The organism is Chryseobacterium sp. MYb7 (assembly GCF_002979455.1).
Classification (GTDB): Bacteria; Bacteroidota; Bacteroidia; order Flavobacteriales; family Weeksellaceae; genus Chryseobacterium.
Genome location: NZ_PCOU01000023.1, coordinates 1 through 57,671 on the forward strand (window position 1 = coordinate 1; position 57,671 = coordinate 57,671).

Below are 57,671 nucleotides of genomic sequence, written 5' to 3' on the forward strand. Positions count from 1 at the left end.
CTTTGCTGTCTTTAATAACTCCCCAATCATCCCATTTTATTGGGGTTTCTGTTTTAATAAAAGATTCAATCTCTTCATATTTCCTGTTTTCTTTGGAACGGATAATAAATTTCAGAAGCTTTTCTTCAAAATCTTTCATCGTCCTTGTAGACTGGATCCCTCTGTCTATGATATAAATATTATCATGATGATCTTCTTTTTTCACCTGGTTCAGAACAGCCTGGGCAAGAGCATTATCTTCTGTTGAGTATTTTTGCCCCGTAAAAACATCTACCGCTGATGGCAAAATTCCGTCAAATGAAAAACTGAATTTCACTAATTTTTTTCCACTTTTCTGATCAATTCCTTCTTTAAGCTTGTTACATGTATCAGCTACAATGGTACTGTCAACTCTGATTAAGTTGTATTTTTCGATTTCTGTCTTGGAATAAAGTTCCGAAAATCTTTCGTACATCTGTTCGTAGATTTCTAGGAAATAATTGGAATCAATTTTTGAAAGCCTCTCAGAAATTGAACTCCTTCGAATCTTTTCCTCTTCCCCTAAACCAAATAAGGCTTTGAATCCACTGCTATTAAAAGTATCTTCGAGTGTTCTTTGACTTAATTTTTCATTATCAAATATGCAATACAAAAGCAGGTAGAATATTTTTCTTCCATGCAAAACTTTACTATAATAATCCACTTTTGTACTTGCGGAAAGGTGACTTAAAAGTGCTTCGGGAATAAATTCTAAAACATCTTTAAGTGATATTTTATGATCTTTAAAAACTGACATAAACAATTGATTATCAGCAATAAAGATACAAAAAATGAAACAACAAAACAAATTAAATAGTTGATAATCAATTAATTAAAATAATAATATTGAATATCTAAAAACAAAAAGTCGGAAGAAAAAATCTTCCGACCATGACTAGTGATATCAGGGCTTTTTGTTTATTTTAATAACCGAATATTTCAGTTAAATTAAGTTTTTTTACTTCGCCTAATTTTTTCATATCGGCCTCATTCACTTTGTCTTGAGATGCAACGAGACAGTATGTGTAGTTCTTGTTCTTCATTTCCTTATCATGGAAAGAATTGATGTCTGTGAAAGACAGTTTTGGTGCCTGTTCATAGACATTCTTTCTCATGTCAAAATTGTTTCCAAGTCTTTGAGATTTCAGATAAGAGAAGATGATTCCGTCCTGAGTAATTCTTTCAGAAGCAATTGATTTTTTCAATCCGCTTTTTGCTGTTTCGAACAACTGCTCAGATTTTGGAAGTGTAGTTAGAAGCTCGTTCATAGCCGTTGTAGACTCATTGAATTTGTCTGCCTGCGTTCCAACATATGCCATAACCATATCCTTATCTGTTTTCTTGCTTGGAAGTGCAAAATAAGAGTAGGTAGAATAAGCTAGTGCTTTTGATTCTCTGATGGTCTGGAATACAATAGATCCCATTCCTCCTCCGAAATAATTGTTGAACAAACTTACCGTTGGAGTTGTAGAAGGATTGTATTGGTCTGAATTTCTTACCCAGAAAACTTCTGCCTGTACCATGTCGTAGTGAGCAAATAGTACTTTGTTCTTATCCGTTGGGATCTGAGCAAATGTTTTAGACTTAGGAAGATCCTTTAGGGTTGCAGGAAGCTTGTGAACAGGTTTTAAAGATGCTACTACTTCGTTTCCTGATTTTGGTCCGTAATACAGTACTTTATGCTTGAAATTAAACAAATCGTGAAGAACGTTAATTAGATCTTCAGCTTTTAATGCATCAAGTTCAGCATCGCTCAGTACGTTGTTAAAAGGATTCTGTGCACCATATTGAGCATAGCTTCTTAGTCCTGCCATAATGGTTCCTTTGTTTTGCTTGGCATTTGCTCTGGCTTTTTTAAGTCTTGTTTTGTAGGCATCAAGAGCGGTCTGGTCTGCCTGACAGTTTTTAATAAGATCTTCAAATAAAGCAATCGTTTTATCGAAGTTTTCATTCAATCCTTCCAGAGATACATACGTTTCTTCATTTCCGGCTCCTACATTGAAGCTTGAAGCCAGTTTGTAGAACTCTTTACTGATAACCTCAGACGACTTGTCTTTAGTTCCTAGATATTGAAGATATTCTGCTGCCAATGGAAGAATTTTGTTATTCCATTTTCCTGAATCAAAGTGGTAATACATTCTGAATAATGCATTGTCTGTATTTTTCACAGAAAGTACGTCTACATCAGCTAGTTTGTTTTTAGCAATGTCTTTGTCATAATTCAACCATACAGGAGCGATAGGGTTTTCAGGCATTTCATCAATCTTCTTAAGGAAAGGAGACTGGTCTTCTCTGTTTACGGAAACCGGAGTGATGGTTGGTTTGTCAACTTTTACAATGCTCTTATCTTCACCTTTTCTTTTGTAAACTGCAACGTAATTGTTATTCTGAAGATATTTGGACACGAAATCCATAATATCTTTTTTCGTTAGTTTTGAAATTTCGTCAACATATTCCAACGATGCTTTGTGGTCAATGTCTGAAGTAAATTCATCCATCAGAATACTTGCTCTTGATGAATATTTTTCATCTTTCTGAATAATACCTTTCTTTTCGTTGTTGACGATAGACTGGATCAGATCATCAGAAAATTCTCCTTTTCTTAACTTATCTACTTCCTGAAGAAGAAGATTCTTTACTTCATCCAGAGATTGTCCCTCAGTAGGTTTTCCCTGTAAAAGTAAAACGGAATAATCCTTTAAAGCATAAGATCCCGCATAAGCTCCAAGTAATTTTTGTTTTTTTACCAAATCAAGATCAATTAATCCAGCTTGGCCGTTGGTCAGCATATTTCCGACAAGATTCAGCATTCTTGCATCTTTGGTAGAAGCTCCCGGAAATCTGAACCCAAGCATTACGTTTTCAGGATTGGGTCCTACAACTTCTTTTACAATAGGAGCGGTAATCGCTTTTTCCTGTCCTACTTTATATTCAGGAATTGCTTTAGGCTTCATGTATGAAAAAGCCTTGTCAATCTTTGCAATTACTTCATCCGGATTAAAATCCCCTGACATAATGATTCCCATGTTGTTAGGAACATAATAGTTGTTGAAATACTCTCTGATAGCATGCAGAGATGGATTTTTTAAATGCTCAATCGTCCCGAGAATTGTTTGTTTTCCATAATTATTGTTAGGGAAAAGATTGGCAAACATAGTCTCCTGAACTTTACTGTCATCATCATCAAGAGATATGTTTTTTTCTTCATATACCGCTTCAAGTTCCGTGTGAAATAACCTAAGAACAGGTTCTCTAAATCTTTCAGCTTGTACAGCAAGGAATTTGTCAAGAACATTGGATGGTACATCTTCTGTGTATACCGTTTGTTCAAATGAAGTAAAAGCATTAGATCCATCTGTTCCCATACCAGCCATCATTTTGTCGTATTCATTCGCGATTGCAAACTTTGCAGCTTCTCCAGAAACTTTATCAATCTCTTTGTAGATTTCTTTTCTCTTGGCTTCATCCTTGGTCTGATTGTACTTTTCGTAAAGAGCATCAATCTGGTCTAAAAGAGGTTTTTCTTTAGCCCAGTCTTTAGATCCAAACTGATTAGTTCCTTTGAAAAGCATATGCTCAAGATAATGGGCAAGACCGGTGTGGTCTGCAGGGTCGGTTTTACTTCCTGCTTTTGTTGCAATATACGTTTGAATTCTCGGATCCTTATTTGTTGGACTCAAAATAACCGTTAATCCGTTTTTCAAAGTGTAGTACCTTGCGGAAGTAGGGTCATTGGTTACGTACTTGTACTTGTAGCCATTAGAATTAGCTTCTTTCCATTGGAAATCCTGGCCAAAAGCATGTCCTGCAAAACTTGCTGCGGCAATACTTGTAGCGATGGTTAGTTTTTTTAACAGATTCATTGCTGTTGTGTTTTATTGTTGATGGTTAGTTGATTAATTGATTGAATGGAGCTAGTAAATCTTTGATTCGTTTCATCGCCTCTCTTAAATCTTCCTCAGAAGCGGCATAAGAAAATCTGATACATTCCGGGCTTCCGAAAGAAAATCCACCTACACATCCTACATGAGCATTTTCAAGAAGAAACATGGCAAAGTCATCAGAGTTATTAATTTCTGTTCCATTAAGGGTTTTACCGATATAGTGCGATATATCCGGGAAGAAATAGAATGCTGCCTTTGGAAGCAGTACTTTGAATCCTGGGATTTCTTTGATCAACTCAAATACAAGATCTCTTCTTTTTTTGAAAGCATCAATCATGTATCTGTATTCGGAAGGATCTGTTTTCAACGCTACAATAGATGCTCTTTGTGCTACCGTATTAGCCCCGCTGGTCATCTGTCCTTGTACTTTTTCACAAGCTTTTGCGAGCCATTCCGGACATGCAGAATACCCGATTCTCCATCCTGTCATAGCAAATGCTTTTGACATTCCATTGATGACAGCTGTCTGCTCGTATACTTCAGGAAACTGAGCGATAGAAGTAGTATTCGTTTCGTAATTGATATATTCATAAATTTCATCGGAAATGATTGTCACCTGTGGGTATTTGGCAATCACTTTTGCGATAGATTTTAGTTCGTCATAAGTATAATATCCTCCTGAAGGGTTACATGGTGAACTGAAAAGGATAGCTTTGGTCTTTTCAGTAATGGCTTCTTCAATTTGTTCTGCAGTTACTTTAAAATCAGTAAGGTAAGAGGTAGGAAGCATTACGGAAGTTCCGCCCATCATTTTTACCATTTCATCATAGCTTACCCAATAAGGCGCAGGAAGAAGTACTTCATCACCGTCATTAATGATAGCTGCCAAAACATTGATGATCGCTTGTTTAGCTCCATTTGAAACACAAATCTGAGTAGGTTTGTATTCCAGTTTATTATCTCTTTTTAATTTATATGCAATAGCTTCACGCAGTTCCAGAAATCCGGGAACAGGGGAGTAGTGACTGTAATTTTCATTGATGGCATCGAAAGCGGCCTGTTTAATATTGTCCGGAACATCAAAATCCGGTTCGCCAAGAGTTAAGCTGATCACATCTATTCCATTGGCTTTCATTTCTCTGGCTTTGTTTGACATTACGAATGTCTGGGAGTATCCTAATCTTTTTACTCTATCTGAAAGTCTATCCATTGTATTTTTTTGAATTTTAACAAATATATAATAAAAACGCCTTGTGAGGATAATAAAAATGGGTTTGCTTTGAAGATTTTTATCAGGTTTTGGACAAAAATTGATATTAAAAAGCGATACAGTTTCATTAAATAAATGAGAGCAATTGAGCAAATAGCGATCGGAGCACATAATCAGAAAGAATAAAAGATGATTGATGAAACGAAGGGTTTTGTATCTTTAAACAATCTAAGACTTATCCTATGAAATATTCCGTTTTTTTGTTATTGATATCCTGTACTGCCTTTTCTCAGAGATATTCAAAAGATGAGGAAGTGAAAAAGTATGTTTCGCAAGTGAACGAAGATTCGCTAAAGTTTTATATTGGTAAAATGGTAAGCTTTGGAACAAGACACACTTTAAGTACAACAGATGATCCCAAGCAGGGAATAGGTGCAGCAAGAAACTGGGTGATTAAAAAATTCAACGATTACGCAAAAAATTCCGGAGGTAGAATGGAAGTCTATCTTCAACAGGAAGATATTCAGCCCGATGGAAAACGAATTGATAAAGTCGTAAATCTTGGAAACGCAGTCGCTTTTCTGAAAGGAACTGACCCAAACGATAAAAGGATCTTCCTGATCGGAGGACATCTTGACTCAAGAGTAACCGATGTGATGAACAGGACTTCTATAGCACCCGGAGCCAATGATGATGGCAGTGGAGTAAGTGCAGTTATAGAATCTGCGAGAATATTGAGTAGATCTTCATTTCCGGCATCCATCATTTTTGTGGCTTTTTCCGGCGAAGAACAATCGTTATTGGGGTCTAAACAGTTGGCAGAAAAGATTAAAAGAGAAAATCTACAACTGGAAGCCGTTCTTAATAATGATATGATTGGTAATCCCAAAGCAGGAGAAACCGGAGAAATTAATACCCGCATACTTCGTGTATTCAGTGAAGGTATGCCTTACAAAGACCTCGATAAAAAAGCAATGACGATCAGGAATCTAGGGCTTGAAAATGACAGTGAATCCAGACAACTGGCCCGTTATATCAAAGAAATTACAGAACAATATGTAAAAGGATTAGAGATAAAACTTATCTACAGGAATGACAGATTCTTGCGTGGAGGAGATCATACCAGCTTTGTGAATAACGGATTTCCTTCCGTGAGACTCACTGAGTATTATGAAAACTATGATCATCAACATCAGGATATCAGAATAGAAAATAATAAGCAATATGGTGATCTTCCCGAATTTATAGATTTTAAATATCTAAAAAAGAATGTTGCTGCCAATATTGCTGTTCTGGCCAATCTTGCAAAATCCACTTCAAAGCCGGAAAAAGTAGAAATGGAGGTAAAAGAATTGACCAATTCAACGACTTTGCATTGGGAAAAACCAAAATCAGGAACACCAACAGGATATTATGTGCTGGCAAGGGAAACAGACAATCCGGTATGGCAGAAAAAAATATTTACAACAGCGCTTTCCATGAAGGTTCCGCTTTCGAAGGATAATTATATTTTTGCTATACAGACAATCAGCCAATCCGGAAACCTGAGTGTGCCTGTAATTCCGGGAATTGCGAAGTAACGGATTGTACTGAAAAGCTGATTTTACAGCCGGATCAGGAAAAGTAGATTTGAATACAAGAGAAATAAAACTTATTTTTGCGGTTTATAATAATTCACATGTCTGCATCGTTACTATTAAAATATTTCCCGGATCTTACTGAAAAACAGAAAGAGCAGTTCTCTAAACTGGAAAATCTGTACAATGAATGGAATGAAAAGATCAACGTAATTTCCAGAAAAGATATGGAATCGCTGTATGAAAAGCACATTCTGCACTCTTTGGGAATTGCAAAAGTGATGGAATTTGCACCGGGAACCAAAGTTTTGGATATCGGAACAGGAGGCGGTTTTCCTGGAATTCCTTTGGCGATCCTTTTTCCTGAAACAGAGTTTACCCTGATTGATTCTATCGGAAAGAAAATCAGTGTGGTACAGGCTGTAGCTGATGGAGTGGGCTTAACCAATGTAACAGCTATCCACGGAAGGGCAGAAAAGCTGAAAGAAAAATTCCACTTTGTAGTCAGCAGAGCAGTAACCCAAATGCCGGAATTTTTAAGATGGCTGAAAGGGAAATTTGAAAAAGAACAGTTTAACGCTAAGCATAACGGGATTTTATATTTAAAAGGTGGTGATCTTGCAGAAGAACTAGCTGGACTTAAATGTGAAATTTTCAATCTTAGACACTATTTTGATGAAGAATTTTTTGATACTAAAAAAGTAGTTTATGTATCAAAAGGTAATTTTAATTCCTAATTTTATATAAATAAGGAATAATTTTTGCTAATATTTGTTAATAATCAGAAAAGTAAAGGTTATGAAAAAGCTTTTAAATATTGGATTTTCAGTATTCGTGCTAAGCGTGCTTCTGGTTTCGTGTAATGATGACGATTACCATACGATCGAGTCTATTGATAAAATCAAAATAGATAGTGTGAAAATCGTCAATGATACCATGGATGTTTTTGCGATACAGAGCATAAAGACTTATTCCACCTATCCGTCTCACTGCGAAGGCTTTTACGGATATGATTATATTTACAACAATAACCTGGAAAGAACCGTAACTTCCTACAAATATATTACAAACGGACCTTGTACACAGGGGAATTATGTAGGAGCAAATCAAATCAACTTTAGTCCGCAGAAAAAAGGAACCTATACTTTTAAATTCTGGAATGGAGGGAATAATTGGATTACCAAAACAATTGTAGTGGAATAATGAGATTGACTTTTGTATTGTGTGTATTGGCAGCTCAGGCTGTGGCCGGACAGAAAATTTTCTGGGAAGAAGGAAAAAAACTGACGTGGGATAACTTTAAAAGCCCTGTTAATAAGAAAAAGAATCCTGATGTAGCAGCATACACCCATTGTGGCTGGGAATTTTACTCTAAGAAATCTTCAGATCCAAAGGCTCCTGTTACGATTACGATTAAGACCCTGTTTCACGAAGAAAAATCCTGGAAAGATGTCAAAAGAATGGATGATTATATCCTGCTGCATGAGCAGAAGCATTTTGATATTGCAGAATTATTTGTAAGAAAATTCAGAAAGGTAGTCGCTGAAAAAATCAGAACATCAGGAGATTATAATAAATATTTCCAAACTATTTATGATGGAATATCCGTAGATTATAAAAACTTCCAGATGGCTTATGACAGAGATACCCGCCATGGAATAGATAAAGAAAAACAGGCTGAATATAATAATACCATTTCTGAACAACTAGACAACTTAAAAAGCTACCAAGCCAATTGAAATTCCTCAATAAGATCATCCACGAACTGCTAGCCCAAAACACGGATCTTTCTGCGTTTAATATCATTCTGCCCGGAAAACGTCCCATTGTGTTTATCAGGCAGATCTTAGAGGAAAATAATTATTCCGGGTTTCTGCCCAATTTTTTTACCGTAGAAGAGCTTATCAATACAATTGCTGATCAGCAGTCCATTCAGGGAATTCCGCTGTGGCTTTTCTCATTTGATGTATACAGAAGTCTGAATCTTATTCCAAGAGATGATTTTTCAGACTTTCTGAAGTGGTTTCCTACGCTCCAGAAAGATTGGGATGATATTCTCAAATTCTCCGACAGTGATCAGGCTGTTCTTCAATATATGTTTGACGAAGAAAGGATCAAAGAATGGGCCCAGGACTTGGGTGAGGATGATGATGTCCCAAGAAAGAAGTTTCTTAATTTCTGGCAGAATATGAACGTTTTTCTCCCTGTTTTAAAGGAAAGACTGCAGGAAAAAAACTGGGCAACTTCAGGGATGATCCATGAAGCAGCTAAAGCCAGAATTGTTGATTTTGCTAAAAATACCAAAGAAGAGTTTATTTTTTGCGGGTTCAATGCCTTTACCCCGGTAGAAGAAAAGCTGGTAAGAAGTCTTTTGCAGTGGAATAAAGCACAGTGCTTTTTTCAGGCAGACCATTATTATTTCGATGATGAAAGACAGGAAGCAGGAAAATTCCTTAGAAATCATAAAACATGGAAAGAATTTGATGAAAACAGAGCTTTCCAATGGATAGAAGATGATTTTAACCAGCCTAAAAAAATTAAGGTATACGAAGTGTCCGGGAATGTAACCCAGACCAAAGTGCTGCCTGAGATCTTTAAAGAGATCAATAATAAAACCTATTCCAATACTGCAGTGGTATTGCTGGACGAAAATCTTCTTCCTGCAAGTCTTGACGTAATGCATGGAGTTGATAATTTGAATATTACAATGGGATTTCCATTGAAGAACTTATCCTTCTCCAATGCCGTCAAACGTCTTTTCTATCTGCAGAAACAACTGGAAAAAAATAAGTCTTCTTACTATTACAGAGATGTTTTTCCAATTCTGGAAGAGCTGCCGAAATCTGTAGAAGACGAAAAGATTATCAATGATTTTAAAGCCAAAGTAGAAGAGCGGAATATCGTTTATATCTCTAATAAGCTTTTACAAGAACTGCTGAGTGGTTTGTCTTACTTTGGACTTCTTAAGAAAGCGCCGGGAACAAATAGGTATCTGGATATGCTTATTGAGTTCTGCCAGCAGGTAAAATGGCTCGAAATAGATGATATTCAGTATGAGAATGTCTCTCACTTTGAAAATGCATTCAGAATCATCAAAAACCAGCTGACTCCCTACAATATTGAGATCAAAATGGAGACGCTGGAAATTCTGATCAACCAGCATATCAACTCTGAGAGTATCGATTTTCAGGGAGAGCCTTTGAGGGGGCTACAGATCATGGGACTACTGGAAACACGTCTCCTGAATTTTGAAAATGTTATTCTGCTTTCCGTAAACGAAGGAAAACTTCCCCTTGGGAACTCGCAGAATACCTATATTCCTTTCGATATCCGAAGATTCTTTGATCTCCATACTTTCCTGGAAAATGACAGCATTTATGCATATCACTTTTACAGGCTGATTCAGGATGCAAAGAACGTCCATTTACTGTACAATGCATTAAGTTCGGGAGTGAATACCGGAGAAAAAAGCAGGTTTATAACACAGATTGAAATGGAGAGTTCTCATGAGATAGAACATCTGATTATTGAAAATTCTTCTGAACCTATTACGACCAAACCAATCGAAATTACAAAGACACAGATTGTGCAGGAACGTCTACAGAAATGGAAGGGAAAAGTATCAGCTTCCCACCTTACAAGTTACCTATATAATCCGATTGATTTTTACCTTTCCAAGATTTTGAATACCTCCGAAACGGATGAAATTGAGGAAGAGCTATCGATAAAAAATTACGGAAATCTGGTGCATTATTCGCTTCAAGAAGTGTATGAGGTATTGAAGGGCAAGGTGTTAAAAGAAAGTGATTTAAAGAATTCAGTTAAAGCGATAGATAACTATATAAATATTGCTATTGAAAAGCTGAAACATCAGCCGGAATTTTATGAAAAAGGGATGAACTATATCCATAAAGCAATTGCCAAAAAAGTAATTGAAAATGTCCTGAATCATGATCTTGAACTCATAAAGCAAGGCAACAAACTGGAGATTGTAGATATCGAAAGAAAGTTTGAAAACATAGATTTTCCTCTTAATGGAAATGATAAAATTTCATTCTTAGGATATATAGACAGAATTGATAAACTGAACGGAACACTAAGAATCATTGATTATAAAACAGCCAAAATCAAAAATCTTACTGTAAAAATTGATCAGGATAATATAGATCAATATTTCCATAATAGTGACAGAAAACAGGCACTTCAGCTTTGTATTTATCATTATGTGGTACAACACCTTCCAGAATTCTGGGGCTTCCCGATTGAAACAGGAATCTGGAGTTTTGCAGATGCTAGAAAAGGAATGGTTTCTCTACAGTTTGATAAAGGAAATATTGATGATGCCATGAAATCTGTTAAAAGCCTCATCCTCGAAATTCTGAATCCAGATATAAATTTCGTGGAAACTATAAAAACATATTGAAAATTTTTAGTTTTAATTGCGTTTAAATCTTTGTTTATTCTCGATGAATAGGCTGAATTAGAATTATTTACTTTGTTGATAATGTAGATGATGTGGGTGTGTTTTTTGTGTATCTTTAACTCTTGGAAACTTTAAAGATTTAAATTAAACACTAGAAGAAGCATATACATGAAAAAAATATTGATATTTTTAGCTATAGCCATTTCTCTTATTATCAAATCTCAACAAAAAAACGACACTCTTAATTCTGGCCTTCAGAATATTACTAAAGATACTAAATTTGGTCTTGCTCTAAGCGGTGGCGGTGCAAAAGGGTTTGCACACATTGGTATTCTGAAAATGATCGACTCATTAGGAATCAAAGTAGATTATATTACCGGAACCAGTATGGGAGGTATTCTCGGTGGTTTATACGCAATGGGATATAATGCTGACCAGCTGAAACATACAGTATATAAGATGGACTGGGGTAGAATTCTAAGTAACAAAATTCCTTATAATAAAATCAATATCAGCGAGAAAGATGAATACGATAAATATATCCTTGAGTTTCCGGTAGTGAAAGGAATTCCTACACTTCCAAGTTCTTATATTGAGGGTCAATACATGGGGGAGGTTCTTAATACACTTACTTTCAACGCTAAACATATCAACGATTTCAGTAAACTAAGAATTCCTGTTGAGCTTACTTCATCCGATATTGAAAACGGAGGTCTGGTAATGCAGAAAGAGGGATCCTTACCATTGGCTATTCGTTCCACATTGGCTATTCCTGCAGCGTTTGCTCCTGTTTATATTGACGGAAAGCTTTTGGTAGATGGCGGATTGGATCGTAATTATCCGGCTAATGAGGTCCGGGAGATGGGAGCTGATTTTGTAATCGGAGGGTATACCGGTTTCAGACTTTTTACCAAAAAAGAAATTGAGAATCCGATGAAAATGATTTATCAGACTCATGCCATCCGTTCTGTGGAGGATTTTAAGCATCAAAAAGAATTGTCCAACATCCTCGTAGATTTCGTAAATCCATTAGGAGAGATTACAACAAAAGATTTCGACAAGTTCAGAAAGATTATTAAAATAGGAGAGATTGAGGCAAAGAAGCATCTTCCTGAGTTTGTGGCTTTGGCAGAAGCTCAAAGAAAATTAGGAATCAAGTATGAACACACGATGATTGAAGAAGTCCAGCTGCCTACTGTAAAATTCACTTTTAATGAAGAAGATGGAACTCCTATGACAGATGCTGCAGAGATTGAAGTGATGAAAAGGCAGATGGGACTTACAGAAGGTAAATATTATGATGCGCAAACCGTTAATGAAGCAATTGACCGGGTATTCGGAATGCGGCAGTATCTAAAGGTATATTATACTTACACGAATGCGAACGACGGCCTTGTAATGAATATTTTTGTTAAAAGAGCAAAGAAAGGAGCTTTTAAACTAGCTCTGCACTATGATACGGAGCAGTCGGTTGGAATTATTGTTAATTACACCTACAGGAATATTATACTGAACAGATCAAGATTTTTGGCAACGGTAGATATTTCCGAACGTTTTAAGGCTAAATTAGCCTATCAGCAGTTCCTGGATAAAGGAGATCGTTTGTGGCTGGATCTGGAGGCTAAAATGATTAATCTTAAAAGTAACGATTTGAACTTCAGGCTGTATTCTATCAATGAAGATGGCAGTGACCGCTTTCCTAACCATATGTACCGTAATATCACCGGAAAGATTGCTCTTAATTATAATATTACCCCCAATGCCTATCTGTCATTGGGAACGGAGTTCAGTACAGAAAGAATGTACAGTTTACTGGATAAAGTAGATCAGGCAAAAGTGGATAATTACAGTAATAAATTATATGACCACAGCAATTTCAATACATTTCTGAAGTTTGAACAGAACAATCTTAATAAAAGATACTTTACAACAAAAGGGAACCATCTTCAGATGAGCACAAGACTCTATTATGGTGACAGGTATAAGCTTTATGACCTGGAAACAGTGCAACCCATTTTAAATGTTCTACTAAACCCTGAAACGGAGGGGTATTTCCGACCTAGAAACCTGATATCTTTTACTTTAAATGAAAATTTCTATCATCCGATTACAAATAGGCTGACAGTAAGAGCAAACGTTTTTTTAGGAGCAAGTTTTGGCAAAGAGAGAGAGTATGATATTCCGTATCTTTTCCTTAATCAGAAATATAATCTCGGAGGGAGTGAATACAACGGTGATATGCTAAACCCCGAATTCAATGGTCTTCGTCAGAAAGAGATCCCTGTGACTTCAGTTGCTAAGGCGGCAATATCATTTCAGTACAGAATTATGAAAAAGCTCTATCTTACCCCTTCAGTTAGTTATGGTAAAGTGAGTGATGAACTTTCTCCTTTTAATCAAAGCGTTGATATATTTGGTTATGGAGTAAATTTAGGATATGAATCTGTTATAGGTCCTATCAGTCTTAATATTTCCAGAAATGACGTGCTTGATTTTTCAAGGATCTATTTCAGTGTAGGCTTTAAGTTTTAAAGAATCACGTATCAGTTTAGAAGATATTAAAAATCCTTTTATCTAAGGTACTTTAGATAAAAGGATTTACTGTTTATAAGATCAATTATTTAATTTGTTTTCAATTTATTTTCTTGGGATTTCCGGTCTTGGCATTTTGTAATAACTTCCGGACATGCTTTTTAAAAATGCTACAATGGCATCCACTTCCTGTTCATTCAGATGCAAAGGCTTTATCAGATGATCGGTGACCGGGAAATTGGGGTCAGCTTTCTTTTCTTCTGGAGTAGGGTTAATCATCTGCATACCGCTGTTGTATAAGCTGACAATACCATGCATGTCATCCATGAGCCCGTTGTGCATCCATGGAGCAGTATAGTCAAGATCTCTCAGCGAAGGGGTTTTAAATTTCCCTGTGTCATCCGGATTTTTAGTGATATGATAGAGCCCAAGATCCTCATATTCCCGTTTGTAATAGGTAAGTCCTATATTGTGAAAAGATTCATCGGTTAGATATTTCCCATAGTGACAGTTCATGCACCTGGCCTTGGTACGGAATAGATGCATCCCATAAATTTCCTTGTCACTCATGGCTTTATAATCACCTTTGATGAATTTATCGAGCTTGCTGGGCTGACTTCTGATTGTTCTTTGAAAAGTGGCCAGCGCTTTTGCGATTTTATCAAATGTGATCTTATCAGTTTGATAAACTTCTTTAAAAAGCTGTCTGTATTCTTTCAGTTTAGATAGCTTTCCAGCCAGTTTTTCCGGTTTCATGTTCATTTCGTTATGAGCGGAAATAGGTCCTACAAGCTGTTCTTCCAGTGTTTTGGCTCTTCCGTCCCAGAAATAGGACTGGCGGTCTCCAATATTGAACAGAGACTGGGTATTTCTTTTTCCCTGTAAATGATCTGTTCCCAATGCCACCTCCTGGCCATCTCCCCAACCCAATTCAGGATTGTGACAGCTGCTGCAGGATACCTGACTGGATTGTGACAGTTTGGGATCAAAAAACAGCTTTTTTCCAAGCATTACTTCAGGGAGTTCCTGGGTGTCATAATAGTTGGAATCCCATTCAATAGCCTCAAATTCTTTCCAGTTGACCTCAGCATCTACTGTAGGTTTTGGCCAGTATTGTACAGGCTTTTTATAGTGTTCCACAGTTTCTCCATAATCTACTCTGTATTGTTGAAGAGTATGCTGCATAAAGAAAAAGGATATTCCCCCAAGGACTGCAATTAATTTAATATCTGAAAATTTTATCATAATGTGTTTAAAAAATACTTCCTATACTGACTGCCCATAAAGTATTGCTGCCATTTTTAAAATTACTGTACATCATTTTTCCTCCTACAAAAGCATTTTTAACAATTGGGAAGTTGAAATGAAAATGGATATCAAGCTTTGCCTGCCAGAAATCCGAAGACTGAAATATATAGTTTTCCTGAAGCATAGCGTTGATAGACTGCTTTCCGGAATTGTTGAAAATAGCATCCTTTTGATAGACATTGGTTCCTGAAAGTCCCGCTGTTACAGACAATATCTGTTGATGATCAAAAATTTTCATCCATTGATAATCCGCACCATACATAAGCTTACTTAATTCTATTCTTGATAGAGGGCTGCTGTATTTCTCTTTTTCCTGAACCCATCCAAAGAAGGGAAGCAGAGAGGATTTTGCCTTTTCATCTCCCATCTGTATGAGTCCTTTCAAAATAATGCTATTGATTTTTTGGTTGTATTTCTCCACACTTCCTATCTGTATATAATTTCTTGAATTTTCATTCAGGAAAAGGTTTTCTGTTCCTTTTCTCTCTGTGCTGTTTCCTTCAGCAAAAATTCCCCAGACTGTTTTTCCGGAATCAAAGAATTTTCCGGCGGAAAAGCTGAACTGCTGTTCATCAATTTTTGAAGCGTTGAGATCTGCGTATTCTGTTAATAATTTATCAAGATTAAACTTTTTAAGGCTCATATTCAGATACCAGTTTCTGCTGTTGGCTTCAAAGACCTGTAAACCTCCTCCGTAAGACCAGCCTTCATAATACGCCTGGCGGAGTTTTCCGGAAAGAAGTTCGTTATAATTTCCCAGTCCGTTCATATTATAAATCAGAGGATATCCCTGATTGCTGACAAAGCTCAGATAATGTTTTTGAGTATACTTTTCAGCATTCACATAAGCTCCGATTTTGAACTTTTGGAACATCAGTTTGTTGGCTCCCATTGCCAGAGAAAAATGAGCCGCAGTATTTTTCGGTCGAGGATCTACATTTCTATAACTCAATGTTGCCTGATAACTTCCAGTAATTCCTAAAGTATAGGTATTGATTTTTCTGGAATATCCTCCTGAAAAACTATAGTTTTCAAATTTCATATTACCACCTACACTGTCTGCTGCTACATAAGGGTAAATCAGATCATAATCTGAATTTTCATTCCATACCACCTGCTTATTTTTCCCCTGTGTGTATGAGGCATTCCCCCAGACTGATGTTTGTTCATCGAGCTTTTGTAAGCTGTAAACTTCTACACCCCATAGGTTTTTCCCTTTTCCTTTCTGTTGTAGTTGATTGGGAGTGTTGCTTTTTTCCGTAAACACATTAAAGGTTGTGATGCTGTATTTCCTTCCTCCGGCATAACTGGCAGGATTGAGCATAATATTGTTTTTAATAAGCCTTTCAAAGCTGTATTCTTCACGTACTTTTTCTATGATGGTATCATTGGCCTGAGCGTGCAGTTTTGCACCAGAAAAAGATAGTAACAGGATGGATATGGAAAGAAAATATTTCATTTTAATTGAATAAAGATGGCTTTACACCATGTTCAAAGTCTGTTGTAGAGTTATTGGTATCTTTAAGGATATTTTTGCCATCCATTGTTTTTCCGGTTACTTTTCTGCGGACTGCTTTTCCAAAACGGTTTTTATCTCCGTCAAATGCAGCTACGGAAGTCCATCCCATATCCAAAGAAGGAGAAGTTACCAGCCATTGGAAGGAATCATGTACGCTTAAATTCACAGCATCTGTGATCCATTCATTGGGGATTTTGACAGCTGTTCCGTCCATAGGATATACATCACCATTAATCGTAAGGTTGTAGGTGTAAGTATAAGAATTTTGAGCAACCAAAGCTGCATTCGTCATTCCCTGAGGTAAACGTGCCAGCGCATAAGCATAATAGCCCTGCGTGTGAATCACCATTTTTTCAAAAACATTCACCATTTTCGGAACGGCAGGATTGTCGATATCATCAGAATCTTCTTTGAAAATCTGGAAGTTGGCATTAGAAAGATTGATAGATGAAGGATTGAAATTTTTATGATTAATAGCATCTTCCGCAATAATAATTGATTCTCCGGCTTTTACAGGGTACATTGTTCCGTTTCCTGGAATTCTGATAATAGCACCGGCAGAGAGAGTAGTTCCCATGATATTGGGGTTGTAATCCTGCTTTTCATTCGTCATAAAACTGGATTGTATCAGCAGCATCCCATCTGCATACAAAGTCTTATCTGTATTATTCGTAATTTTAAAATACTGATCACCGAAATACATGACTCCCTGTGGTGTTTTGGTTCCGGTAAAGAAGATTTCTTCCAGGATCAGATCACTGCTGGCACCTGATTTCAAAGAAAGTTCTAAAGTTTTGCTGGTCTCACTTCCATTGATGACGATTCCGTTCTGTACACCGGCAGCTTTAGCTTCTATTGAACCGGAATTATCACCATACATAATACTTCCTTCCGCTGTCATGTTATACGTTCCTGAAGGAAGCACAACCTGCAAAACGTTAGTGTTTTTAAGCTCCTGAGTAATGGTAAATCCTGAATTTAATTCTTTGAAATTGATGGTAAGATTTTTATATTCTTTAACCTGAATATTGTCAGGAACTACTTTAAGTTCAAGCTTTAATGAGGTTTTTGCTTCCGGAGCATCGTTTGAATCTGAAGAACAGGCTGTAATGGCAAAAGCTGCACACAAAACGAACAGTGTTCTTAATACATGTTTTAACATAATTTATTGAATTGAAATTGTTTATAAATTGAAATTGATTTCCATTCCGAAATAAGGATCATATGCTCCTTTTCTGTTGATGGTAAATCCGTTGATGTTATAAGGGGTATAATAGCTGAATAATCTGTTGACAAACATGGAAACAACCACCGCTTTATTTCTGAAGCTTTTGGTTACTTTCAGATTGAGATTCATTTCCATAGGTCTTCTGGTGGTATTGTATAAATTCTCATTCTGAGAAATCATCAGGCTTTCCAGGATAGTTCCTTTTACAGCATCCGGGTTGTAAATGAGAACAGTACCATTTTGATCTACATAATGGCTAGGAATCCCGCTCATAGGAAGAACTTTTCTCATAGAATACCATGAAAACTGGAATGATGAAGAAAAAACAAGATCCAGGCGTAGAATATAGGTATCCAACATCAGATTGGTATTCAAAACTTCATTCACCGAATTGGGTTCCATTCCTTCATATAATCCAAGATAAGGATAAGGCCTTCCGTTGATCAATAAATCTCTTCCTCTGTAGACCGGAATACTATTACCATATTTTGTGCGAAACCACGCTCCATTTAAAGTAAACCTTGTATTAATTACAGGAATTCTATTGGAGGAATATTGAAATTCAATCCCTTCTTTATCCACTTTGCTTCCATTTCGCTGAGTAGTGTAAAGAAAGTTTTCATTCATTGTCTGATAGGGAAGTGTGTTCACATCCGGTGGGGAAGTGATGGCATCATGATTCAGTACTGAAGTATCATATTTTTTATACTTATACAAAGCATATTCATTCATAGAACGGAATGCATTGCGCATATTTTCTTTAAAAACAGTTACCGAAAGCTGATGTGCTCCCAGACTGAAATCAACTCTTGCTTCAAATTTTTCATTCACAGCGGGTTCTATCTCCGGATTCTGTGGGTTGTAAATCAGTGTTTTATAATTGATTCTTCTGTAATTTGGATTATTATGAAAATAATTCAGCTGCTGGATATCTTTGTAAATAAGTTCTGGATACAGAAGATTGAGATCAGGGAACAGACTTTGTTTTCCATATCCTAATGTTAAAGCTAAGGTTGCCTTTTTATTCATCAAATCAAAAGAGGGAAGTTCCCACTGGAAATTGGCTCTTGGATCTGCATACAATTTTCCGTTCATTTTGAATTGGGAAGGCAAATTCATCATTGTATTCCCTCTGAGTCCTAATGCCAGTATAAGTTTATGTTTACCTGCTTGTAATGAGTTGACAGACTCCAAAAACAATGCAGAAGTCATATAAGCAGGAATATCGCGGTATGCACGCGGTCTGAATGTCGCCTTGGGGTCAACAGGTCTGTAGATGTCAAATAATTGTCCTTTACCCCAATTTTTACTCATTTGCCAGTCAAATCCGGCATTGAACTCATGTGTTACCGATTTATAATTAATCTGAAAATTATTAATCATTTTGACAAACAGATCAAGTGGTTTTCCGTCTACTGTATAATTAGAAATGTAACGAGGTTCAGGATAATACCCATCATATTCTCCTGCAGTTGTTGAGAGAGGAAAAGCCGTTGCATTTTCAAGTTGAATAAATTTAGTCTGCTTGATTTTGTCAAATCTCTGGTTGACTGTTGCCTGAATTTCGGTAGAACGGTAGAATGAAGATTCATTTTTAGTATAATTGAACAGGTTAGAAAGACTCAACAAATGATTATTCACTTCATAAGAATTAAGCTCAGACAAGTCTATATCAGGATCTGATTTTGAACCATCCAGAGATCCTGTATAACCTAGATTACTTTGCCATTTTGCCGTTCCGTGATCATAATTCTTTTCTTTAATGATACTGAGGTGAGCCGTAATTCTTTTATAACTTTCCAAACGGTCTCTTGGGTCGGTCTTTGCATTCAGATAATCCAGACCTGTATTGATTTTGAGATCTTTTTCTTTGTTTTCAAAACCTTTGCTCACTGCAAAAAGCTTACTGTAGCCGTCTGCTTTAAATCTGGCTTTCCATTTTGTATATCCGGATTTGTTCGTGATTTTTACAATTCCTGAAGTCAGGTTTCCATAGATGACGGAAGGGATTCCGCGGAGAACTTCCACACTTTCAATCTGATCTGTAGAAATGGTTCGCATATCTACACCGCTGGTTATATTGAGTCTGCGTTTCAGCCCGTTATTTGTTTTATCTAAAAAATCATAGGAATACTGCAGGTTGGCATTGGAGTTCAGCGGAGCACCATCCACCAAAAAAATAGTTCCCATCGAGGACGTATTGTAATCTGTGCCGGGTCTTCCGGTTTCACGAAGACTGATTTTGTTAACCTGATTAAGAACCGGATCATTTGATCTTCCACCTGGAAGAAGTTCCAGAAGATCGGAAAAACTTGACGGTTGCAAATGTTGCATAGCCCGCTGATTAATGATGGAAGAAGAGGTAAGTCCTTTTCCTTCTTTGGCAGTAATCACTACTTCTTCAATCGTATTGAGCTTTTCCTGAAATGGCAGAGTGAAAGTTTCTGTTTTTGTCACAAATATTTTATTGGAATACCCTGGAATTCCGTTTTTCCAGATTTCTATTTTATATTTTCCAGAAGTAAGTGGAATGATAGCACTTCCTTTATCATCGGTAGATACTGAATAGGAATTTTCTTCATTGGAAATCTTGATTTCAGAACCTTTTATTAAGGATTGATCATTGTTTTTTACTTCAAAAGTGATTGTAAACTGTAGATTCTGTGACTTGACTGCTGTAATCGTAAGGATAAAAATAAAAAAACTGAGAAATCGGAGTCTCAAAGGGAATCGGGGGTCATTATGTATCATCTGGCATTATTCTTTCGGCAAAAGTAGGAGCCTCAATACTAGTTTGCTAATCTTATTTAGAATAATTTAAAATAAATGACAAGAATCATTTTTGTGATTTTAATATATTTTTTTCTAAAAGATAAAATGGAATAGCGTAAAATGATAAATAATAATGGATTACATAATTTTAATAGTTTTAAATCGAAATTTATTTCCAATTCTTTTTTGTGGAGTTATTTTAAATGTGAGACAAAAAAAGCACTTCATCGCTGAAGTGCCAAAAATTAACTTGAAATGAGATTATTGAAGAGGATTGTTGCTAGAGTTTTATTTTTTTATTGATGACTTTTCCGTTAGAAAGTGTGATTTGTACCAGATATACTCCTGATTCCAGGCTTCTGGATTCAAACAATGGCTGGTTTACTTCCTGCTGAACAATCAGAGCACCGGAAATACTGTAGATGCTAATATTTTTAATGTCATTGCTGGCTCTGGCTACAATTTGTTGTTTTTGAGCATAGATATCAGTGTTGTTTTCTGGTGAAGGAGTACCGCCAACCGCTTTACTGAACTGAAGATTATAATAAGGCGTAACTACTTCAAACGTATAGTTTTTATTTTCCAGATCCTGAATATTGATTCCCCCGGCTTCATGATATTGTTTTTGGGAAATACTTTTGATCAGCGTTTTATTTTCGTCAAAAATATTCACTGCAGTAAGTTCTTCCTGATCCACTTTTAATTGGAGAACTGATGCATTCGTAGATTGTACGATTTCGTTTTCAGCAACTTCTTTAGGGGTATTTTTGATGTACGGGATTATTTTGTTTTCATTGTTTTCTGATACTTTTAATAAATAAACTCCGTCTTTTAAAGTTGATAAATTATGGTCATTGGCAGCTCTGCTCTGTGCTTTTTCTTTATTAAAATCTGTAATTTCAACCAGCTGCATATTTCCTAGATCCGGTTTTATCTGTGAAGATAGAAGGGTAGGCTTGTCAGAAGTTTTCTCTGCCGATTGCTTACCGAAAATTGATCCTGCAATAGCCCATTCATTAAGAAGTCCACCGCTTCTCAACGTATTGAATTTCGCATTGGAAGCTAAAGTAAATGGCAGAATTCCTCCCACATGTCCTAGTGGTCCCCAGTAGAAAGAATCCAGTTTGTATTTATTCAGATCCCACCATGGATAATATCCGCGCTGAACATCAATTGTTTTGGAAGTATTTTCCGGCGGAATAGCTAAATCTATAGTAGAATGCCCCAATGTCATCGGTGTTTTATTATACCAGTCGTACACATCCTTAGGCTTCATACATAGTCTGAGCTTGTTATTGGGATTATTGGTGACATCATTCACGAAGCTGGGTGTAAAGAGCTTTCTCCATATGACAGGACCCCACAAAAGTCCGCCATTATCCTGAACAACATGATAATTGTATTTGTCGAGATATTCCGCAGAAATAACTTCTGAAATGTTGTTAGTATAGGTTTTATATCCTGTGTTATTGCAGGTGTGAAGAACATTTGCCAGGAATGAAGTAAACGGATAAATATCTTTTTCCAGGACGCCTTTATTTAAAGTTACTCCGGAAAAATCATACGGTCCGTCTCCCATATACGCATATTTGAATTTTATATTATTGGGATTCGAAATGCTTAATCTTTTTAGGGTAGACATGGCAGCATGTGCACCCTGAGAATATCCGGCTAAGAAATATTCGTCATAACGTTTAATGTTCAATTGTGCCAATACTTTATTGGCAGCAGTAACGAAATCAATGGTTGCACCGGCTTCTGTAGCGTAATCCACATAAGGATGGACTCCGTCACCAGATCCCATACCTACATAGTCAGGTGCCATTAGAATATAACCGTTGAGTACATAAGATAGTTCTACAACAAATCCTGCAGTTAAAGCTCCTTTGAAATTGGAAGGAACATTATCTCTGCTGTCCGTTGTTCCGTGATCTGATACCACCGTTGAAAGTTTGAAAGGTACATTAGGATACATAAGCAATCCGGTTGCTTTTACAAGTACATTGTTTTCATTTTTGGTGTAGTAAGTAATCTTGTATCCTTTCAGACCAATATTAAAGCTGTTTAGATAACTTGAAAATTCCGGTGCATTCTGATCGCCAAGATTATTGGCTATAAAATTGATAACTCCCTGTGGGGTAAGATCCAGTTTCTGTTCGGCGCTTACAACATCGCCGGCTTGTTGTGCAAAATAGAATGGGGCCGCAAGACCCAATAAAAAAGTCGTAATTTTTTTCATATTGATGATTTTTTGTGTTCATTAAGGTAATAACTTTAATAAATTGACAAAAATATTATAGCATCAATAATTATTCATTGAATATCAATTCTCTGAAAAGTGAGTAAAATAAAAGAGTCTGACCATTGGCCAGACTCTTTATTTATAAGTTTGTCTTTTTTTAGAAAGCGTTAATTCCTGTAATATCTAAACCAGTGATTAACAAATGAACGTCATGAGTTCCTTCATAAGTAATTACAGATTCCAGGTTCGCGGCATGTCTCATCATTGGGAACTCACCCATGATTCCCATACCACCAAGGATCTGTCTTGATTCTCTTGCAATTTCAATAGCCATGTTTACGTTGTTACGTTTAGCCATAGAGATTTGAGCCGGAGTTGCTTTGTGGGCATTTTTAAGATTTCCTAACTGAAGACATAATAGCTGAGCTTTTGTAATCTCTGTTAAGAATTCAGCTAATTTTTTTTGCTGAAGCTGGTAAGAAGCGATTGGTTTTCCAAACTGTTTTCTTTCCTTAGAATACTGAACAGCAGTACAGTGGCAATCAATAGCAGCACCAATTACCCCCCATGAGATTCCGTATCTTGCAGAGTTCAGACAAGAAAGAGGTCCCTTTAGTCCGGTTACTCCAGGAAGAAGGTTCTCTTTCGGAACTTTTACATCATTAAATACCAGTTCTCCTGTTTTGGAAGCTCTTAAACTCCATTTATTGTGTGTTTCAGGAGTGGTGAAACCTTCCATTCCTCTTTCAACGATTAATCCCTGTACTTTTCCTTCCTCATTTTTCGCCCATACTACAGCGATATCGCAAAGTGGAGAGTTGGTGATCCACATTTTAGCACCATTTAAAAGATAATGATCTCCCATATCTTTAAAATAAGTTTCCATAGAACTTGGGTCTGAACCATGGTTAGGCTCTGTCAATCCAAAAGATCCGATCATTTCTCCGGCAGCAAGCTTAGGAAGATATTTCATTTTCTGTTCCTCAGAACCGAATTCGTTGATAGGAAACATCACCAAAGAGCTCTGTACTGAAGCAGCAGAACGTACTGCAGAATCTCCTCTTTCCAACTCCTGCATAATCAGACCATAAGAAATCTGATCTAATCCTGAACCGCCATACTCAACAGGGATATAAGGTCCTAATGCCCCGATTTTCCCCAATTCTCTCATCAGATTAGGAATATCTGTATGATTTTGTGCGGCCTGATCTATCTGCGGCATTACAAAACTTTCAACCCAGTCTCTTACAGATTGGCGGATTAGTTTGTGTTCTTCAGTAAGTAAAGCATCAATTCCGTAATAATCAGGGATGCTTGTAAGAGGATAATATGACATGATTTTTTGATTTGGTTAAAAGTAACATTTTTCGTGGTGTCTGAAAAGTTTTTTTAGAAACTTATTTTGTTGTTGGTTTCCAGATATATAATGCTACTTTATTGATGATTTGGGTTAAATTTATATTTTTATGACTCCTCATCATTTGAGATGGGATACTGATTGGTAGAATTATGAACTTCAGTTTTAAATTTGTACAGATAAGGCGCTTTATTGGCTGAACCGTCATAGAGCTTTTCCATTCTGTCAAGGATATTTAAACTTAAAATTTTTCGCTGAAAGTTATTTCTTCTGAATTTCTGTCCTAAAATAGTTTCATAGAGAGCCTGAAGGTCTTTCATTGTAAATTTTTCCGGAAGCAGGTTACTTGCTGCCACTTCCGTATTGATGTTCATTCTCAGATATTCCAGACCGGTTTCTATAATTCTGTCATGATCGAAAGCCATTTTGGGCAGGTTATTCACTTCAAACCATTCACAGCTTTCGTTGAAAGCATCAGGAAAAGTATCTGTTAATGAAAAATCAATAAGGCTGCAATAGCCTACTGTCACAAAGCGCTGGAAAATCCAGTGGTCTTCAGGTACGGTTATTCCTTTATTTTGAAGAAGAATCTGATGAACATTATTTTCTGTACGGTCTATTCTTCCAAACGTGTGAAACTGTTTCAAAAATAAACCTTTAAGATGGGTTCTTTCATATAAAACCCTTTCAGCAGCTTCTCTAAGATCTTCGTCATTGAAAACAAAACCACCTGGAAGTGACCACAGATCCAGATCATGATATTTTAAAAGCAGAACTTTCAGAATATTATTATGAAAGCCGAATATGGTGCAGTCTACAGAAATATGTGCTACGAAATCTTTAGTATCGATAAGTTCCCGAAGCGTTTCTTTACTTTTTGTGTCTTTGATTTTCATGGTAGTAAAAATAAAACTATTTTCTATTTGTGACAGTAAAATATATTAAACTAATCACAAAAAGCAGAATTACAGAGGATAAGATGTATAATGGATAGTAATTTAACAGCTGTTTTTCAAATAAAATGGCCATAATAATTGAACTGACAGAGCTTCCCAGGGAAGAAAAAATCACAATTAGAGATGTGAACAGATTGATTTTATCTTTGTCCACCTGAGCAATCATTTTCGAGTTGATAACAGGGTAGAGTGGCGAAAGGAACAGACCAATAACCGGAAACAAAAAAAGAAGCATTCTGGAATCTTCTGATTCAAAATATTGTATGCTAACGATAGTGACCAGTAATGCGATGATCAGAATCATGCATGTAATGTAATATTTTGGCAGTGCAAATCTTTTGATAATATTAGCAGTAGCCGTTCTTCCGGCATAAGAAAAAAGGGATAGGAAAGAAGTAGCCTGAAGAGCAAAAAAAGAATTGACTTTCAGATGGTTTTTGTAAAAAGAAGGCAGCCACGAATTGAATCCCTGTTCTACAAAAACGATAAAAAATACGACTCCTAGAAATAAAGCTACAGCTGGGGTAGTAAATCCTGATAACTCAGAGAGAATACTTTTGTTTTCCATAGGCTTGGATTCTACTATTTCTATTTTTGAAAGCAGAAAGATGGTAAACACAGCTAGTAAAGCAATTAATAAGAAGCCAAATTTCCAGAATTCTGAATACTGACTGGAAATGATCCACCCAAATCCGGTATTCACCACGAAAATTCCGATCATAAAAGACGCTTCCACATTATTCATGGTTTTGGCCAAGGATTTTTCATCCGAAATATTATTCCTGATGATCCCAAAAACACAGATCTTACCAATGGCAAAACAGGCTCCTATGATAGCAAACCACAATTTATAAAACCAGAAAACTTCTACAAATGGAAGAAGGCAAGAGCAGAGCCCAACAATCGTCAAAGCTAAAATCAATGCTTTTTTAGGTCCGGTTTTGTTAATAAAGCTCACCGCAAAAAGCGAAATAAAAGCAATAGGTAAATCTTTAAAAGACTCCAGCAGCCCCAGTTCTCCATAAGTGATTTTCTCCTGAGATAACTGCAGAATCACAAGTCCCATGCAGTTTAAAACCATTGAAAAAATAAGAAAGGTAAGTTTTAAGGGAAGGGAAATTTTAGAAGGCTTGACGATCATTTTGGGAGATAACTTTATTAATTTTTTATGATATTTTATGAAATATTGATGCGAAGATAGGGCTTCTAACCCTGAAAAATAAAAGAAAAATTAAAATATTTATGAATAGAATGTTAATTAATTAAAAAAAAATATATTTTTATTGTCTCAATTTGAGAATTAAACAATAACTGTATATGAATGTAAGAATATCAAGAAGCGTAGGAGTGGTTGCCGTCCTCTATTTTACGGCCAACTTCAGTGCCCAGACCAAACAGGCGAAGGACACACTTGCTAAAGAAAACAAAATAGACGAAGTTGTAGTTATCGGTTACGGTACTCAGAAAAAGAGTAATGTAACGGGAGCTATAGCCAGTATTAAAGCCAGCGACATAGAAAACATTCCATCTGGTAAGCCAGAGCAGGTATTACAAGGAAGGGCAGCTGGTGTTTCTGTTGTAACCAATTCGGGGCAGCCTGGTGCTGCAGCTACTGTACGTGTAAGAGGTATTACCAGTTTTGGAGCGGGAAGTAACAGTCCTTTATGGGTCGTAGATGGTATCGTTGTAGATAATATCGGATGGCTTAATCAGTCTGATATAGAAAGTATTGAAGTATTAAAAGACGGTGCTTCAGCTGCAATTTACGGAGTCTCTGCTGCCAAAGGGGTAATTCTGGTAACCACTAAAAAAGGAAAAAAAGGAAAACTTACCCTTTCTTATAATGGTTTTTATGGCTTTTCAAATGCCTCAAAAAAGCTGGATCTTTTGGATGCTACACAATATGCCAAAATTATCAATGAAGGTTTCGTTAATGATGGAGGAGCGCCTAGATTCACTAATCCGGAATCACTTGGAAAAGGAACAAACTGGCAGGATGCTATTTTCGGAACAGGTGAAAAATCGTCTCATGAAGTAAGCATTACTGGTGGTAATGAAAAATCAACATACTATACATCATTTGGATATTTTGATCAGAGTGGTATTGTACTGAGTGATATTTCTTATTACAAAAGAATCAATGCCAGATTTAACTCAACACATAAAGTTACAGACTACCTGACGTTAGGTCAAACCTTTGCATATACCCATGTGAAATCTCAGGGAGTAAGTGCAAACGAGGAATACGGGGGGCCGTTGGCTTCAGCCGTTAATCTGGATCCTACCACTCCAGTTGTTGTAACAGATTGGTCAATGGTAGATCCGAGCGGCTATACCAATCCGTATATCATTCGTGATTCTGAAGGTCGTCCATATGGAATTTCAAGATATGTAAATCAGGAAATGACCAATCCACAGGCTTTCCGTCACATACAACAAGGAAATTATAACTGGTCAGATGATTTTGTAGGAAATGTTTTTGCTGAACTTAAATTTCTTGAGCATTTTACATTTAAGTCCAGCTTGAATGGAAAAAAATCCTATTGGGGAAGCCGTTCTTTTACTCCGAAATATTATTTAAGTCCAAACTATAACAATACCAGCTTCAACAGTTTGAATAAGGTGGACGAAAATAAATTTGAGTGGAGTATGGAAAATACGCTGACATATCAGAATAAGTTTGGAGATCATAATATCAATATTATGGTTGGGCAGGGAGTTTACCGATACAACATTGCTGGTGGAGCTAGTTTGACATATAGTAACCTACCTATTGATAATTGGCAGGATGCTTCCTTCAATTTCAATATTCCGCAGGATAATATTACTGCCACAGGATGGGATGGTATTCAAACCCGTAAAGCATCTTATTTTGGTAGAATTATTTACGATTATGCAGACAAATATTTGTTCACCGGAACAATTCGTAGAGATGGATCTTCAAAATTTGCGACCAATCAGCATTGGGGAACTTTCCCATCTATGTCATTAGGGTGGAATGTTCATAAGGAAAACTTCTGGCCTGAGAATAAAGTAATCAACAACTTAAAACTAAGAGGAGGTTATGGAGTTTTAGGTAATGATGAGATGGATAATTTCAGATTTGCAAGTTTCATGGTTTCAGGAAGTAACTATACCAACTCTGGAAATAATATCATCATTGGATATGCACCAAGTACACTGGAAAACCCAAATCTAAAATGGGAACAGACCAGTCAGCTGAATATTGCTGCTGATTTAAAATTATTCAACAATTTTACCCTTACAGCAGACTGGTACAAAAAGAAAACAACTGATATCCTTAGACAGATCAATATCCCTGGTTATGTAGGAGTTCCGAATTTACCTTGGTCAAACGTAGGAGATATGCAGAATACCGGACTGGAACTTGAATTAGGCTACAAAAAGAACTGGGAAGATTTCGGAATTTCAGTTAATGGTAACTTCGCTACCATAAAGAATGAAGTTTTGAGATTGGAAGATGATATTAAATACTTCAACCTGGCTTCTTTCCAAACCATGGGAGCGGTATCCAGAGTAGCAGTAGGACAGCCTTACGGATCATTTTACGGACAAACTTATAGTGGTGTTTTCCAGAATCAGACACAGATCGACAACTATGTAAATGCGAATGGAGTAAAATTACTACCTGATGCCAAACCGGGAGACTTTATCTGGCAGGATAATAACGGAGATGGTAAAATTGATGATGAAGATAAAGTAAACTTAGGAAGCTCTATCCCGAAATATACTTTCGGACTTACCGTAAATCTTAATTATAAGAATTTTGATTTGATGATGTTCGCACAAGGACAGGCTGGTAACAAGATTTTCCAAGGTCTAAGAAGATTAGATATGCTTGATGCCAATTACCAGACAAAAATCTTAGACAGATGGACAGGTGAAGGATCTACCAATGATAACCCAAGAGTTACCCGTAATGACCCTAATCATAACTATTCATGGATGTCCAATTATTATCTTCAGAAAGGAGATTATGTACGCTTGAAAATCGTTCAGTTAGGTTATACCATTCCTAAGGATGTTACCCAACGTTTCGGAATGAGCAAAGTAAGATTGTACATCACTGGAGAAAACCTTGTTACATTTACAAAATATACAGGATATGATCCGGAAATTGCAGGAAGAAATAACTCTGAGCAAGATATTATTGGTGTAGACAGAGCTTACTATCCACAGGCGAGAACATTCCTGATAGGTGCTAATATTCAATTTTAATGATTAACAAAATGAAAAATAAGAATTTTATATATAAAGGACTTGCCGTTGCATTTCTGACAGGTCTGAGTTTTACCAATATGGGGTGCAGCGATTCCTATCTGGATAATGTGCAGAATTCAGGATCTTTTAATACTGATTTGTATTTTCAGAATGAACAGCAATCTTTTAGCGCATTAGTTTCTGTATATGATCTTTTAAGAAAATATTCAGGTGGATTTGAGAATAGCGTTACTTTCTTTAATGCAGGGTCTGATGATTTTTATTCAGGAGGAGGAAACTCTAATGATGGAGCAGGAATTCAGGGATTGAATAACTATATGATAAACCCGAATACAATGCCAGCCAGTTACTGGAGAGACTATTATCAGGGAATTGCACGTGCTAACCTTTTAATAGAAAGAGTTCCGGGTGCTAATATGGGTGATGATATTAAGAAAAGATATATCGCAGAAGCAAAAGTTCTTCGTTCCTTATATTATTTCGAACTGCTAAGAATGTTTGGAAATATTCCTTTGATTCTTAAATCCGTAAAATTTGATGATAACTATTGGAATATTCCACAAGCTAATCCAAGTGATGTATATACTCAGATAGAAGGTGATATCAATGCTGCCATTCCGGATTTAATGATGGTATCAAGCGGGAATGATAAAGGAAGAATCACACAGGGAACAGCAAGAGCTATTTTAGGTAAAATCTATCTTTATGATAAAAAAATGCCTCAAGCAGCAGCTCAGTTTGCTGAGGTAAATGGTACTCCGGGAGGAACCAGCCAATATGGGTATAAACTGGTAGCGAACTATGCAGACTTATTTAAAGTAGGTCCTGAATTATCAGATCCTTATAAATTTTCAACAGAATCTATTCTGGAAGTAATGCATACCAATAAAGGAAATTCCGATTGGGGATTCTGGGGACAGGGTAAAGATGAAGGAAACTCTATCAATGTAATGGTAGGACCTCGTTCTTACTCACTAAAAAATATCCCGAATAATGATGCACCGGATATCTATTCAGGCTGGGCATTTAATACTGTAACAGAGAATTTTGTTACTTTCATGCAGGGAGATCCAAGGCTGGATGTTACTGTTTTCAATGCAAAAAAACTGGTAACAGATGGTAAAATCTCTTACAGTCCTGCTTTTGCGGATACAGGGTATTTCTTAAATAAATACTTACCTACAAATGCTTTAAAAAGTTCACTTCCAGGACCAGCAGAACTGAATTTCCGTCAGAATTATATTGCAATAAGACTAGCTGATACGTATCTCATGGAAGCAGAGGCTTTAGGTGGAGCAGGAGCAAGAGCTCAGGCTTTATTAGACGCAGTAAGAGCAAGAGTTGGATTAGCATCAGTTCCTGTTTCTTTACAGGCTATTAAAGATGAAAGAAGAAGAGAACTTGCAGGAGAAGGACACAGATGGTTTGACCTTGTAAGATGGGGGGATGCTCCTTCCAAGCTTGCATTCAAAGGATTTAAAGCCAATAAAAATGAAATTCTGCCAATTCCGTTCAATGAATTGCCGAATACCATTTTAAAACAAAATCCTGGATATTAAACATGAAGTTTTACAACTTATATAGTTTCTTTAGAGGTGCCGCACTACTTAGTGGTGTGGCCCTTTTTTCTTTATCATGTAACTCCGTTGCTTCCCATAAAGGAAATGAAGTACAGTATTGGCTTACAAAAGGTGATGAAAGTGTAAAGTTACAGCAGCAGACTCCGGTTAAATTTGTAAATAACACCAACGGCTTTCAGAATATTGAAATTGATGATGCTCAAAAGTTTCAATATATTGATGGCTTTGGATATACATTAACAGGAGGAAGTGTTGAGGTAATCAACAGATTGTCGCCTTCCAAAAGAAAAGCACTGCTTAACGAACTTTTTGGAACTGATAAAAATTCAATCTCCATCAGCTATTTAAGACTAAGCATAGGTGCTTCTGATCTTGATGGCGAAGTATTTTCTTACGATGATCTGCCGCAAGGACAGACCGATGCTTCACTTTCAAAATTCAGTCTTGCAAGAGATAAAGCTTTGATTTCTATGTTGAAAGAAATTTTAGCAATCAATCCAAAAATTAAAATCATTGCTGCTCCGTGGTCGGCTCCGGTTTGGATGAAAGACAACGGAAAATCAAAAGGAGGAAGTCTGAAACCTGAATTCTACGGAACATATGCGCAATACTTTGTAAAATACATTCAGGAAATGAAAAAAGAAGGCATCACCATTGATGCTGTAACTCCTCAGAATGAGCCTTTACATCCGGGAAACAATCCGAGTTTGTATATGCCGTCTGAACAACAAGGCGATTTTATTAAGAACAACCTTGGTCCGGTTTTTAAAACTAATGGAATCTCTACCAAAATTGTTGTTTACGACCACAATTGCAATAAACCTGAATATGCTATTGATATTTTAAAAGATGCAGAAGCAAACCAATATATAGATGGTTCAGCTTTTCATTTGTATGAAGGAGAAATTTCTGCATTGAGTACGGTGCATGAAGCTTTTCCAAATAAAAACCTATACTTTACTGAACAATGGACAGGTTCAAAAGGAACTTTTACTGAAGACCTGAACTGGCATACAAAAAATGTCATCATCGGTTCTATGAGAAACTGGAGTAAAATAGCTCTGGAATGGAACCTTGCCAATGATCCGAAATTTGCACCGCATACAGATGGCGGATGTACAGAATGTAAGGGAGCTATTACCGTTTCTGATAGTGAAAATTTCACAAGAAATGTTTCCTATTATATTATTGCACACGCATCGAAATTTGTTCCTGCAGGATCTCAGCGTATCGCTTCCACGCAGACCGATAAACTTTCCACAGCGGCTTTTAAGACTCAATTTGGGAAAATAGTATTAATTGTTCAGAACGATAATAAAGAAGATGAAAATTTTAATATTAAATTTGCCGGAAAAACCGCTGCAGTAACAATTTCAGGACGTTCTACAGCAACCTATATTTTTTAATTTGATACTATGAAAAGAGTTTATTTCTTACTGGCATTTTCCGCATTTGGATTGAATGCTTACGGACAAAAGACAATTGATCAGAAAGTAGCGGAGCTGCTGTCTAAAATGACTTTGGAAGAGAAAGTAGGACAAATGGTTCAGTACAGTGGGTTTGAATATGCCACAGGACCACAGCATTCTAATTCTGCTGCTGTTTTGGACGAAATTAAAAAAGGAAAAGTAGGTTCTATGCTGAATGTTGCGGGATCAGAAGAAACAAGAGCTTTTCAGAAACTGGCCATGCAGTCAAGGTTGAAAATTCCTTTGCTGTTCGGACAGGATGTTATCCATGGATATCGTACCACATTTCCTGTAAATCTTGGGCAAGCCGCAAGCTGGGATATGGGAATGATTGAAAAATCTGAAAGAATTGCAGCTACAGAAGCTGCTGCTTACGGTATTCACTGGACATTTGCTCCAATGGTTGATATTGCCAGAGACCCGAGATGGGGAAGGGTAATGGAAGGTTCCGGTGAAGATACTTATTTGGGAACAAAGATAGGTTTAGCCAGAATTAAAGGATTTCAAGGCAGAGGTTTAGGAAGTCTTGATGCGGTGATGGCCTGTGCAAAACACTTTGCTGCATACGGAGCCGCTGTAGGAGGGAGAGATTACAATTCCGTAGATATGAGTCTCAGACAGCTGAATGAAACGTATCTTCCACCATTCAAAGCTGCTGCAGAAGCAGGTGTTGCCACTTTTATGAATTCATTCAACGATATTAGCGGAGTTCCAGCAACGGCCAACCAATATATTCAGAGAAATCTTTTAAAAGGAAAATGGAATTACAAAGGGTTCGTCGTTTCAGACTGGGGAAGTATCGGGGAAATGGTTCCTCATGGTTACGCTAAAGATGCCAACGAAGCAGCAGAAAGAGCTATACAAGGGGGAAGCGATATGGATATGGAAAGCCGTGTCTACATGGCAGAACTTCCAAAATTGGTTAAAGAAGGAAAAGTAGACCCTAAATTGGTAGATGATGCAACGGGAAGAATTTTAACCAAGAAATTCGAAATGGGACTTTTCGATGATCCTTACAGATTCAGTAATGAGAAAAGACAAAAAGAACAGACCGATAATCAGGAAAACAGAAAATTCGGAAGAGAATTCGGATCAAAAAGTATCGTTCTTCTTAAAAATCAGGGAAATATTCTTCCACTTTCAAAAACGGTAAAAACAGTTGCTCTGATTGGGCCTTTTGGTAAAGAAACAGTGGACAATCATGGGTTCTGGTCTGTTGCTTTCAAAGATGATAATCAAAGAATTGTTTCACAGTTTGACGGAATTAAAAATCAGCTGGATAAAAATTCCACTTTATTATATGCCAAAGGTTGTAACGTTGACGATCAGGACAAAAGTCAGTTTGCGGAAGCCATAGAAACCGCAAAAAAAGCTGATGTTGTCATCATGACATTAGGAGAAGGTCATGCGATGAGCGGAGAAGCAAAAAGTAGAAGTAATATCGGGTTTACAGGTGTTCAGGAAGATCTACTGAAAGAAATTGCTAAAACTGATAAACCAATCATTCTGATGATCAATGCTGGAAGACCTTTGATTTTCAACTGGGCATCAGACAATATTCCTGCAATTGTGTACACATGGTGGCTGGGAACAGAAGCTGGAAACTCTATTGCAGACGTTGTATTCGGTTCGGTAAATCCTGGCGGGAAACTTCCAATGAGTTTTCCAAGAACAGAAGGTCAGATTCCAGTGTATTACAATCATTATAATACGGGAAGACCTGCAAAAAATAATACAGACAGAAACTATGTTTCCGCCTATATAGATCTTGATAATGATCCGAAATATCCGTTTGGATACGGCTTAAGTTATACAGATTTTAAATATTCTGATATGGCTTTAAGTTCCACAACTCTTACAGGAAATCAAACATTGAACATCAGCGTTACTGTTTCCAATACCGGAAAATATGATGGAGAAGAAGTAGTACAGCTTTATATCAGAGATCTTTTCGGAAAAGTAGTAAGGCCTGTAAAAGAGCTGAAAGGGTTCCAGAAAATATTCATCAAAAAAGGGGAAAGTAAAAAAGTAGATTTTAAACTTACTCCGGAAGATCTGAAGTTCTTTGATGACGAATTAAATTTTGACTGGGAAGGTGGAGAATTCGATATTATGATCGGAACCAATTCTCAAAATGTTCAGACCAAAAGAATTAACTGGACAAAATAAATTGAATTGGATTCAATAGGAGCGGGTTTTAACCCGCTTATTAAGATATAAAAGAGCGGCTTTAGCTAAAACCTAATACATATGAATATCAAAGCTAAAAATCTCATCAAAATGAGTGCAGCAGGAATTTTCTTCTTTTCTGTACTCAACTGTGCCTTAAAGAAACCAGATGCTGGCAGAACACTGATTTGGAGTGATGAGTTTAATGGCAAAGGACTTCCGGATTCATTAAAATGGAATTATGATACCGGAGGAGATGGTTTTGGAAATCAGGAAGCTCAGTTTTATACCAAAAACAGGCTTGAAAATGCCAGAATGGAAAATGGAAATCTCATCATTGAAGCCAGAAAAGAAAATTGGGAAAAGAGTAAATATACTTCTGCAAGACTTTTAACCAAAGGAAAATTCTCTTTTCAGTATGGAACAATAGAAGTGAGAGCAAAACTTCCCAAAGGTCGCGGAACATGGCCTGCCATCTGGATGATGAGCGAAAATATGAAAAAATGGCCGGATGACGGTGAACTGGATATCATGGAACATGTTGGTTTTAATCAGGGATATATCCATGCTTCTGTTCATACCAAAAAATATAATCATATTCAGGGAACACAAAAAACGGATACCCTGTTTGTGAAGGATGCCAGTGAGAAATTCCATGTCTATAAAGCAGACTGGACACCGGAAAAGATAGATGTTTATATAGATAACCAAAAGTTCTTTACCTATGAGAATAAAGAGAAAACCAATGAAGCATGGCCTTTTGATCAGCCTTACTTTATTCTTTTAAATCTTGCAGTAGGAGGGTTTTGGGGTGGGAAAGAAGGCATTGATGATACGGTTTTTCCACAGAAGTATTATATAGATTATGTAAGAGTCTATCAGAATAAATAATGAAAAAGGGGACGAAAGATCCAAAAACAGAAAAAAATCATGAGAAAACTAATTGTAAGTTGTTTTGTAGTAGGTGTTGTCATTAATGTCAATGCTCAGAATTATTGGAAAAAAAATGCAGGAAAAACAGCTAAAGTAGTCCTTACCAACTCGAAAGTGAATGAGAAGATGGTGGATAAAGGAGCCGTTACATTTGCACAATTCGGGCAGCCTAAAGAAACGGATGCCTGTATTTTTGTGGCTCCGAATTTTAAATATCAAAAACTGATAGGAATAGGAGGTGCTATCACAGATGCATCAGCGGAGACTTTTTATAAAATGCCAAAGAACAAGCAGAAAGAAATTCTTGACGCTTATTTTGGAAAAAACGGATTGGGATATACTGTGGTTCGTACTAATATGAACTCTTGCGACTTTTCCAGTGATTCTTATACGTATGTGCAGGATAATGATACTTCACTGAAAACTTTTAATGTTGCTCATGATGAGAAATATAAAATTCCTATGATTAAAGAAGCTCAGAAGGCTATAGGAAATAATTTTACTTTTTATTTCTCTCCATGGAGTCCGCCAGCATGGATGAAGTCAAACCAAAGCTTATACAAAGGCGGAAGATTGGAAAATCAGTATTACCAGACGTGGGCAGATTATTATATCAAATTCATCAAAGAATACGAAAAAAGGGGAATCAATATCTGGGGATTAACCGTTCAGAATGAGCCAATGGCTACCCAAAGCTGGGAATCGTGTATTTACACTGCTGAAGAAGAAGGAGAATTCCTGAAAAAGAATCTTGGCCCAACTCTTTGGAAAAACGGATATAAAGATAAAAAAGTAATGATCTGGGATCACAACAGAGATCTTATTTATCAGAGAGCTACGACCACTTTAAGTGATCCTGAAACAGCAAAATATGCCAGCGGTATCGGATATCACTGGTATGAAACATGGAATAATAAAACCCAGCTTTTTGATAACTTAGCAGAAACGCACAGAGCCTTTCCAGACAAATTTCTTGCATTCACCGAAGGATGTAAAGAGCAGTTCAGTATGGATAAAATCTATGATGTAAGCTTAGGTGAGCTATACAGCAAAAATATGTTGAACGACTTCAACAAAGGAAATGCGCTATGGACTGACTGGAATATTCTTCTGGATGAAACCGGAGGACCTAATCATAAAGGAAACTTCTGCTTTGCCCCAATTATCGCAGATACCAAAACAGGAGAAGTATTCTACACCTATGAATACTATTATATTGGCCATGTTTCAAAATATATCAAACCAAATGCACAGAGAATAGGAAGTTCTTCCAACAGAGCTGCCCTTACATCTTCTGCATTTATGAATGAAAATGGGCAATTGGTAACCGTTATCATGAACGATTCAGACAATGATATCGAAACGAATCTATGGATAGAAGGAATGGCTGCTAAACTAAATGCTCCTGCACACTCAATACAGACCGTAATTTTATAATATCATATTAATATTATTTTTGACAGAATCGGCGGCCTCGAAGAGGCCGCCGATTCGCATTTAAAATATCTTTAGAAATAGGTAAAAACTATTGTACTGAAAATTTCCCGGAAAGAGTTCCGTTACTATTTTTAGCATTATAGAAATAGACTCCTGTTCTCATCCCTGAAGTAGAGATGGTCGTTTTACCTGCCTTTGCCTGTTGGGATTTTAACGTTAATCCTTCTGCATTGATGATCGTCAATTCATATGTGTTTCCGTTTTCAGGAAGATTGATGGTAAGATCTTCCCCTTGTTTTACCGGATTTGGATAAGCGGTAGAGGCAATCTCTTGTTTTACAGAAATTTTGGATGTTTCAGTTGTTACCTGTTCAAGCACCCACTGATGGTTAGCACCTGCTGACCCATTCATGTCTTGATCCCAGATATCTATATTAGTTCCTGAGGTTTGGGAATTACCAGGATTATCCATTGATTTCATATTGGATAATGCAGTTCCTATAACAACTTTATTAGAGGTATAAGGTTTTAATATCCATTGTTGATTATTACCACTGTGTTTTGGATATTGTATCAGCGTAGTACCATTGGTTATATTGGATCCTGGAATATCAATAGCTAAACCTGAAGCACGATTGATAATGATGTAATTATTTCCAGCTTTTTCCAGTTTCCATTGTTGAGCAGTATTGCTGTTAAAAGGGTATTGAACCATTTTGGTATTGGAGGCAGTACTGTAATTAGCTGGGGTAATGTATAGGTCGCTTCCTACACATTTTATGCGGTAATAAGCATTGGGGTCAATAGTGGGTGGTGTTGTAATGTTGCTTATTGTCAGGCTGTTATATCCAAAATTGGAAGTTTGTTTAAAAATATCTTCCAGTACAACACTTACATAATATTTTCCCGGTTGAGAATTTGCAGGAAGTGCTACCTGGGCACTTCTCTGATCTGGGCGAATACCCGTAACCACAGCTACAGGAGTATAAGAATTTGCCCAGCTTGCTTCTGTATATAATGAAACCTTATAGGAAAGCTGTGGGCTTGTGGTTTCTAAGTTAGCCCAATTTACATTCACTTTATTATTAGAAGTATTATAAGATGAAGTAACGCTGGCCACGGAAACTGGTACTGTTGTTCCGGGCTTTGTTCCCGTCTGAGTAATTCCGGTAAATGTTATTGCCCCTCCGGAAGGTGCTGGAGCCGTACCACAGGAAGTTACCTTAATTGCTGTATTGTTAAAGGCTGTTTGAGCTCCCCATGAACCTGTTCCGGCTGAAGCTGTATATCGTGAGGGTTTTGACCAGTTACCTTCTGTATTCATACTCCAGAAATTCCTGAAATATCCGCAACGGGTATCTTTGCTTGCTGCTGTATTCCAGTTTTCTACAAAGCCTCCTAGTTTAGTTCCTGTAAATTTTGCATCATTTTCAGGAGTAACAATAGTAACATAATGTTTCCATTTTCCTGTACCATAATCAAACATAAAGAATCCGATTCTGGTTTTTCCGTCACCGGTAGACCATCTTCTCACAACAGTGGCATACCATGTTCCGGGAGTCCATGGCATTGGATTGTCGGTGTGAAGACCTGTTCCTTCCCCTCCGAAACCATCTACAAGAGTGTTGGGTGCAGTGTATTCTGTAGTACACTGTGGGGTGTTAGTGTCCTGCAAATCCCACATTGAAAAAATGTTGTTGTAGATTTCGTTTTGTTTATACTGAATTCCAGCATAACCACCTCGCGGACCTAAGAAAAAATTCGATGTAGAGTAGTAGGTATTTACTTTTTTGCAGGCGTTGTCTGCCATCACTTCAGAATACCAGAGTTCACCAGAGTTAGCCATATCAAAGCCTTCAATGTACGGTCCCCAACTTGGGCAAGTCTGAGCATTGGAGACATTGAAAAATGAGGATACAGCAATAAGTACTATTGCTGCACAAGATTTAAATTTTTTTTCCATAAATAGATTATTTAATAGCGCTAATTTACGGATATTTCAATAAATTCATAAATATTTTAAATTAATGTTATTAAATATTAAAATTATTAATTTAATTCGTTTTTTTTATTGAAAAATATTTGTTTATTGTGATGATTGTATTAAAAAAAGCAATGCACTGAATGCATTGCTTGTATTGAATAGAATTACTCCTTTATTGTATTGAAAAAATAAGTTTTCTGCTAATTATTCAGTATCATATTTACTGATTACTCTCTGAGTAACTCCTGAGCTGCTGAAACCTCCGTCATGGAAAAGATTCTGCATCGTTACTTTTTTAGTAAGATCAGAGAATAGTGTTACACAGTAGTCTGCACATTCAAGAGCCGTAGCATTCCCTAGTGGAGACATATCTTCTGCATATCCAAGGAATCCTCCGAAACCTTTCACACCGCTACCTGCAGTAGTCATTGTAGGAGACTGAGAAACTGTATTTACACGTACTTTTCTTTCACCCCAATAGTTTCCGAAAGTTCTTGCGATACTTTCCAGATACGCTTTGTTATCAGACATATCATTATAATCCGGGAATGTTCTCTGAGCAGCAATATAAGTAAGTGCCAAAATGCTTCCCCACTCATTCATACAGTCTTTTTCCCAAGCCACACGCATTACTTTGTGGAAAGAAACAGCGGAAATATCCCAGCCTTTTTCCAACCAGTCGTAGTTCATTTCTGTATAATGTTTTCCTTTTCTTACGTTGATAGACATTCCGATAGAGTGAAGGATAAAGTCGATTTTTCCAAATTTTGCAACAGCGGCATCAAAAAGTTTTTCAAGATCTTCTATAGAAGTAGCATCAGCACCTATTACTTCAGAGCCTGTTTTTTCTGCTAAACCATTAAGTTCTCCCATTCTCAAAGCAATAGGAGCGTTTGATAAAATGAATTCAGCACCTTCTTCATGACATCTTTCAGCAACTTTCCATGCGATAGATTGTTCATTAAGGGCTCCAAAAATAATTCCCTTTTTGCCTTTAAGTAAACCGTATGACATAATTTTTTAATGTTTATTATACTACAAATGTAACAATAATTGTGGTTATGACATAATAAAAAATGGAGCCTTATCAATTTAAGACTCCATTTTATTGAAAATATTTATATGACTGAAATACTAATTGGTTTTCTTATTCCATTCTGCCTTTACATCCTCTGCTGCATCTTTGGTTTTTTCCCATGCTTCATCTGCTTTATCCTTTATATCTTCCCATGCATCTGATACATTAGCTTTTACCCTGTCTAACCAGTCTTCCTGGCTGGCCTCCTGATCATTGCTTCTTTTCTCATTGATGTAATCTTTGGCCTTGCCTGCCAATTCATTGATTTTCCATTTGGCGTTGTCCGTTGCATTCTGTAAAGAATTTTCTACATTGTTTACTGCATTTTCCGCTTTGTTATACTCTGAATTGTTCATAATACTATAAATTTTAGTTTGGTAGTTGTAATTAAACAAGAACCATTCCTAAAATCAGGATAGGTTGTTAAACTTTTGATAATATTTTGTTATCTTTTTCCAAATCGGTAGTATCTTTAATATACAAAATTTGATAATTATGGAAAAAATTCGGTGCGGATGGTGCGAGAAAGATGATCTCTACAGAAAGTATCATGATGAAGAGTGGGGAAGGCCTGTATATGATGATGAAACGATATTTGAATTCCTTATTCTGGAAAGTTTTCAGGCCGGACTGAGCTGGTATACTATTTTGTCTAAAAGAGAAAACTTCAGAAAAGCTTTTGATCATTTTGATTATAAAAAAGTTGCGGGCTATGCACCTGAGAAAATCGAAGAATTGATGAACAATCCTGGAATTATAAGAAACAGACTGAAAATTCTGGCGGCGGTCACCAATGCACAAAAATTTATGGAAATTCAAAAGGAGTTTGGTAGCTTTTCCCAATACATATGGAACTTTATAGGTGGCAAACCGATTGATAGCAGCCCGGAATCATTGTCTGCTGTTCCTGCTACTACAGAAATTTCAGATCTTATTTCTAAAGAACTTAAAAAAAGAGGCTTCAAATTTGTTGGGTCTACGGTAATTTATGCCCATATGCAGGCGACCGGAATGGTAAATGACCACTTAAAAGACTGTTTTACCAGAAAAAAATAGTTGTTTTTTATTCAAAATTTGGTGAAGTTTATTGTTAATTATATAATTAAAAAAGTTAAGCAGAAAATTAGAGATATCTGCAAAGTCCAATGAATGCACTGTTTAATAAATGCTTGATATTTAAACATTTTTCATTGTTTTGTGATTAAGTGTTGTTTTAATCACTATAATGTGTTTTTAATTATTGTTTTTTCAATAATATTGGTGTTTTATTAATAAATTGTTAAAAAATCGTATATTTGCACCTCCTAAAATTACAGGAATGCAAAAAAACTATAAACTACACTACATTATTCTTTTATTATTCTTTACTTGTTTTATAAGTGCTCAGGTTGGGATAGGTACTCCGAATCCTGCACCTTCAGCAATGCTTCATATCAATGCCAGTCATAAGGGAGTACTGCTTCCAAGCGTGGCTTTAGCATCTACAACAGATAATGTTACTGTACCTTCACCCGCAGACGGACTTATCGTATGGAATAACGGAACTTCCACACTCATTGAAATTGGATTTTATTATTGGTTTGAATCTAAATGGAATAAAATTCTGGCAAACGGCGGTACTCCCACAAAAATAGAGGATGGAAACAACTGGAATCTTACAGGAACCAATGTCGGAAACTATGGCGGAGCCAATACAACCCTTGCTTTAGGAACAAAAACATATGATGATCTCATTTTTAAAGTAAACGCGTTAACAGCCGGCAGATTGGGGGTTGATAATTCTGTAAGCTTTGGAACAGGCTCCAATGCAGGACAGAACGGTGTTGCCATTGGAAGTGCCAATTCAGCATTTATGGGAATAGCTATTGGAAGTGCCACAACGGTATCCGGAAATGAAGCTTTGGCTGTAGGTAATAAAACTACCGCAGCCGGATTCAGATCTACAGCAATAGGATTTCATGCGCAGACCAGCAGTAATGAATCAGTAGCAGTTGGAAATAATTCTTCGGCAGATGGGTTTCAATCCATCGCATTAGGATACAACGCTAAAACAAATACCAATAGTGAAACAGCTTTAGGATATAATGCGGTAACCAATAGTCAAAACTCCACAGCTTTAGGTTCTGGTGCTAGTGCATTGGGGCAATATTCAACAGCAGTAGGATATGGGGCAAGTACTTCACAGGCCAACGCTATTGTTTTGGGCGATAATAATGCTAATGTAGGGATTAGTACTAGTGCTCCGAATATCTCTGCAAAGCTGGATGTCAACGGGCAGTTTAAATTGGGTGAAAAAGGCAGTGTGCAGAAAAATCAAATCAGTTTTGAAACATGGCCTGGAATATCCATCAACAATTTACCTCCGGGAAAATCTACCACTATTGATATTCCGGTTCCGAATGGTTATCAGCCAGGTTCTACAAAAGCTGTAGTAATAGTTTCTCCGGCAGGAGATTTTATAGGAAATTCCTCATTCTCCATTTCAAATCCAAGGTTGACTTCTGCTTCCAGTATTACAATTAATCTCACTAATATTTCAGGAAATGCCAATAGTTTGTACTCCGGACATTTTTATGTGATGATTAATGAATTTTAAATAATAGGTTTTTTATTATAGTTGATATGGTGTGAAGGACTTCCGGACTGGGAGTCCTTTTTTGCTTCTATATTATAAGTATATATTTAATTGAAATTTCTCCTGTATAAAATGCTTCACACTTGTAAATAGGCTATTTTTGTACTATTAAAAATGAATATCTCTTTCAAAATATGAAGAAAATAGGAATTATAGGGTATGGCTGGCTGGGGGAGAGAATAGCTTCTTCCTTCTCAGGGAAATATATCATATCGGCAACAACTACAACGGAAAGTAAAGCAGATCAACTCAATAATAAAGGGATCGATGCTGTAATAGCTTCTTTCCCGGACTATCAGTTGACAGAAGCTTATTCACAATGGTCTGAGATTAAAAATATTGATGTCTTAATTATTACCATTCCGGTTTCAGAAAAGAGCTGTTGTGTAAGTTCTTTATACAACAGAATTCAAAATTTATCAGCTTTTATAGGAGCTTTTAAAGGACAGATGTTCCTGATGAGCTCTACAGGGGTTTATCCCGATCTTCCTCAGGAATTTACAGAAGAAGACGTTCCTTTGGAAAAAGTATCTGGCGAAAGAATGCTGAGAAATAAATATCCTCAGCTAAATATTTTAAGACTTGGCGGTCTCATGGGAGGCAACAGGCTTCTGAAAAACTATAAGGTGAGTAATCTGGATCACGCTGTCAACCATATTCATTACGCTGATATCAGTGGTATTATCTTAGAAATGATTGAAAGAAAAACTGAATCAAAATTATACAATGTAACCGCGCCGGTTCATCCGGCAAAAAGCCAGGTGATTAATGCACAGAAAAATATAGCAGATAATAAAGAATTTGAAGTGAAGGGTAAGAAAGTATTATCTTCAAAGCTGGTTTCAGAGCTGAAATATGTATTTCAGTATCCGGATCCCAAGATATTTCACTTGTAATAAAAAAATCTCCGGAAACTATTCCGGAGGTTTTTATCTGTATGTAAAAAAATAATTACTTAATAATTCTTTCCAATACCCACTCAATCAGGTTTTTCTCAGAAGCATGGTGGTCTGCGGAGAATTCTCCACGTCTTCTGTTGGCAATAACGTTATTCACGGTAATAGCTTTGTGTCCTAATAATTTTGAAAGGGCATAGATCGCAGAGGTTTCCATCTCAAAATTGGTGATTCCAAGATCATTCAAGGTTTCTAAGAATTTGTCATCTACTGCTTTTAATCGAAGCTGTCTTCCCTGTGGAGCATAGAATCCTGGGAATGTTGCTGTATTTCCGTGGTATTTGGCATCTTTATAATAGTCACCCATTTCTGCTGCCCAGTCTGAGAAATAAAGCATAGGCTTGATTTTTTCATAAGGGAATTTTTCTAAGAAGCTTTTAGAAAATTCATTTTCGAAATTGTAATCCTGATAGAAATGCATCAATCCGTCTAAACCTACAACGTTCTGGGTAACCAACATGTTGTCTACCTGTACATCCGGGTTTACACTTCCGCAAGTTCCCATACGGAATAGTTCAAGGGCTTTGTGCTCAGTCTTAAACTCTTTGTTTTTAAGATCAATATTCACCAAAGCATCCAGTTCGTTCATAACGATATCGATGTTTTCCGTTCCGATACCGGTTGACATTACAGTGATTCTTTCTCCGCGAAGGGTTCCTGTATGCGTATAGAATTCTCTTTTATTTTTTTTGATCTCTACGGTATCAAAATATTTTGAAACTTTTGCCACTCTGTCAGGATCACCTACAAGGATGATTTTGTCAGCAATATCTTCAGGGAGAAGATTCAGGTGGTATACACTTCCGTCTTCATTCAGAACAAGTTCTGAGGCAGCAAGTTTGTTTAGCATAATCTGTATATTTTTTGTTTTTTAATTAATCATAATAGCCTCTTTATAAGGAGATGCCATAACCTCATAGATGTCATTGTATTCTTCTACAATTCTCTTCTGACCATTCATTACTTCATATACGGTAACGACAGTTTTTTCAATATTTTTAGGATCTTTCCTCTGTGAAGTAATTTCGTAGAAATGATCATCTTTTTTAAGAATAGAAATCAGTTCTTCTTTGGTAGAATTATTGGAAGTCATCATTCCCGGGAATTCTACAACAATATCCTTCAGATCTGTATAGTTTTTATAAGGCTTGGTAACCCCGTTGGAATATACATAAACATTGGGAATATTTTTATCCTTTTCCAAGCGGACCAAATAATAATCAGAGCCTCTTTTCTCGGCATATACAGCCATTTCCTGCTGCTTTCCGGATGGTTTTTCCGGTTGCTTCTTTTTCTGCGAAAATACCGTCATAGAAAGAAAACTTGCCGCAACAGCAAACCATAGTTTTGTTTTCATAATTTTATTTTAGTTTTTTTGATGTGTTGAATTCAATTTAAAAAAATCCTCTCCCAATAATCTCCCGCCATTATTTTTCCGGTATTTCGAAGAACCGCTTTCTTTAGAATAATGAATTTGATTTCGGGGTTTAAAATTAGTGAAAAATATGATATCAGAAATATAAACATTATTTAATCTGCTATTAAAACTGAGATAACATCGGATGAATACTTTTGCCGCTAAAAATTCATGAGATCTTATCCACTGCTTGTAATTGTCCTTCTGATAGGATTTGCAGTAATGTCTTTTAATCCTGTTTATAAAGGAAAAGAAAGCGAAAATACATTTGTTAATAAAGGCTTGTCCGACTTTAAAAATAAGCTTGAACAGCTGAAATCAGCTGTTGATAAGTTCTCAGAAGACCGTATTTCCCTGGCAGAATTACAAAAATCTCTGAGCAGTACAAGAAATTCATTCAAAGAAATAGAGTTTTATGTTGCTTACCATTACCCTGAATTTACCAAAACCCATCTTAATGCAGCCCCTCTGTTTCATATTGAAGCTGCGGGTACATCTTCCTATACACTTCCTCCCGAAGGATTGCAGGTGCTGGATGAGCTTATATTCTCAGACGAAGCAGAAAATGAGAAAGAAAAGATCAAAACGATTACCACCTTTTTATACAATAGCTATTCCGGGTTTTATTTAAGTGCTTTAAAAAATGGATTGAGCAAAGGAAACAACAAAACACTGCCTTTACGTATAGAATTAATCCGGATCTACTCCCTTGGTGTTTCTGGTTTTGATACCCCAGGTTCACTGAATATTTCTGAGGAAACAAGCCATACTCTTGCGGGAATGCAGAAATACATCAATGATGATCCTTATTTTAAAAACTATAATATTCAGAAAGCTGACCAGACTTTAACAGAAGCTATCAGCTATCTTTCAATAAATACAGATTTTGAAACTTTCGACAGAATTGAGTTTTACAAAAAATATATACAGCCATTGTACGAAGAATTGGGAAAATGGGATGGAAGACCGGATGATCTTAAAGAGTTTTCAGGATGGAACGTTGGTAACAAAAACTTTTTTAGCAGTGATTTTTTAGATCCCTATTTTTATACTTTATTAAAATCTTCAGAAGATAATCCGAATCTCAGAAATCTTGGAAAATCAATTTTCTATGATCAGAACTTAAGTGGTAACGGAAAAATGAGCTGTGCGACATGCCACCTTCAGGAAAATGCTTTTACAGATCTTAAAGCAAAATCACAAAGCAATGTGGAGGGGAAAACAGTTTTGAGAAATTCTCCATCTTTATATAATGCTGTTTTTGCCAAGAGATTTTTTTATGACCTTCGTGCATTCTATCTTGAACAGCAGGTGGAGCACGTCATTTATAATGAACAGGAATTCAATACAAGCTATGAAAGCATTATTCAGAAACTAAAAACAAAACCTGAGTATAAAAAAGCGTTCCGAAATGCCTTTAAGGACGGAAAAATCAGTAAAGAAAATTTTTCGAAAGCATTAAGCTCTTATGTGGCTTCACTATACTCATTTGACAGTGATTTCGACCGTTTTATGAGGAATGAAAAAAATGTTTCTGATGATGTGAAGAAAGGCTTCAACCTGTTTATGGGAAAAGCCAATTGTGCAACCTGCCATTTTGCCCCTCATTTTTCCGGATTGGTACCGCCATTTTTTAATGAAAATGAATCCGAAGTGTTGGGAATTACCACGAAGCCGATCAAACAGCTTCCTGTAGAACTTGATCAGGATTTAGGAAGAGGAAACAGCCCTGTAAAAAAGGAGAAATCATGGATTTATGATTACTCTTTCAAAACAGTAACCGTTAGAAATATTGCTATTACGAAACCTTATTTCCATAACGGAGCTTTCAATACGCTGGAAGAAGTACTGGATTTTTATAACGAAGGTGGGGGAGAAGGATTAGGATTGAAAATGAAAAATCAAACCTTAGCACCGGATAAATTAAACCTTACCGAAACAGAAATCAAACAGATTATAGCCTTTCTGAATGCTCTTACGGATGTGAGTAAAGTGAAATAGGAGTGTTCGAGTGTGGGAGAGTTTTAGAGTGAAAGTGTAGAAATTCTGGTTGCGAGTTTCGAGTTTCGAGTTGCGGGGTTAGAGTGTTTGAGAGTGATAGGGAGGAGATTTGGGGTATATCATGAATAGTTTTGAAAGTGGGGATGAATAACTTTTATTTCATGTATAACTTTTAAACAATTTTTTTACTCATAATTTCCGCGCAAATTCCGTATCCCGAACCTCGTACCATAATTATCTCCTCATATCTCACCTCGCATCCTACTTCAACCTTGTACCGCGCAACTTCAACACTCTCACTCTAAAACCCTCTCACACTCAAACCCTACAACCCCGCACTCCGCATCATTTAACACAAAATTAATCCCCTTAACATTACGTTTTTGATAAGTTAATATTAGGGGATTTATATTTAAAGTCCTATTAACAGGATAAAAGCTCTAATAAAATAGTTTTGCAACGTCTAATAAATCAAATAAAAATGAAGAGAAAACTACTAAGAATGGGAGCTTTGGCTTTACTGGCCAGTTCTGGCATCCATGCACAGACGTTCATATTTAATAAGAATGCGTCGTGGAGCTATAAAGATAACAATCAGGCTCAGCCGGCAGGATGGAATGCTCAAACTTATGACATTTCAACATGGGCAGCTGGAAATGGTCCATTAGGATATGGAGATCCTGTAACAACAACAATCAATTCAGGGCTTACTACAGCTTATTTTGCTAAAGATTTTACAGTGGATCTTTCTACACTTTCTGACAATATGGAGCTTGGTGTAATGAGAGATGACGGTATCATTGTATATCTTAACGGAGAAGAAGTTGTAAGAGACAATATGCCTGCAGGTACTGTTACATTCAATACTTTTTCAACCACAACTATTGATGGAGCTGCAGAAAATGTTTATAATATTTTTTCCATTCCAAAATCAAAATTTGTAAACGGTGTCAATAGAATTTCTGTTGAATTGCATAACAGAAGTACCACCAGTTCAGATTTAAGAATTGATGCTTATCTGAAAACAACCACTAATACAACGACACCTGTCACTTGTAACGGAACACACATCAGTTGCTTTACTTCAATTGTACCTACAGCACAGACAAATAAACTGATTATCCCTGCTGAACATAAATATCAGCTTATTTTAAAAGAAGGTGATAGCTATACCGAAGGTGGAGGATTTGTAGGAGGCCAGAATGACTTTACAGGGTATGTTGCAAAAGCAGGAAGCAGCACCAATGGATATCTTTCTGTAAACCATGAAACGAATCCTGGAGGAGTTACCATGGCGGAAATCAACTATAACGCGACTTCAAAACTTTGGCAGCTGACAAAATCAAGAGCGGTAAGTTTTTCAGATCCAAGTTTAGTACAAACCATCAGAAACTGTTCAGGAGGAGTTACCCCTTGGGGAACCATTGTTACAGCAGAAGAATCTGTAACTTCTAATGATGTGAATGCTGACGGATATAAAGATTATGGTTGGTTGGTAGAAATAGACCCGGCTACTGCTCAGGTTATATCTAAAAACCCTAACGGAACAAAAGGTAAGCTTTGGCAGATGGGGATCATGAACCATGAAAACGTAGTGATCAATAATGCGGGAACTGTGGCTTACTACGGGGAAGATGGAGGTACTCATATGGTGTACAAATATGTAATGGATACTCCCAATGATCTTTCTTCAGGAAATCTGTATGTTCTGAAATTAGACCAGGGATTAACTGCCGCAGGAGATCCGGTAGGAACTACAGCAACATGGGTTCAGGTTCCTAATAAAGAAAAAGCCGATCAGAACAATACCAATAATAATGCTTTATCTGTAGGAGGAACAAAATTCAACGGAGTAGAAGACGTTGACATCAGCCCGCTGGATGGGAAAATCTATTTTACAGCCAAAGGATTAGACAGAGTATACCGTCTTCAGGATAACGGAACTACAGCTTCTCAGGTAGAAACATTTGTAGGAGGAGGTTCTTCCGTATATTCTTTCAATACCGCTCAGGGAATGAAATCTGAAGCTTGGGGAGATGGTAATGATAACCTTACTTTTGATGAACTTGGAAACCTTTGGGTACTTCAGGATGGAGGAAAAAACTATATCTGGGTAATTGCTCCGGATCATACACAGGCTAATCCTAAAGTAAGATTATTTGCTTCTATGCCGGCTGGTTCAGAACCTACAGGTCTTACATTCACGCCTGATCACAAATTTGGTTTCTTCTCTATTCAACATCCGGATTCAACAATTTCTACAGATGTGGATGCAACAGGGAATACCATCGATTATAAAGGAAAATCTGCAACGATCGTAATTGCCCTTAAAAATAACTTAGGAATTGAAGGTTCTTTAGGAACTATTGAAAACCATACTGCAGAAAATACAGTAACAGTAGCTCCTAACCCAACTTCAGGAATCGTGAAAATCAATTCACCAAAAGGATTGAAAGATATTTCTGTGACGGCTTACAGTATGGACGGGAAAATCGTTTATACAAAGAAATTCAATGGAACCAACAAAGTTTTGGATATTGATTTTACACAACAGTTGGAAGGATCCCGAGTTTTAGTTTTAAATATTGAAGCTGAAGGAGGTTTCCAGAAAACAGTTAAACTTTTAAAGAAATAAATTATTTATAATTCTTGTCTGTCGGCAGCCTCGGTTGCTGGCAGACCTTTTATTTTTATGAAAAAACTTTTCTTATTCATTTCCATAATCTCACTTTCTCAGATCAAAGCACAGATTGATCCGGTGAAGTATCCCACTTTTACCAATATTGAAGATGCTCTAAAGAGTAGAAAAACTGTTTATAGTATGAGTTTCAGAGAGAAGGGATTATTTAATATTCCCCCTCAGATTGTCAAGCTGGATTCACTGTTCTTTTTGAATATTATGGCGAATAAGCTTGAGAAAATGGATCAGGAACTCTTTGCCCTGAAAGAATTAGAAATTTTGAATGTCAATGAAAACAGTATTAAATACATTCCAGATGAGGTAGGTAACCTTAAAAAACTAACCACTTTTTCAATGAATCTGAATAGCCTTACAAGTATTAACCCTAATCTTGCAAAGCTTCAGAACCTAAAGGCAGTGCATTTTGATGCCAACAACCTGAATACTTTTCCGGAAGCCTTTATGGAAATTCCCACACTGGAAGAAATTAACCTTCAGGGAAACCAAATCAGCTTTATTGCAGACAGATTGGATCAAATCAAAAACCTGAAATTCCTGAACCTTTCAGATAATCAGATCAATGATTTAGGTAATTTATCTTTTCCTGACAATTTAAAATATCTTGAATTACAGCAGAACGCTATCAATAAACTTCCCGAAAACCTTTTCAAATCAAGAAATCTTGAATTTTTGAATGTAAGCGGAAATAATATTACAGAAATCTCACCCAAAGTAAAAGGGTTGAAAAATATCGTCAGCATGAATCTGGCCAATAATAATTTGAAAGACCTTCCTGTAGAAATCAAGCAGCTTAAAAATCTGAAAACATTGATTCTTACAGGAAATCCTATAGAAAAATCTACTATTGAAAATTTAAAAACCTTATTGCCGGAGACCCAGATCTATTTCTAGATCTATCCGCCAACACGTTTGGTCTTATATCCCATTTCTTTAAGGATATTCATTATTTTATCACGGTTATCCCCTTGAATGATAATCGTTCCGTCCTTCTCAGAGCCGCCTATACCCAGGGTGGTTTTTATTTTCTTTGAGATTGTTTTCAGATCCTCTTCACTTCCTTCCCAGCCTTCAACAATCGTTACAGGCTTACCGTTTCTTCCTTTCTTCTCAAATTTACATACCAAAGGTTCCTTCTGCTTGAACTGCTCTTCAGGCATCTCAAAATCCTGCTCGTCATGATCAGGAAAAAGATTTTTCAATTGATCTCTTAAATCCATACCGCAAAATTAAAAAGATTTACTGATTAATGAACTGAAATAACCTACGAAATTTCAAATTTTTACCCGTGCCAAGGTTTCAAACCTTGGCACGGTTCAATTGACTGATCATCAGTAATCAATAAAATTCGAGGCTTCAAATTCTTCTATTCCTAGGAAATTAGGTAAATTTGTCTAACAAAAGTTTTACAAAATGTCAAAAAAAGCAATACTGGCCATTCTTGACGGATGGGGATTGGGAACAAACCCTGACGTTTCTGCAATAGATAAAGCAAACACACCATTCATAGACAGCTGTTACCAAAAATTTCCACATACTACGCTTGAAGCAAGTGGACTAGCTGTAGGTTTACCAGCCGGACAGATGGGGAATTCTGAAGTAGGACACATGAACCTGGGAGCCGGGAGAGTAGTATACCAAAACCTGGTGAAGCTGAACATGGCCGTTGAAAACGGAACACTGGGTCAGGAAAAAGTAATTCAGGATGCTTTTGAATATGCCAAAAAAGAAAATAAAAAAGTACACTTTATCGGATTGGTTTCCAATGGAGGAGTACATTCCCATATTAATCATTTAAAAGGATTATTAACTGCTGCAAAAGAATTCGGATTGAATGATAACGTTTTTGTTCATGCATTTACCGATGGCAGAGATTGTGATCCGCATTCAGGATTAGGATTTATTGATGAGCTTCAGAAGCATATGGATGCTACCACAGGAAAACTGGCAACAGTGGTAGGAAGATATTATGCAATGGACAGAGATAAAAGATGGGAGCGTGTAAAATTAGCTTACGATGCCCTTGTAGAAGGAGTTGGCGAACCATCAACAGATGCTTTGGCTTCTATTAAAGCTTCTTATGATAACAACGTTACCGATGAATTCCTTAAGCCAATCATTTTAATGAATACTACTGCTACTGGAAATATAGTACCGGTGGCAAAAATCATTGATAATGACGTAGTAATCTGCTTCAACTTCCGTACAGACAGAGGTAGAGAGATTACAGAAGTGCTTTCTCAGAAGGACTTCCCTGAATATGATATGAAAAAGCTGAACCTTTATTATATCACATTAACGAACTATGATAAAACATTCCAGAATGTACAGGTAGTTTTTGATGAAAATGTACTCACGGAAACTATGGGTGAAATTCTTGAAAAGAATGGAAAAACCCAGATCAGAATAGCAGAAACAGAAAAATATCCACACGTGACTTTCTTCTTCTCAGGAGGGAGAGAGGAGGAGTTTAAAGGCGAAAGAAGATTACTTTGCCCAAGCCCGAAAGACGTTCCTACCTACGATCTGAAGCCGGAGATGTCAGCCTATGATATTACCAACGCTATCGTACCGGAACTGGAAAGCGGAACTGCTGATTTTGTTTGTTTAAATTTTGCCAATACAGACATGGTAGGGCACACAGGAGTTTTTGAAGCTGCTGTAAAAGCCGCTGAGGTGGTAGATCAGTGCATCGAAAAAGTAGCAACCGCTGCTTATGAAAACGGATATGCTGTCTTCATTCTTGCAGACCACGGAAATTCAGATGTAATGATGAATCCGGACGGTACACCTAATACACAGCACTCAACGAATTTGGTTCCTTTTATCGTAATGGATAAAGATCATACATGGAATTTAAAACCAGGAAAACTGGGCGATGTAGCCCCTACAATCCTTAAAGTAATGGGGGTTGAAATACCAGATGCAATGACTGGAGAAGTTTTAGTTAATTAAAATTCAACAATATTGTTAAAAAAATGCCGTTATGCTTTTGCTGCGGCATTTTTTTTATGATTTATGTCAGATAAAGTATGAGTTGCATACTTTATTATGCGTTAAATAACAAATAAATCATATCTTTGTAAATTAAAACTGAATAGTAAAATGTATCAAAAGCTTGTTAGGAAAGAAGTAATGGGATTATTGGAAAAGGAAGTAGGTTCTTTTCTTGATAAATTTTTAACGCCAATTGAAAAAATATGGCAGCCTTCCGATTATTTACCAGATCCTTCAAGCGATGATTTTAAACATGACTTAGAAGAAATTCAGACTTTTGCCCGTGAAATGCCTTACGATCTTTTTGTAACATTGATTGGCGACTGTATTACAGAAGAAGCACTTCCTTCTTATGAGTCTTGGTTGATGGGAGTTGACGGTATCAATCAGGAAGAAAAAGTAGGCTGGGCGAATTGGGTAAGAGCATGGACTGCTGAGGAAAACAGACACGGAGATTTATTAAACAAATATCTTTATCTGTGTGGAAGAGTAAACATGAGAGAAGTGGAAATCACCACTCAATATCTTATTAATGATGGCTTCGATTTAGGGACAAGTATGGATCCGTACAGAAACTTCATTTATACAAGTTTCCAGGAAACAGCTACTAATATTTCTCACAGAAGAGTAGGTACATTGGCAAAACAATCCGGAAACGGGAAATTAGCAAAAATGTGTGGGGTAATTGCTGCAGACGAAGCAAGACACGCTAAAGCATACAAACACTTCGTAGCGAAAATTCTTGAAGTAGACCCTTCAGAAATGATTCTGGCATTCGAAGATATGATGCGTAAGAAAATTGTAATGCCTGCTCACTTGATGAGACAGTCCGGACAAAAAGCAGGAGAACTTTGGGGACATTTCTCAGATGCTGCCCAAAGATGTATGGTGTATACAGGTAATGATTATATCAATATTATGAAAGACCTTTTAGATGAATGGAAAATTGAGCACGTAAAAGGACTTACAGAAAAAGCAGAAAAAGCTCAGGAATACCTGATGAAGCTTCCTGCAAGACTTCAGAAGATCACAGACAGAGTCTCTACTCCGGATCTTCAGTTTCAGTTTAGCTGGGTAAAAAGTTAGTAAGAATCTATATTATTCTTTAAAATATAAAAGTTATTGAGTGCCTTTCTTTTGGGCACTCTTTTTATTTCTTATCTTTGCAAAGCTAAAAAAAGAACAAAATGTTAAATAATAAAAAGATTGCTGTTGACTTTGACGGAACTATTGTTGATGACGCTTACCCGGCAATTGGGAAACCAAAAACTTTTGCTTTCGAAACATTGAAAAGACTTCAGGCTGAAGGTTTCAGACTTATTCTTTGGACATACAGACACGGAAGAGCTTTAGATGAAGCAGTAGAATTCTGCCAGAAAAACGGGGTAGAGTTTTATGCAGTGAATTCAAGCTTTGAAGGAGAAGTTTTTGATTCCGAAACTCAATCCAGAAAATTAGATGCAGATTGGTTTATTGATGACAGAAACCTTGGTGGATTCCCAGGATGGGGTGAGATCTACAACATTATTCAGGAGAGAATAGAATTCCGCGTAGAAGGGAAAGAAGTTCTTGCCTATTCAAAACTTAAAAAAGAAAAGAAAAAAGGACTTTTCTGGTAGAAAAATAACAATTTAACAGTGTACCAATTTATCAATCAATATTGTTACACTGATACATTAATACATTGGTAAATTAATACAATGATTCAATTAAAAACGATAGACGAATTACGTCTGATGAAGGAGAGTGCCCGACTGGTTTCTAAAACATTGGGAATGTTGGCAAAAGAAATTAAACCGGGGATTACAACCTTATATTTAGATAAACTGGCTCATGATTTTATCAAAGATCATGGTGCTGAACCTGCATTCTTAGGTTATGGAGGGTTTCCAAACTCTCTTTGTATTTCTCCGAATGAGCAGGTAGTTCATGGTTTTCCAAATAATGACGTCATAAAAGAAGGAGATGTTCTTTCTGTAGATTGTGGAGTTATTCTGAACGGTTTCGTAGGAGATCATGCCTATACATTTGAAATCGGGGAAGTGAAACCTGAGGTTAAAAAATTACTACAGGTTACCAAAGAATCTCTATACAAAGGAATTGAGCAGTGTGTAAGAGGAAAAAGAATAGGAGATATCTCCCATGCTATCCAGACACATTGTGAAAAAGAAGGATATGGAGTGGTAAAAGAGCTTGTAGGACACGGATTGGGAAGAAAAATGCACGAAGATCCACAAGTTCCAAACTACGGAAGACAGGGAAGCGGAAAAGTAATCAAAGACGGTTTAGCAATTGCTATCGAACCGATGGTTAATATGGGAACTGAAAAAGTGAAGTTCCATAACGACGGCTGGACAGTAACGACTTTAGATAACATGCCATCTGCTCACTTTGAACATGATGTAGCCGTGATCAATGGTAAGCCGGTACTGCTGTCAACATTTGATTATGTATACGAAGCTTTAGGGATTGTAAGTGATGAAGAAAAGCAGTTCCAACTGGATTTTTAATGAAAAAGTTAACGAAGCTTTTACTGAATAAAATTCCGCGTCCAATGCTTATTAAAATGAGCATCTGGGCAAGACCGCTTATTTATCAGTTGTTCAAAGGAGATGAATTTTATGATCCTATTGATGGAAGATCTTACAGGAAATTCCTTCCTTACGGATATGGAAAACAAAGAGAAAATGCACTGTCTCCGGGAACCTTAAGTTTGGAGAGACACCGTCAGATGTGGCTGTATCTTCAGAACGAAACTGATTTTTTCATCAAAAATTATAAAGTTCTGCATATTGCTCCCGAACAGGAATTTCTAAGAAAATTCAAGAGAATGAGCAATCTGAATTATATTTCAGCAGACCTGTATTCTCCCATTGTGGATGTGAAAGCGGATATCCTGGATTTACCTTTCGAAAATGACAGTTTTGATATCATTTTCTGTAACCATGTTCTGGAACATATTGAAGACGATGCAAAAGCAATGAACGAGCTTTACAGGGTAATGAAACCCGGTGGTTGGGGAATCCTTCAGGTTCCGATGAAAAATTCATTGGAGAAAACCTATGAAGATTTTACCATTAAAGATCCTAAAGAACGTCAGAAACATTTCGGACAGTACGATCATGTTCGCTGGTATGGAATGGATTATTTTGACCGCCTAAAAAAAGCAGGCTTCGAAATAGAACAGAACTTCTATTCACAGAAATTCTCTGAAGAAGAAATAAAAAAATACGGATTAAGACATAACGAAATCTTACCTGTAGTTTACAAAAAATAAAACAAAACCCGTTTCAACTATTGAAACGGGTTTTTATATAATAGGTACTATTTTATTCTTTAATAAAAGGATAAGGCTTATAATTTTCTACTGATACAATATATTGTCCTTTCTGGAGGCTCCTTGTATCAATTGATATTTTACTATCATTTGTTTTAGTTTCCAGTACTAGTTTCCCTGACAGATCAAAAATTTGAAGGGAAAGGTTTTTCTCAATATTTTCAATGTTTAAAACTTCCTTTACAGGATTTGGATACGTTTTGAGAGTTTTCTTTACAGCTTCTGTTTCTCTAGTGCTCAGTTGTGCGGTGTTGTTATAGTAGATTTTGTTTCCTGAGGGATCTGTCATTACCAAAGTCTTTACATTGCCGCTGGTTGTAATCTGGTAACTGTATATTGATGCGTAAGCTCCTAAGCCATAAATGTCACAGTTTTTCTGATCATAAGCACGAACAGGGGCTGCATTTCCTCCGTTATAAAACAAAAGAGTGCATGAGCTTGATGTTTTGATAAGATTGTTGCCTCCGGGCATAATCCCGAAACCCATCATGGAAGTATTATAATATTTGGAATTAATAACATAGCTTGTTCCTCCCGCTGAATTGAATGTAGTAGCTGGAACTCCGTTATCAATTAAGGGAGTGTTGGTTGTTTGTCCGCTGCTTGTTACCATTTTGGAAATATACCACGTATTGGAAAGTAATTCAGAGGTTTGTTGGGCAGTCAGTAAACTACCTGCTAAAAGGAATAGTATTTTTTTCATGAGTTAAAAGTTTACTGTAAAGATATAAAAGAATTTCTTTTTCCTGATTCAATTTAATCATGATCATAAAATGAGTAAAAAAACCGCCTTTATAGCAAAGACGGTTTCCATTTTTAAATATAGATAAAAGTTTATGCACTTTTAATGTGATGAAGAAACAGCTTTTAATCCTACAACAGAACCAATAAGTGTTACAATAAAGAATACTCTCCAGAAGCTTACAGGATCTTTAAAGAAGATAATTCCCATTAAAGCAGTTCCCACAGCCCCAATTCCTGTCCATACCGCATAAGCAGTACCGATAGGCAGAGTTTGAGTTGCTTTGATCAGCAAAAGCATACTGATTGTCATTGTTATCAAAAAGCCGGTATACCACAGGTACATCTCAGTTCCTGATGTTTCTTTTGCCTTTCCCAGACATGATGCGAAGGCAACTTCAAATAATCCCGCGATAACTAATATTAACCAATTCATTTTTTAAAATTTTACTACTGCAAATTTCAGAATTTGATGTGAGAAAAAATTTTACAATTGTTAAAAAATGAAGATGTGGAGAGGCTAAAGAAAAGAAGCTGGAAGAAGTAAAAAAACAATACTGGTCTATCAATAGGGGCGGACTTTAGTCCGCTCGCTCTCAATATAAATACATATTCCTCCGGCTTTAGCCAAAACATAAGAATTTTTAAATCCTTCAATCTTTGAATTTTAAATTCATTTTATCTCCGCCCGAATTCTACTTAAACTCACCTGCGTAATCCCAAGATAAGACGCAATATAACCCAGCTGAACCCTTTTCAGCAAGTCCGGTTGATAGGTGATGATATCTTTATAACGTTCCAGTGAAGTCTTGAACTGTCGGGAAATAATTAATTCCTCAGATTTTATCATCTCTGCTTCTGCCAGTTTTCTTCCCCAGTTAGCAATATGAATGTCTTCGTTGAAAAGTTTTCTGAGACTTTCTGTTTCCATTCTATACAGATCGCAGTCTTCCAGCAATTCAATGCTTTCA

General features: G+C 36.6%; 43 protein-coding genes (1 of these 43 running past the window's edge). 23 read left to right on the forward strand and 20 right to left on the reverse strand.

Going from position 1 to position 57,671, the window contains the following annotated elements; translation table 11 throughout:
• From CQ046_RS16880 to CQ046_RS16890, 3 genes are all read right to left on the reverse strand, one after another.
• Positions 1-775, reverse strand: a 775-nt coding sequence (locus tag CQ046_RS16880; RefSeq protein ID WP_165790540.1) for a transposase, incomplete at its 3' end; no start/stop codon positions are given.
• 166 nt (positions 776-941) lie between these two features.
• Entirely contained in the window at positions 942-3,881 is a 2,940-nt protein-coding gene (locus CQ046_RS16885; protein ID WP_105703405.1) for a M16 family metallopeptidase, read from the reverse strand.
• A gap of 25 nt (positions 3,882-3,906) precedes the next feature.
• Entirely contained in the window at positions 3,907-5,112 is a 1,206-nt protein-coding gene (locus tag CQ046_RS16890) for a pyridoxal phosphate-dependent aminotransferase (protein ID WP_105703406.1), read from the reverse strand.
• A gap of 242 nt (positions 5,113-5,354) precedes the next feature.
• On the opposite strand from CQ046_RS16890, the gene CQ046_RS16895 reads away from it, so the two are divergent.
• From CQ046_RS16895 to CQ046_RS16920, 6 genes are all read left to right on the forward strand, one after another.
• Positions 5,355-6,692: a M20/M25/M40 family metallo-hydrolase gene (locus CQ046_RS16895; RefSeq protein WP_105703407.1), complete on the forward strand. Its 1,338-nt coding sequence runs from the start codon at positions 5,355-5,357 to the stop codon at positions 6,690-6,692.
• Positions 6,693-6,790: 98 nt separating this feature from the next.
• The gene (gene rsmG, locus CQ046_RS16900; protein WP_105703408.1) at positions 6,791-7,426 is read left to right on the forward strand and encodes a 16S rRNA (guanine(527)-N(7))-methyltransferase RsmG; all 636 of its coding nucleotides are present in this window, start codon (positions 6,791-6,793) and stop codon (positions 7,424-7,426) included.
• A gap of 61 nt (positions 7,427-7,487) precedes the next feature.
• Positions 7,488-7,892, forward strand: coding sequence for a hypothetical protein (locus tag CQ046_RS16905; RefSeq protein WP_105703409.1), 405 nt, complete (start codon positions 7,488-7,490; stop codon positions 7,890-7,892).
• Positions 7,892-8,428: a DUF922 domain-containing protein gene (locus tag CQ046_RS16910; protein ID WP_105703410.1), complete on the forward strand. Its 537-nt coding sequence runs from the start codon at positions 7,892-7,894 to the stop codon at positions 8,426-8,428. The genes CQ046_RS16905 and CQ046_RS16910 overlap by 1 nt, the downstream gene beginning before the upstream one ends.
• Positions 8,425-11,112, forward strand: a complete 2,688-nt coding sequence (locus CQ046_RS16915) for a PD-(D/E)XK nuclease family protein (RefSeq protein ID WP_105703411.1) — start codon at positions 8,425-8,427, stop codon at positions 11,110-11,112. The genes CQ046_RS16910 and CQ046_RS16915 overlap by 4 nt, the downstream gene beginning before the upstream one ends.
• A 168-nt stretch (positions 11,113-11,280) precedes the next feature.
• Positions 11,281-13,644, forward strand: coding sequence for a patatin-like phospholipase family protein (locus CQ046_RS16920; protein ID WP_105703412.1), 2,364 nt, complete (start codon positions 11,281-11,283; stop codon positions 13,642-13,644).
• A 105-nt stretch (positions 13,645-13,749) separates the two neighbouring features.
• Here the strand turns inward: CQ046_RS16920 and CQ046_RS16925 are convergent, their stop codons facing one another.
• The 8 genes from CQ046_RS16925 to CQ046_RS16960 all read right to left on the reverse strand — a co-directional run bounded on the left by CQ046_RS16925 (position 13,750) and on the right by CQ046_RS16960 (position 26,167).
• Positions 13,750-14,829 (reverse strand): cytochrome-c peroxidase, encoded by a 1,080-nt coding sequence (locus CQ046_RS16925; protein ID WP_228406984.1) that lies wholly within the window; start codon positions 14,827-14,829, stop codon positions 13,750-13,752.
• Positions 14,830-14,896: 67 nt separating this feature from the next.
• On the reverse strand, positions 14,897-16,411 hold the full coding sequence (locus CQ046_RS16930; protein ID WP_105703414.1) for a DUF6850 family outer membrane beta-barrel protein: 1,515 nt from the start codon (positions 16,409-16,411) through the stop codon (positions 14,897-14,899).
• Between the two features lies 1 nt (position 16,412).
• Positions 16,413-17,633, reverse strand: coding sequence for a DUF4876 domain-containing protein (locus tag CQ046_RS16935; protein ID WP_105703415.1), 1,221 nt, complete (start codon positions 17,631-17,633; stop codon positions 16,413-16,415).
• Between the two features lie 21 nt (positions 17,634-17,654).
• Entirely contained in the window at positions 17,655-20,450 is a 2,796-nt protein-coding gene (locus CQ046_RS16940; protein WP_105703416.1) for a TonB-dependent receptor plug domain-containing protein, read from the reverse strand.
• Between the two features lie 301 nt (positions 20,451-20,751).
• On the reverse strand, positions 20,752-22,710 hold the full coding sequence (locus tag CQ046_RS16945; RefSeq protein ID WP_105703417.1) for a T9SS type A sorting domain-containing protein: 1,959 nt from the start codon (positions 22,708-22,710) through the stop codon (positions 20,752-20,754).
• A 160-nt stretch (positions 22,711-22,870) separates the two neighbouring features.
• Positions 22,871-24,049, reverse strand: coding sequence for an acyl-CoA dehydrogenase family protein (locus CQ046_RS16950; RefSeq protein WP_105703418.1), 1,179 nt, complete (start codon positions 24,047-24,049; stop codon positions 22,871-22,873).
• A gap of 128 nt (positions 24,050-24,177) precedes the next feature.
• Entirely contained in the window at positions 24,178-24,966 is a 789-nt protein-coding gene (locus tag CQ046_RS16955) for an NUDIX hydrolase (RefSeq protein ID WP_105703419.1), read from the reverse strand.
• Positions 24,967-24,982: 16 nt separating this feature from the next.
• The gene (locus CQ046_RS16960; RefSeq protein ID WP_105703420.1) at positions 24,983-26,167 is read right to left on the reverse strand and encodes an MFS transporter; all 1,185 of its coding nucleotides are present in this window, start codon (positions 26,165-26,167) and stop codon (positions 24,983-24,985) included.
• 176 nt (positions 26,168-26,343) lie between these two features.
• Between CQ046_RS16960 and CQ046_RS16965 the strand changes: the two genes are divergently transcribed.
• The 6 genes from CQ046_RS16965 to CQ046_RS16990 all read left to right on the forward strand — a co-directional run bounded on the left by CQ046_RS16965 (position 26,344) and on the right by CQ046_RS16990 (position 36,856).
• Positions 26,344-29,265: a SusC/RagA family TonB-linked outer membrane protein gene (locus CQ046_RS16965; protein WP_105703421.1), complete on the forward strand. Its 2,922-nt coding sequence runs from the start codon at positions 26,344-26,346 to the stop codon at positions 29,263-29,265.
• 11 nt (positions 29,266-29,276) lie between these two features.
• Entirely contained in the window at positions 29,277-30,827 is a 1,551-nt protein-coding gene (locus tag CQ046_RS16970; protein WP_105703473.1) for a RagB/SusD family nutrient uptake outer membrane protein, read from the forward strand.
• 2 nt (positions 30,828-30,829) lie between these two features.
• Positions 30,830-32,254, forward strand: coding sequence for a glycoside hydrolase family 30 protein (locus tag CQ046_RS16975; protein WP_105703422.1), 1,425 nt, complete (start codon positions 30,830-30,832; stop codon positions 32,252-32,254).
• Between the two features lie 9 nt (positions 32,255-32,263).
• Positions 32,264-34,486: a beta-glucosidase BglX gene (bglX, locus tag CQ046_RS16980; RefSeq protein WP_105703423.1), complete on the forward strand. Its 2,223-nt coding sequence runs from the start codon at positions 32,264-32,266 to the stop codon at positions 34,484-34,486.
• Positions 34,487-34,567: 81 nt separating this feature from the next.
• Positions 34,568-35,377 (forward strand): family 16 glycosylhydrolase, encoded by an 810-nt coding sequence (locus CQ046_RS16985; RefSeq protein WP_105703424.1) that lies wholly within the window; start codon positions 34,568-34,570, stop codon positions 35,375-35,377.
• Between the two features lie 39 nt (positions 35,378-35,416).
• Positions 35,417-36,856 carry a glycoside hydrolase family 30 protein gene (locus tag CQ046_RS16990; protein ID WP_105703425.1) on the forward strand — a complete coding sequence of 480 codons (1,440 nt, stop codon included), beginning with the start codon at positions 35,417-35,419 and terminating at the stop codon, positions 36,854-36,856.
• 88 nt (positions 36,857-36,944) lie between these two features.
• On the opposite strand, the gene CQ046_RS16995 is transcribed toward CQ046_RS16990, so the two are convergent.
• The 3 genes from CQ046_RS16995 to CQ046_RS17005 all read right to left on the reverse strand — a co-directional run bounded on the left by CQ046_RS16995 (position 36,945) and on the right by CQ046_RS17005 (position 40,274).
• On the reverse strand, positions 36,945-38,819 hold the full coding sequence (locus tag CQ046_RS16995) for a DUF3472 domain-containing protein (protein WP_105703426.1): 1,875 nt from the start codon (positions 38,817-38,819) through the stop codon (positions 36,945-36,947).
• A 225-nt stretch (positions 38,820-39,044) separates the two neighbouring features.
• A complete protein-coding gene (locus CQ046_RS17000) occupies positions 39,045-39,854 on the reverse strand; it encodes an enoyl-ACP reductase (protein ID WP_047375319.1) in 810 nt (269 codons plus the stop codon).
• A gap of 120 nt (positions 39,855-39,974) precedes the next feature.
• A complete protein-coding gene (locus CQ046_RS17005) occupies positions 39,975-40,274 on the reverse strand; it encodes a hypothetical protein (protein WP_105703427.1) in 300 nt (99 codons plus the stop codon).
• 139 nt (positions 40,275-40,413) lie between these two features.
• Between CQ046_RS17005 and CQ046_RS17010 the strand changes: the two genes are divergently transcribed.
• From CQ046_RS17010 to CQ046_RS17020, 3 genes are all read left to right on the forward strand, one after another.
• A complete protein-coding gene (locus tag CQ046_RS17010) occupies positions 40,414-40,974 on the forward strand; it encodes a DNA-3-methyladenine glycosylase I (protein ID WP_105703428.1) in 561 nt (186 codons plus the stop codon).
• Between the two features lie 262 nt (positions 40,975-41,236).
• A complete protein-coding gene (locus CQ046_RS17015) occupies positions 41,237-42,514 on the forward strand; it encodes a hypothetical protein (RefSeq protein WP_105703429.1) in 1,278 nt (425 codons plus the stop codon).
• Between the two features lie 173 nt (positions 42,515-42,687).
• Entirely contained in the window at positions 42,688-43,449 is a 762-nt protein-coding gene (locus tag CQ046_RS17020) for a hypothetical protein (RefSeq protein WP_105703430.1), read from the forward strand.
• A 55-nt stretch (positions 43,450-43,504) separates the two neighbouring features.
• Here the strand turns inward: CQ046_RS17020 and CQ046_RS17025 are convergent, their stop codons facing one another.
• Together CQ046_RS17025 and CQ046_RS17030 are read right to left on the reverse strand one after the other, a co-directional pair.
• Positions 43,505-44,359: a nucleoside phosphorylase gene (locus tag CQ046_RS17025; protein ID WP_105703431.1), complete on the reverse strand. Its 855-nt coding sequence runs from the start codon at positions 44,357-44,359 to the stop codon at positions 43,505-43,507.
• 21 nt (positions 44,360-44,380) lie between these two features.
• Positions 44,381-44,866, reverse strand: coding sequence for a hypothetical protein (locus CQ046_RS17030; RefSeq protein WP_105703432.1), 486 nt, complete (start codon positions 44,864-44,866; stop codon positions 44,381-44,383).
• 231 nt (positions 44,867-45,097) lie between these two features.
• Here CQ046_RS17030 and CQ046_RS17035 point away from each other — a divergent pair, with 231 nt between their 5' ends.
• The 3 genes from CQ046_RS17035 (at position 45,098) to CQ046_RS17045 (ending at position 50,519) form a co-directional block, all read left to right on the forward strand.
• Complete coding sequence (locus tag CQ046_RS17035) at positions 45,098-46,927, forward strand: cytochrome-c peroxidase (protein ID WP_105703433.1); 1,830 nt, start codon at positions 45,098-45,100, stop codon at positions 46,925-46,927.
• A gap of 481 nt (positions 46,928-47,408) precedes the next feature.
• Positions 47,409-49,562, forward strand: a complete 2,154-nt coding sequence (locus CQ046_RS17040) for an alkaline phosphatase PhoX (protein ID WP_105703434.1) — start codon at positions 47,409-47,411, stop codon at positions 49,560-49,562.
• Between the two features lie 57 nt (positions 49,563-49,619).
• Positions 49,620-50,519, forward strand: coding sequence for a leucine-rich repeat domain-containing protein (locus CQ046_RS17045; RefSeq protein WP_105703435.1), 900 nt, complete (start codon positions 49,620-49,622; stop codon positions 50,517-50,519).
• A 2-nt stretch (positions 50,520-50,521) separates the two neighbouring features.
• Here the strand turns inward: CQ046_RS17045 and CQ046_RS17050 are convergent, their stop codons facing one another.
• On the reverse strand, positions 50,522-50,845 hold the full coding sequence (locus CQ046_RS17050; RefSeq protein ID WP_105703436.1) for a translation initiation factor: 324 nt from the start codon (positions 50,843-50,845) through the stop codon (positions 50,522-50,524).
• 193 nt (positions 50,846-51,038) lie between these two features.
• On the opposite strand from CQ046_RS17050, the gene gpmI reads away from it, so the two are divergent.
• The 5 genes from gpmI to CQ046_RS17075 all read left to right on the forward strand — a co-directional run bounded on the left by gpmI (position 51,039) and on the right by CQ046_RS17075 (position 55,899).
• Positions 51,039-52,580 carry a 2,3-bisphosphoglycerate-independent phosphoglycerate mutase gene (gene gpmI / locus CQ046_RS17055; RefSeq protein ID WP_105703437.1) on the forward strand — a complete coding sequence of 514 codons (1,542 nt, stop codon included), beginning with the start codon at positions 51,039-51,041 and terminating at the stop codon, positions 52,578-52,580.
• 150 nt (positions 52,581-52,730) lie between these two features.
• Positions 52,731-53,708 (forward strand): acyl-ACP desaturase, encoded by a 978-nt coding sequence (locus CQ046_RS17060; RefSeq protein ID WP_105703438.1) that lies wholly within the window; start codon positions 52,731-52,733, stop codon positions 53,706-53,708.
• 101 nt (positions 53,709-53,809) lie between these two features.
• A complete protein-coding gene (locus CQ046_RS17065; RefSeq protein WP_105703439.1) occupies positions 53,810-54,241 on the forward strand; it encodes a BT0820 family HAD-type phosphatase in 432 nt (143 codons plus the stop codon).
• A gap of 81 nt (positions 54,242-54,322) precedes the next feature.
• On the forward strand, positions 54,323-55,132 hold the full coding sequence (gene map, locus CQ046_RS17070) for a type I methionyl aminopeptidase (protein ID WP_105703440.1): 810 nt from the start codon (positions 54,323-54,325) through the stop codon (positions 55,130-55,132).
• Positions 55,132-55,899: a class I SAM-dependent methyltransferase gene (locus tag CQ046_RS17075; RefSeq protein ID WP_105703441.1), complete on the forward strand. Its 768-nt coding sequence runs from the start codon at positions 55,132-55,134 to the stop codon at positions 55,897-55,899. Before map ends, CQ046_RS17075 begins: the two co-directional genes overlap by 1 nt.
• 52 nt (positions 55,900-55,951) lie before the next feature.
• On the opposite strand, the gene CQ046_RS17080 is transcribed toward CQ046_RS17075, so the two are convergent.
• The 3 genes from CQ046_RS17080 to CQ046_RS17090 all read right to left on the reverse strand — a co-directional run.
• Complete coding sequence (locus CQ046_RS17080; RefSeq protein WP_105703442.1) at positions 55,952-56,662, reverse strand: T9SS type A sorting domain-containing protein; 711 nt, start codon at positions 56,660-56,662, stop codon at positions 55,952-55,954.
• Between the two features lie 141 nt (positions 56,663-56,803).
• Positions 56,804-57,136, reverse strand: a complete 333-nt coding sequence (locus CQ046_RS17085; RefSeq protein ID WP_077414420.1) for a DMT family transporter — start codon at positions 57,134-57,136, stop codon at positions 56,804-56,806.
• 237 nt (positions 57,137-57,373) lie between these two features.
• On the reverse strand, positions 57,374-57,671 hold the 3' portion of the coding sequence (locus tag CQ046_RS17090) for a Crp/Fnr family transcriptional regulator (RefSeq protein WP_105703443.1). It continues 266 nt past the right edge of the window; only the last 298 of its 564 coding nucleotides appear in the window; its start codon lies beyond the right edge, outside the window — the gene reads right to left on this strand; it ends in the stop codon at positions 57,374-57,376.

Bases quoted from the DNA above. Each gene is read 5' to 3' on its own strand.
- CQ046_RS16885 (WP_105703405.1), bottom strand. From the start codon at position 3,881: ATGAATCTGTTAAAAAAACTAACCATCGCTACAAGTATTGCCGCAGCA.
- CQ046_RS16890 (WP_105703406.1), bottom strand. From the start codon at position 5,112: ATGGATAGACTTTCAGATAGAGTAAAAAGATTAGGATACTCCCAGACA.
- CQ046_RS16895 (WP_105703407.1), top strand. From the start codon at position 5,355: ATGAAATATTCCGTTTTTTTGTTATTGATATCCTGTACTGCCTTTTCT.
- rsmG (WP_105703408.1), top strand. From the start codon at position 6,791: ATGTCTGCATCGTTACTATTAAAATATTTCCCGGATCTTACTGAAAAA.
- CQ046_RS16905 (WP_105703409.1), top strand. From the start codon at position 7,488: ATGAAAAAGCTTTTAAATATTGGATTTTCAGTATTCGTGCTAAGCGTG.
- CQ046_RS16910 (WP_105703410.1), top strand. From the start codon at position 7,892: ATGAGATTGACTTTTGTATTGTGTGTATTGGCAGCTCAGGCTGTGGCC.
- CQ046_RS16920 (WP_105703412.1), top strand. From the start codon at position 11,281: ATGAAAAAAATATTGATATTTTTAGCTATAGCCATTTCTCTTATTATC.
- CQ046_RS16925 (WP_228406984.1), bottom strand. From the start codon at position 14,829: ATGCAGCATACTCTTCAACAATACAGAGTAGATTATGGAGAAACTGTG.
- CQ046_RS16930 (WP_105703414.1), bottom strand. From the start codon at position 16,411: ATGAAATATTTTCTTTCCATATCCATCCTGTTACTATCTTTTTCTGGT.
- CQ046_RS16935 (WP_105703415.1), bottom strand. From the start codon at position 17,633: ATGTTAAAACATGTATTAAGAACACTGTTCGTTTTGTGTGCAGCTTTT.
- CQ046_RS16940 (WP_105703416.1), bottom strand. From the start codon at position 20,450: ATGATACATAATGACCCCCGATTCCCTTTGAGACTCCGATTTCTCAGT.
- CQ046_RS16945 (WP_105703417.1), bottom strand. From the start codon at position 22,710: ATGAAAAAAATTACGACTTTTTTATTGGGTCTTGCGGCCCCATTCTAT.
- CQ046_RS16950 (WP_105703418.1), bottom strand. From the start codon at position 24,049: ATGTCATATTATCCTCTTACAAGCATCCCTGATTATTACGGAATTGAT.
- CQ046_RS16955 (WP_105703419.1), bottom strand. From the start codon at position 24,966: ATGAAAATCAAAGACACAAAAAGTAAAGAAACGCTTCGGGAACTTATC.
- CQ046_RS16960 (WP_105703420.1), bottom strand. From the start codon at position 26,167: ATGATCGTCAAGCCTTCTAAAATTTCCCTTCCCTTAAAACTTACCTTT.
- CQ046_RS16965 (WP_105703421.1), top strand. From the start codon at position 26,344: ATGAATGTAAGAATATCAAGAAGCGTAGGAGTGGTTGCCGTCCTCTAT.
- CQ046_RS16970 (WP_105703473.1), top strand. From the start codon at position 29,277: ATGAAAAATAAGAATTTTATATATAAAGGACTTGCCGTTGCATTTCTG.
- CQ046_RS16975 (WP_105703422.1), top strand. From the start codon at position 30,830: ATGAAGTTTTACAACTTATATAGTTTCTTTAGAGGTGCCGCACTACTT.
- bglX (WP_105703423.1), top strand. From the start codon at position 32,264: ATGAAAAGAGTTTATTTCTTACTGGCATTTTCCGCATTTGGATTGAAT.
- CQ046_RS16985 (WP_105703424.1), top strand. From the start codon at position 34,568: ATGAATATCAAAGCTAAAAATCTCATCAAAATGAGTGCAGCAGGAATT.
- CQ046_RS16990 (WP_105703425.1), top strand. From the start codon at position 35,417: ATGAGAAAACTAATTGTAAGTTGTTTTGTAGTAGGTGTTGTCATTAAT.
- CQ046_RS16995 (WP_105703426.1), bottom strand. From the start codon at position 38,819: ATGGAAAAAAAATTTAAATCTTGTGCAGCAATAGTACTTATTGCTGTA.
- CQ046_RS17000 (WP_047375319.1), bottom strand. From the start codon at position 39,854: ATGTCATACGGTTTACTTAAAGGCAAAAAGGGAATTATTTTTGGAGCC.
- CQ046_RS17005 (WP_105703427.1), bottom strand. From the start codon at position 40,274: ATGAACAATTCAGAGTATAACAAAGCGGAAAATGCAGTAAACAATGTA.
- CQ046_RS17010 (WP_105703428.1), top strand. From the start codon at position 40,414: ATGGAAAAAATTCGGTGCGGATGGTGCGAGAAAGATGATCTCTACAGA.
- CQ046_RS17015 (WP_105703429.1), top strand. From the start codon at position 41,237: ATGCAAAAAAACTATAAACTACACTACATTATTCTTTTATTATTCTTT.
- CQ046_RS17020 (WP_105703430.1), top strand. From the start codon at position 42,688: ATGAAGAAAATAGGAATTATAGGGTATGGCTGGCTGGGGGAGAGAATA.
- CQ046_RS17025 (WP_105703431.1), bottom strand. From the start codon at position 44,359: ATGCTAAACAAACTTGCTGCCTCAGAACTTGTTCTGAATGAAGACGGA.
- CQ046_RS17030 (WP_105703432.1), bottom strand. From the start codon at position 44,866: ATGAAAACAAAACTATGGTTTGCTGTTGCGGCAAGTTTTCTTTCTATG.
- CQ046_RS17035 (WP_105703433.1), top strand. From the start codon at position 45,098: ATGAGATCTTATCCACTGCTTGTAATTGTCCTTCTGATAGGATTTGCA.
- CQ046_RS17040 (WP_105703434.1), top strand. From the start codon at position 47,409: ATGAAGAGAAAACTACTAAGAATGGGAGCTTTGGCTTTACTGGCCAGT.
- CQ046_RS17045 (WP_105703435.1), top strand. From the start codon at position 49,620: ATGAAAAAACTTTTCTTATTCATTTCCATAATCTCACTTTCTCAGATC.
- CQ046_RS17050 (WP_105703436.1), bottom strand. From the start codon at position 50,845: ATGGATTTAAGAGATCAATTGAAAAATCTTTTTCCTGATCATGACGAG.
- gpmI (WP_105703437.1), top strand. From the start codon at position 51,039: ATGTCAAAAAAAGCAATACTGGCCATTCTTGACGGATGGGGATTGGGA.
- CQ046_RS17060 (WP_105703438.1), top strand. From the start codon at position 52,731: ATGTATCAAAAGCTTGTTAGGAAAGAAGTAATGGGATTATTGGAAAAG.
- CQ046_RS17065 (WP_105703439.1), top strand. From the start codon at position 53,810: ATGTTAAATAATAAAAAGATTGCTGTTGACTTTGACGGAACTATTGTT.
- map (WP_105703440.1), top strand. From the start codon at position 54,323: ATGATTCAATTAAAAACGATAGACGAATTACGTCTGATGAAGGAGAGT.
- CQ046_RS17075 (WP_105703441.1), top strand. From the start codon at position 55,132: ATGAAAAAGTTAACGAAGCTTTTACTGAATAAAATTCCGCGTCCAATG.
- CQ046_RS17080 (WP_105703442.1), bottom strand. From the start codon at position 56,662: ATGAAAAAAATACTATTCCTTTTAGCAGGTAGTTTACTGACTGCCCAA.
- CQ046_RS17085 (WP_077414420.1), bottom strand. From the start codon at position 57,136: ATGAATTGGTTAATATTAGTTATCGCGGGATTATTTGAAGTTGCCTTC.